Annotated in this window: 47 protein-coding genes, 2 tRNA genes and 5 pseudogenes (1 of these 54 running past the window's edge); 25 read left to right on the top strand and 29 right to left on the bottom strand. The window is 42.7% G+C overall.

Annotated elements, in window-relative coordinates:
- The 13 genes and pseudogenes from A7456_RS04430 to A7456_RS04370 all read right to left on the bottom strand — a co-directional run.
- A protein-coding gene (locus A7456_RS04430) for an ATP-binding protein (protein WP_067007996.1) crosses the window boundary here: on the bottom strand, nt 1-1,275 show its 5' portion. It extends 903 nt beyond the left edge of the window; the window shows 1,275 of its 2,178 coding nt (coding positions 1-1,275); it begins with the start codon at nt 1,273-1,275; the stop codon falls past the left edge of the window.
- 328 nt (nt 1,276-1,603) lie between these two features.
- The gene (locus A7456_RS04425) at nt 1,604-2,743 is read right to left on the bottom strand and encodes a LysM peptidoglycan-binding domain-containing protein (RefSeq protein ID WP_067007994.1); all 1,140 of its coding nucleotides are present in this window, start codon (nt 2,741-2,743) and stop codon (nt 1,604-1,606) included.
- Between the two features lie 85 nt (nt 2,744-2,828).
- Nucleotides 2,829-4,151 (bottom strand): bifunctional tetrahydrofolate synthase/dihydrofolate synthase, encoded by a 1,323-nt coding sequence (folC, locus tag A7456_RS04420; RefSeq protein ID WP_067007986.1) that lies wholly within the window; start codon nt 4,149-4,151, stop codon nt 2,829-2,831.
- A 153-nt stretch (nt 4,152-4,304) separates the two neighbouring features.
- Entirely contained in the window at nt 4,305-5,192 is an 888-nt protein-coding gene (gene accD / locus A7456_RS04415; protein WP_066892817.1) for an acetyl-CoA carboxylase, carboxyltransferase subunit beta, read from the bottom strand.
- Between the two features lie 68 nt (nt 5,193-5,260).
- The gene (gene trpA, locus A7456_RS04410) at nt 5,261-6,091 is read right to left on the bottom strand and encodes a tryptophan synthase subunit alpha (protein WP_067007983.1); all 831 of its coding nucleotides are present in this window, start codon (nt 6,089-6,091) and stop codon (nt 5,261-5,263) included.
- 21 nt (nt 6,092-6,112) lie between these two features.
- Nucleotides 6,113-6,814, bottom strand: coding sequence for a hypothetical protein (locus tag A7456_RS04405; protein ID WP_067007980.1), 702 nt, complete (start codon nt 6,812-6,814; stop codon nt 6,113-6,115).
- 9 nt (nt 6,815-6,823) lie between these two features.
- Nucleotides 6,824-7,324: pseudogene (locus tag A7456_RS04400) on the bottom strand (NADAR family protein); the annotation flags it as partial.
- A gap of 39 nt (nt 7,325-7,363) precedes the next feature.
- On the bottom strand, nt 7,364-7,606 hold the full coding sequence (locus A7456_RS04395) for a hypothetical protein (protein ID WP_067007976.1): 243 nt from the start codon (nt 7,604-7,606) through the stop codon (nt 7,364-7,366).
- Nucleotides 7,607-8,812, bottom strand: a complete 1,206-nt coding sequence (gene trpB / locus A7456_RS04390; RefSeq protein WP_067007974.1) for a tryptophan synthase subunit beta — start codon at nt 8,810-8,812, stop codon at nt 7,607-7,609.
- A 27-nt stretch (nt 8,813-8,839) separates the two neighbouring features.
- On the bottom strand, nt 8,840-9,217 hold the full coding sequence (locus A7456_RS04385) for a type II toxin-antitoxin system VapC family toxin (RefSeq protein WP_197940292.1): 378 nt from the start codon (nt 9,215-9,217) through the stop codon (nt 8,840-8,842).
- Nucleotides 9,218-9,225: 8 nt separating this feature from the next.
- Nucleotides 9,226-9,456, bottom strand: coding sequence for a hypothetical protein (locus A7456_RS04380; RefSeq protein WP_062498278.1), 231 nt, complete (start codon nt 9,454-9,456; stop codon nt 9,226-9,228).
- Between the two features lie 8 nt (nt 9,457-9,464).
- Nucleotides 9,465-10,217 carry an SDR family NAD(P)-dependent oxidoreductase gene (locus A7456_RS04375; protein WP_067007972.1) on the bottom strand — a complete coding sequence of 251 codons (753 nt, stop codon included), beginning with the start codon at nt 10,215-10,217 and terminating at the stop codon, nt 9,465-9,467.
- A 536-nt stretch (nt 10,218-10,753) separates the two neighbouring features.
- Nucleotides 10,754-11,434, bottom strand: coding sequence for a phosphoribosylanthranilate isomerase (locus A7456_RS04370; RefSeq protein ID WP_067008591.1), 681 nt, complete (start codon nt 11,432-11,434; stop codon nt 10,754-10,756).
- 360 nt (nt 11,435-11,794) lie between these two features.
- On the opposite strand from A7456_RS04370, the gene gdhA reads away from it, so the two are divergent.
- The 3 genes from gdhA to A7456_RS04355 all read left to right on the top strand — a co-directional run bounded on the left by gdhA (nt 11,795) and on the right by A7456_RS04355 (nt 15,342).
- Nucleotides 11,795-13,135: an NADP-specific glutamate dehydrogenase gene (gene gdhA, locus A7456_RS04365; protein ID WP_067007969.1), complete on the top strand. Its 1,341-nt coding sequence runs from the start codon at nt 11,795-11,797 to the stop codon at nt 13,133-13,135.
- Between the two features lie 261 nt (nt 13,136-13,396).
- Nucleotides 13,397-14,785, top strand: a complete 1,389-nt coding sequence (locus A7456_RS04360; RefSeq protein WP_067007966.1) for an FAD-binding oxidoreductase — start codon at nt 13,397-13,399, stop codon at nt 14,783-14,785.
- A 59-nt stretch (nt 14,786-14,844) separates the two neighbouring features.
- Nucleotides 14,845-15,342: a protein disulfide oxidoreductase gene (locus A7456_RS04355; protein ID WP_067007963.1), complete on the top strand. Its 498-nt coding sequence runs from the start codon at nt 14,845-14,847 to the stop codon at nt 15,340-15,342.
- Between the two features lie 117 nt (nt 15,343-15,459).
- On the opposite strand, the gene A7456_RS04350 is transcribed toward A7456_RS04355, so the two are convergent.
- Nucleotides 15,460-16,770, bottom strand: coding sequence for a solute carrier family 23 protein (locus A7456_RS04350; protein ID WP_067007946.1), 1,311 nt, complete (start codon nt 16,768-16,770; stop codon nt 15,460-15,462).
- A 223-nt stretch (nt 16,771-16,993) separates the two neighbouring features.
- Entirely contained in the window at nt 16,994-17,581 is a 588-nt protein-coding gene (ruvC, locus tag A7456_RS04345; RefSeq protein ID WP_066884592.1) for a crossover junction endodeoxyribonuclease RuvC, read from the bottom strand.
- 135 nt (nt 17,582-17,716) lie between these two features.
- Between ruvC and A7456_RS04340 the strand changes: the two genes are divergently transcribed.
- The gene (locus A7456_RS04340; RefSeq protein WP_066892797.1) at nt 17,717-18,289 is read left to right on the top strand and encodes an FxsA family protein; all 573 of its coding nucleotides are present in this window, start codon (nt 17,717-17,719) and stop codon (nt 18,287-18,289) included.
- Between the two features lie 56 nt (nt 18,290-18,345).
- Here the strand turns inward: A7456_RS04340 and epmB are convergent, their stop codons facing one another.
- Nucleotides 18,346-19,356 carry an EF-P beta-lysylation protein EpmB gene (gene epmB / locus A7456_RS04335; protein ID WP_067007943.1) on the bottom strand — a complete coding sequence of 337 codons (1,011 nt, stop codon included), beginning with the start codon at nt 19,354-19,356 and terminating at the stop codon, nt 18,346-18,348.
- 96 nt (nt 19,357-19,452) lie between these two features.
- Between epmB and efp the strand changes: the two genes are divergently transcribed.
- Nucleotides 19,453-20,022, top strand: coding sequence for an elongation factor P (gene efp / locus A7456_RS04330; protein WP_066888458.1), 570 nt, complete (start codon nt 19,453-19,455; stop codon nt 20,020-20,022).
- A gap of 147 nt (nt 20,023-20,169) precedes the next feature.
- On the opposite strand, the gene A7456_RS04325 is transcribed toward efp, so the two are convergent.
- The 6 genes and pseudogenes from A7456_RS04325 to A7456_RS04305 all read right to left on the bottom strand — a co-directional run bounded on the left by A7456_RS04325 (nt 20,170) and on the right by A7456_RS04305 (nt 27,482).
- Complete coding sequence (locus A7456_RS04325) at nt 20,170-22,398, bottom strand: TonB-dependent receptor domain-containing protein (protein WP_320158680.1); 2,229 nt, start codon at nt 22,396-22,398, stop codon at nt 20,170-20,172.
- Nucleotides 22,399-22,724: 326 nt separating this feature from the next.
- Nucleotides 22,725-23,900 (bottom strand): dihydroorotase, encoded by a 1,176-nt coding sequence (locus A7456_RS04320; protein ID WP_067008584.1) that lies wholly within the window; start codon nt 23,898-23,900, stop codon nt 22,725-22,727.
- Between the two features lie 48 nt (nt 23,901-23,948).
- Nucleotides 23,949-24,200, bottom strand: a pseudogene (locus A7456_RS12085) (tetratricopeptide repeat protein); the annotation flags it as partial.
- A gap of 15 nt (nt 24,201-24,215) precedes the next feature.
- Nucleotides 24,216-25,070: pseudogene (locus tag A7456_RS04315) on the bottom strand (SEL1-like repeat protein); the annotation flags it as partial.
- A 44-nt stretch (nt 25,071-25,114) separates the two neighbouring features.
- Nucleotides 25,115-26,134 carry an aspartate carbamoyltransferase catalytic subunit gene (locus tag A7456_RS04310; RefSeq protein WP_067007937.1) on the bottom strand — a complete coding sequence of 340 codons (1,020 nt, stop codon included), beginning with the start codon at nt 26,132-26,134 and terminating at the stop codon, nt 25,115-25,117.
- Between the two features lie 286 nt (nt 26,135-26,420).
- The gene (locus tag A7456_RS04305; RefSeq protein WP_067007934.1) at nt 26,421-27,482 is read right to left on the bottom strand and encodes an enoyl-CoA hydratase/isomerase family protein; all 1,062 of its coding nucleotides are present in this window, start codon (nt 27,480-27,482) and stop codon (nt 26,421-26,423) included.
- A gap of 167 nt (nt 27,483-27,649) precedes the next feature.
- Here A7456_RS04305 and yaaA point away from each other — a divergent pair, with 167 nt between their 5' ends.
- From yaaA to A7456_RS04245, 12 genes and pseudogenes are all read left to right on the top strand, one after another.
- Nucleotides 27,650-28,432 carry a peroxide stress protein YaaA gene (gene yaaA / locus A7456_RS04300; RefSeq protein WP_067007931.1) on the top strand — a complete coding sequence of 261 codons (783 nt, stop codon included), beginning with the start codon at nt 27,650-27,652 and terminating at the stop codon, nt 28,430-28,432.
- A 127-nt stretch (nt 28,433-28,559) separates the two neighbouring features.
- Nucleotides 28,560-30,039: pseudogene (locus A7456_RS04295) on the top strand (TolC family protein).
- A gap of 46 nt (nt 30,040-30,085) precedes the next feature.
- The gene (locus A7456_RS04290) at nt 30,086-31,249 is read left to right on the top strand and encodes an HlyD family secretion protein (RefSeq protein ID WP_067007928.1); all 1,164 of its coding nucleotides are present in this window, start codon (nt 30,086-30,088) and stop codon (nt 31,247-31,249) included.
- A 27-nt stretch (nt 31,250-31,276) separates the two neighbouring features.
- Nucleotides 31,277-32,455, top strand: coding sequence for an ABC transporter permease (locus tag A7456_RS04285; protein WP_064604571.1), 1,179 nt, complete (start codon nt 31,277-31,279; stop codon nt 32,453-32,455).
- Entirely contained in the window at nt 32,455-33,597 is a 1,143-nt protein-coding gene (locus A7456_RS04280) for an ABC transporter permease (RefSeq protein ID WP_067007925.1), read from the top strand. The genes A7456_RS04285 and A7456_RS04280 overlap by 1 nt, the downstream gene beginning before the upstream one ends.
- Nucleotides 33,598-33,678: 81 nt before the next feature.
- A complete protein-coding gene (gene recA / locus A7456_RS04275) occupies nt 33,679-34,737 on the top strand; it encodes a recombinase RecA (RefSeq protein WP_066888621.1) in 1,059 nt (352 codons plus the stop codon).
- Between the two features lie 5 nt (nt 34,738-34,742).
- Nucleotides 34,743-35,711, top strand: coding sequence for a regulatory protein RecX (locus tag A7456_RS04270; RefSeq protein ID WP_082995439.1), 969 nt, complete (start codon nt 34,743-34,745; stop codon nt 35,709-35,711).
- A gap of 398 nt (nt 35,712-36,109) precedes the next feature.
- Nucleotides 36,110-37,078 carry an adhesin gene (locus A7456_RS04265; RefSeq protein ID WP_082995438.1) on the top strand — a complete coding sequence of 323 codons (969 nt, stop codon included), beginning with the start codon at nt 36,110-36,112 and terminating at the stop codon, nt 37,076-37,078.
- 11 nt (nt 37,079-37,089) lie between these two features.
- Nucleotides 37,090-38,586, top strand: a complete 1,497-nt coding sequence (locus A7456_RS04260) for a MafB family polymorphic toxin (RefSeq protein ID WP_067007923.1) — start codon at nt 37,090-37,092, stop codon at nt 38,584-38,586.
- Between the two features lie 3 nt (nt 38,587-38,589).
- A complete protein-coding gene (locus tag A7456_RS04255; RefSeq protein WP_066888393.1) occupies nt 38,590-39,123 on the top strand; it encodes an ankyrin repeat domain-containing protein in 534 nt (177 codons plus the stop codon).
- Between the two features lie 174 nt (nt 39,124-39,297).
- On the top strand, nt 39,298-39,597 hold the full coding sequence (locus A7456_RS04250) for a hypothetical protein (protein ID WP_067007920.1): 300 nt from the start codon (nt 39,298-39,300) through the stop codon (nt 39,595-39,597).
- 232 nt (nt 39,598-39,829) lie between these two features.
- Nucleotides 39,830-40,363 carry an ankyrin repeat domain-containing protein gene (locus A7456_RS04245; RefSeq protein WP_067007918.1) on the top strand — a complete coding sequence of 178 codons (534 nt, stop codon included), beginning with the start codon at nt 39,830-39,832 and terminating at the stop codon, nt 40,361-40,363.
- Between the two features lie 218 nt (nt 40,364-40,581).
- Here A7456_RS04245 and A7456_RS12035 read toward each other — a convergent pair.
- The 3 genes and pseudogenes from A7456_RS12035 to A7456_RS11890 form a co-directional block, all read right to left on the bottom strand.
- Nucleotides 40,582-40,827: pseudogene (locus A7456_RS12035) on the bottom strand (RepB family plasmid replication initiator protein); the annotation flags it as partial.
- 103 nt (nt 40,828-40,930) lie between these two features.
- Nucleotides 40,931-42,262 carry a glutamyl-tRNA reductase gene (gene hemA / locus A7456_RS04235; protein WP_067007916.1) on the bottom strand — a complete coding sequence of 444 codons (1,332 nt, stop codon included), beginning with the start codon at nt 42,260-42,262 and terminating at the stop codon, nt 40,931-40,933.
- A 276-nt stretch (nt 42,263-42,538) separates the two neighbouring features.
- Nucleotides 42,539-42,661: a hypothetical protein gene (locus A7456_RS11890; protein WP_265733121.1), complete on the bottom strand. Its 123-nt coding sequence runs from the start codon at nt 42,659-42,661 to the stop codon at nt 42,539-42,541.
- 163 nt (nt 42,662-42,824) lie between these two features.
- Between A7456_RS11890 and A7456_RS04230 the strand changes: the two genes are divergently transcribed.
- From A7456_RS04230 to A7456_RS04195, 8 genes are all read left to right on the top strand, one after another.
- A complete protein-coding gene (locus tag A7456_RS04230; protein ID WP_145916060.1) occupies nt 42,825-44,789 on the top strand; it encodes a tetratricopeptide repeat protein in 1,965 nt (654 codons plus the stop codon).
- A gap of 252 nt (nt 44,790-45,041) precedes the next feature.
- Nucleotides 45,042-45,617 carry a lipoprotein insertase outer membrane protein LolB gene (gene lolB / locus A7456_RS04225; protein WP_067007914.1) on the top strand — a complete coding sequence of 192 codons (576 nt, stop codon included), beginning with the start codon at nt 45,042-45,044 and terminating at the stop codon, nt 45,615-45,617.
- Nucleotides 45,618-45,621: 4 nt separating this feature from the next.
- The gene (ispE, locus tag A7456_RS04220) at nt 45,622-46,491 is read left to right on the top strand and encodes a 4-(cytidine 5'-diphospho)-2-C-methyl-D-erythritol kinase (protein WP_067007912.1); all 870 of its coding nucleotides are present in this window, start codon (nt 45,622-45,624) and stop codon (nt 46,489-46,491) included.
- A gap of 110 nt (nt 46,492-46,601) precedes the next feature.
- Nucleotides 46,602-46,677 (top strand) — tRNA-Gln (locus A7456_RS04215).
- 310 nt (nt 46,678-46,987) lie between these two features.
- Nucleotides 46,988-47,063 (top strand) — tRNA-Gln (locus A7456_RS04210).
- A gap of 180 nt (nt 47,064-47,243) precedes the next feature.
- Nucleotides 47,244-48,191: a ribose-phosphate pyrophosphokinase gene (locus A7456_RS04205; RefSeq protein WP_066888481.1), complete on the top strand. Its 948-nt coding sequence runs from the start codon at nt 47,244-47,246 to the stop codon at nt 48,189-48,191.
- A gap of 237 nt (nt 48,192-48,428) precedes the next feature.
- Nucleotides 48,429-49,436, top strand: a complete 1,008-nt coding sequence (locus A7456_RS04200) for a class 1 fructose-bisphosphatase (RefSeq protein ID WP_067007910.1) — start codon at nt 48,429-48,431, stop codon at nt 49,434-49,436.
- Between the two features lie 140 nt (nt 49,437-49,576).
- Entirely contained in the window at nt 49,577-50,353 is a 777-nt protein-coding gene (locus tag A7456_RS04195; RefSeq protein WP_067007907.1) for a TrmH family RNA methyltransferase, read from the top strand.
- A gap of 133 nt (nt 50,354-50,486) precedes the next feature.
- Here A7456_RS04195 and A7456_RS04190 read toward each other — a convergent pair whose 3' ends face one another.
- The 4 genes from A7456_RS04190 to polA all read right to left on the bottom strand — a co-directional run bounded on the left by A7456_RS04190 (nt 50,487) and on the right by polA (nt 57,394).
- Nucleotides 50,487-51,998, bottom strand: a complete 1,512-nt coding sequence (locus A7456_RS04190; RefSeq protein ID WP_067007904.1) for an anthranilate synthase component I family protein — start codon at nt 51,996-51,998, stop codon at nt 50,487-50,489.
- Nucleotides 51,999-52,150: 152 nt separating this feature from the next.
- Nucleotides 52,151-52,477 (bottom strand): protein tyrosine phosphatase family protein, encoded by a 327-nt coding sequence (locus A7456_RS04185; RefSeq protein WP_066892238.1) that lies wholly within the window; start codon nt 52,475-52,477, stop codon nt 52,151-52,153.
- An 81-nt stretch (nt 52,478-52,558) separates the two neighbouring features.
- The gene (locus tag A7456_RS04180; protein WP_227713284.1) at nt 52,559-54,304 is read right to left on the bottom strand and encodes a SulP family inorganic anion transporter; all 1,746 of its coding nucleotides are present in this window, start codon (nt 54,302-54,304) and stop codon (nt 52,559-52,561) included.
- A 195-nt stretch (nt 54,305-54,499) separates the two neighbouring features.
- The gene (gene polA / locus A7456_RS04175; protein ID WP_067007899.1) at nt 54,500-57,394 is read right to left on the bottom strand and encodes a DNA polymerase I; all 2,895 of its coding nucleotides are present in this window, start codon (nt 57,392-57,394) and stop codon (nt 54,500-54,502) included.
- Between the last annotated feature and the right edge of the window lie 277 nt (nt 57,395-57,671).

Raw genomic sequence — 57,671 nt, 5'->3', positions numbered from 1 at the left:
ATTTTGTAGTTCAAATTGCGAGCTGCCTGGGTTTTTTAGCGTGTTATTCATCTTTTCAATATGCTTGTGCGTATTGTCAATAAACTCACTAATGACCGTAGGATTTACGTTCAAAATGGTGGTCAGCATCTCAATCTGCATGTCATTTTGGGCACGTTCTTGTTCTAGACGTTGTTCCAGACGCACCGCATCAGAGATGTCATTGACGTTCACCAAAATACGGGCAATGTTTTTGCCTTCGTATACCCGAGAGAATTTAAAATCAAGATAGCGATTTTCATTTGTGCCATTTTCACTCTCACGCTGAATCATGACCTTATTCAAAGGGTTCAAGCTATCCACAAGTTTCTCTTTAACACGTGGGTTATATAGCTGGTCAATGAATTTTTGTGTGGTATCAAGGTCTTTATCAGAGATGCGATTGCGAAGAACGGTGGTTAAGTTCTCACCGCCTAAGCGTTTAGTACCGATAATGTCGGTCAGAGCTTTTGAGTGCTGCTGACCGATGTTTAGGTCTCTGTCAAGCAGGAACAGACCTGTGTTTACCGTCTGCATAATCTCTGTGGTCTCTTGACGTGCTGCTTCGGTTTCGGCATCCGATTGACGCAGACGTCTTAATACAATCAGAATAAACACAGCAAAGTACACCAAAATCGCACCCACCCCAATGATCTGAATGATACGAATATTACCAGCTTGGGTCTCAGCAGCACGTGTTACACTAAAAGTTAATTCATGCAAAGCATCATTCATCGCCAAAGATGAGATTTTGGCTTGCTCACCTGCTAAACGCAATGGCGTACTAGAATCTGCGGTGATGTCGCCTGCCACCGCCAAATATGCCTCTACCCTAGGTTTTAGAGCGTTCCACTGTTCACGTGCTATCTCCAAATGAGCGACAGCCTCTGAATCCGTTAGCTTTGGCAATTGGTGAGTTTCACCATGAGAGTCATGATAGATGCCAGCATGCTCAATGGCACTTAGGATTGATTCAATGGATTTTGACGTTTCATCCAGACGAGACAATACCGTTTTCATGTGAGGAGATGTGATGTCCTCGCCATAACTTAACTGCATGTCAAAAATATCTTTAATGAGTGACTGGGTGTCGTTGGCAACCCAGTGTGTGGCATCCGCCAAGGCAGCGTTACGTTCCAGTACGTTTGAGGCATAAAATGTAAACGCAAGCAGAATAAAAATCAATGCCATAAAAAGCGACATCGAGATGATCAGACCCCGATAACGCCCTGTGGCTGGCGTGGTATTTTGAGACATGAATACTCCCAACTAGAAGTGACTGACACTTTTATTACAATTCTAACTGTATTTTGGATATTTTTAGTACACCAAAACATAAAAGCATCTATAAAGTTTGCCCAAGTTTTATCATCACACAAAAACCATCTCATTCACCGCCGAATGACCCCCATCAGCCATGATGATTGGTTACAAGTGTTACGTATTTACTACAAAATTTGGAATAATATCCAACATTATAACACAATTATCATCAAAAAATCGTTAGTTTGCATAAAATTATCATCAAGAATATCAATTAAGCTTAGCAAATTTGCCAACAATTACTTTGTAAGGTACACAAACATCACTGAACACGCTTCACCCATGCACCACTGCCATCCACACGACTGTCATTTTTGATTTTATCACGCAAGGCGGCGGCGGCATCTTGATTTTTTTCTGATCCAACCAACACTCGCACGCCACGACTGGTCTGACTGGTACTGACCGTATAGCCAGCATCTCGGTATTTTTTGGCAAGCTCATCGGCTTTGGTTTGATTATTGGCAAGCGACACTTGCACGCCGTAACGAGCATTACCATTACCATCACCGCCTCTTTGGCGAGCTTCTTTTAGGCGTTTTTCGGCACGCTCAGTGGTGATTTTTTGGGCTTTGCGTTCTTTGGCATCACGTTCTAGACGAGCAACTTGCGTTTTTGATGGAATTTTGATGGTTTTACCGAGTGGCAAAGGGTCATCTCTTCCCATGTTGTTGGCTTGGGCAAGGGCAGAAACAGGCACGCCGTACTGACGAGACAGTTTAATCAAGCCATCACCACGCACCACTTTATGCTGTCCATTGTTGGTTTTTTGTGGGGTTTCATCATAGGCTTTTTTGGCTGGTTCTTTTTTTTGTTTTTCAGTTTTGGTTTTCTCTTCTTGTTGAACTTTTTTTTCTTCTTGTTCTTTTTGGGTTTTTAGCTTATCAGCTTTGGCTTTTTCATCTTTTTTACGCTTTTGTTGTTCTTGTTTGGCTTTTAGCTCTTTTTCTTTGGCAAGTTTTTCTAAGCGTTCTTGTTCTGCTTGTGCCTTGGCAACAGCAATCGCCTCAGGGCGTATCTCTACCGTTAAGGCATCAGCAGGTGTGGCTGTGGCTAGGGCTTTTTGTTCAGCACTTGCCTTGTCAAGAGCCAATTGTTGGGCTTTTTCTTGGGCTTCAATAAGTGCCATGGCTTGTCTTTCTTGGGCAAGCGTGCGAGCTTCACGGACTTGTTGCTTGACACTCAAAAGCTTATCCTCGGTCGCCATATCCACGGTCAAAGGCTCAACGGTGGGGCGAGCTACGCCGTCATCATGGTTGGCTGCCGTATCAATTGTTTGGGGAGCAATCTTGATGGCTTGAACATCTTTGACGGTGTTATTTTGTCCTTGATTGACAGCATATAAAATCACACCGCCCCCCAAAATCAAGCTCAATCCCAATAATAACTGTTTTGAAATCATTGTCTTATCACATCTGTTAGCATTTTTTTATTTTATCATAAAAGCCAATAAAGCCCATGAGATTTATCTTGATTTTACAATTTTCTCATAAAGTGCGTGGATTGTGTGTCAATCCCAATGCCATCATACTCTCAGCTATCGTATGAAATGACCCAAAGCATAAAATCACATCCTCACAATCTGCCTGCATCTCCACGCCCTCTGTCGCTTTGGTAATACTGTCATAGGTGTAGATGGTACTCTTTGGCAGATGCGTGATGATTTTGGTGTATAATTGATTTACCGCCAACGCTCGCACATTATCAATCTTAGCAATGTGCCATGTATTGATGGGCAGATTAAATGTGTTAATCAATGCCAACACATCATCAATGTCTTTATCGGCCAGCATGGAAAAGATAAAATGTAATTTAGCAGTTGGGCAGGTGTCTTTAATGTTTTGCCAAAATGGGACAAATAAGTCCATTAAAAACTGCATGCCATGCGTATTATGCCCCACATCAAAAATCCATTGTTTATTATTTATCATTCTTTTATCAAATCGTCCTGCCAATTTAACATGACTTAATCCATTTTTGATGTCATCCATACTGATATCAAGTTCACTTGCCAATATCGCACTGATGGCATTGACGGCGTTAATAAGGGCAATATTTGGTTTGGGCAAATGCAATGTTACTGCTTCATTGGCATAAGTCCAGTGTGTATTATTATGTAATTGATAAATAAAATCTTTGCCATAATGATAACATTTGGCATTTTTGTCATAAATGGTCTGGGCGACACTCTGTGGCATATCACGTTCGCCATATATCACAGGAATATTATCACGGATAATGCCTGCTTTTTCAGCACCGATTTTTTCTCTATCATCACCCAGCCAATCAATATGGTCAATGCCGATATTGGTTATCACGCCAATATCAGGGTCAATGACATTCACCACATCCAATCGCCCACCCAAACCAATCTCTAACACCCAAACATCGCATTTTAATTCTTTAAAAATCCAAAATGCTGATAAAGTCGTCATTTCAAAAAATGACAAAGAAACCTGACAATCTGTGCGTGCTTTTTCACATTCGCCAAAGGCTTTTATCAACAATTCATCATCAATCTGCACCCCATTCACTTTGATACGTTCATTAAAATTTATCAAATGGGGTGATTGATATAAGGCGGTTTTATAGCCTGCTTGGGTACAAATATCACCAATCAAAGCCGTCGTTGAGCCTTTGCCATTAGTGCCTGCAACCGTGAACACATAAGGACGCTGTGGCAAGTTATCTTTTAAAACACCCAACGCTTGGGCAACAGGTAACACACGGTCAAGCCCCATGTCAATGGCACTTACGTGAATACTGCCCATATAATTGAGCCATTCAGATACGGTTTGGGGGGTGTTCATGGGTGTTTTTATGCTAAAAAATTTGGGGTATTTTGCCTGATTTTTGGGGTTTTTTCAATAAGATTTATTGAATACTCTTAGCTCTCATTCATCTTATTTTTAACATGACCCACTGATAAAATCGGTAAGATTGTTTTAAATAACAACCCAAAATCAGCTCATATTTGGTAATTTCATCATCTTGGTCAGCAGTCTATACACCGTATTCACAAGCTCGTGGCGGTGTACCACCATGTCCACTGTGCCTTTATCCAACAAAAATTCAGCACGCTGAAACGGCTCATCCAAAACCTCACGCACCGTCTGTTCAATCACACGCTTACCTGCAAAACCAATCATCGCACGAGGTTCGGCAATATGCACATCACCCAACATGGCAAGGCTTGCTGTAACCCCACCATAGACAGGATTGGTCAAGACGACAACATAGGGCACGCCCGCCAAACGCAAGCGTTCAATGACCGCAGAGGTGCGAGCCATTTGCATAAGCGACAGCAAGCCCTCTTGCATTCTTGCCCCCCCACTTGCTGCAAAACAGACAAGTGGTTTACGCTCGGCAAGGGCTTTTTCACCTGCCATAACAAATCTATCGCCCACCACCGAACCCATAGAACCGCCCATGAATTTAAAATCAAAAGCACAAGCAATGAGTTCTAAATTTTTAATTTTGCCATTCATGACAATCAAAGCCTCAGACTCGCCTGTGGTTTTTTGGGCTTCACTCATACGCAAAGGATAGGGCTTGGAATCGGTAAAATGCAAAGGGTCGCCTGCTTGGTAATTCTGCCCAATCTCGCCTGTGATGTCATCAAAAAACCACACCAATCGCTTACGTGCTGACATGCTAAGATGATGGTCGCAATCAGGGCAGACGTATTGATTAAAAATCAAACTGGTGTTGGTTGTCAGTGTGTGGCAATTTGGGCATTCAGTGGATGGCTCGGTTTCCACCGCAGACGGCTGAACGACACGGTCTTGCTTAATGGATGGTACAGGGCGATTTAGCCACGTGGTTGGCATGGAGATTTGGGTGTTAGTCATATTTTTGCTACATTCACATTCATATAGTCATAGTTTACAGTTGTTTTAATCATTTGGCAAATCATTTTTTAAAGCTCATCAATAGCTTGGCGTAATTCGTCCATTTTTACCAAAATTTGACGAATGGCAAGCTCCAATTTATCTTTATCATCACCCACATCAGCAAAATGACGCACAAGCTCACTGCCAACAATTACCCCATCTGCACATGTCGCCACTGCTTTGGCACTCTTGCCATCTCGTATGCCAAAACCTACGCACACAGGCAGGTCAGTGTCCGCCTTAATCGCCCTAACCTGCTTGCCCACATCGTCAATATCTGGTGCGTTTGAGCCTGTTACGCCTTTGACTGACACATAATAGATAAATCCTGAACCATGTTCTAGCACCGCTTTTCGGCGTGTCGGCTCGGTGGTCGGAGCCAGCAAAAAGATTTGGTTCATGCCATGCTCGGTTAGAGCTTTGGTAAAATCACCTGTTTCATTATTTACCACTTCATTGGGCGGTAAATCCACCATCAATAGACCATCCACGCCATTGGTTTGGCACAGTTTTAAAAATTCGCCATAGCCGATAATTTCAATGGGATTTAAGTAGCCCATAAGTAGCACAGGCGTTGTGGTGTTGGTTTTACGAAACTGTCCCACCATTTCAATCGCCCCGCGTGTACTCGTACCACCCGCCAATGCTCGCTCGCCAGCTTTGGCAATGGTTTGACCGTCTGCCATGGGGTCAGAAAATGGCAAGCCAACCTCAATCACATCCGCCCCATGAGCGACAAGACGATGCATTAAATCTACCGTAACGCTTGGGGTTGGGTCGCCTGCCATGATGTAGGGGATTAGGGCTTTTTTGTTTTGCTGTTTTAGGGCAGCAAAGGTTTGGGAGATTCGGGTCATTTTATTACTCACTATTTTGGTTTATTGATTAGAATTGATTTTAAAACCTTCTTGTGGAAAGCCTTTATGGTATGTCAAATATATGGGCGGTTTTTGTAAATATGAATGAATGATTAAATTTCCCACTTCATATAAATTGGTTAAGTATTGACCATTGATTACCAATTTTTCATTCAGTATTTTTAAATAAACACTGCGAAACCAACCCATTTTTTTATTGGCGGATTTTAAAGATTTAAATTTTTCTTTGGTATATTGATAATCAATACCTTGCTGACCACGCATTGAATTTGTCGCAACCAAATCAATGTCTTTAAAAAGTATTTCACCTTGATTTTCATTAAAATAAGATAATAATTCAATTCTATCAGAATGAATAATCAAAATATCCTCATAACAATAATCAATTTCTTGTTTATAAAAACGGTTTGGCTCAAAAATGGCATTGGATTTTTCAAGTCGGCTTTTCTCTATAAAAAAGGCTATCATTATGAGAACCAACCATACCAATGATTTCTTAAAATCATAAGAAACAAGGTTTATAAAAAACATGATAGAATATAGCACAATATGAAAACTAAAAATAGAATAACTAAACGCCTTACTTTGCCAAAAATTTAGACGATTTTTTGAACTCAAAACACCAATCGTAATTGGAAAAGACAATTCTGTTTTATTTTCCAATTTTTTAAAATCTTGTAATGATATGGTTTCGTTTTTCATTTTTACCTTTTAAGATAATAATAACTCATCTCTCACTTGCATTAACGCAAATCCCAATAAATTTAAGCCTTGCCAGTTATTGGGATTATGGATTTTATCATCATCTTTTGCCAAACCTACGCCCCAAATTTTATCCACAGGGCTGGCTTCTACCAAGATTCTATCGCCTGTGCCTAATAAATAGGCTTTTAATTCTGGGTACTGACTAAATTTGGCAATATTGCCCTGCACCACAATCTCAAAGCGGTGTTCATTTCAAATTTTTTCATCAAAATTTTTCACTTTTCGCCCCAAATCTTTGGCTTGTTTGGGGTATTTTGAGTGAATAATTTCATTAAAAATTGCCATATCGCCAAATAATTTGGCTTTTTGTGCCATCATATAATGTTCGGTGGTAGGATAAATTATATCGTCCACCACAAAAGGCGAATCATACCATTGACTAAAACAGGCATTGGAGACTTGTCCATTAGATTTGGGCGTATGTCCCCAAAAATATAAAATTTTAAATTAGGGTGAGATTGGTATTTGTTAATCGCCCAATCTAGGTTATAAGTTTGTGTCATTTTCTACTCGCTTAATGATTAATTTTCCATTATCATCAATACTAGATTGCCATTGGATATTTTTAAAAGTTTCCCAATCCATAGTTTCATAAGTTGGACAACTTTTAAAATATTTTTCAAATAATGCTTCTCCAATGGCATCATCAATATTATCATCACTTAGGGGTTTATCAATATAGGGATTTAAAATACCATACAAATCCTCAATGGAATTGATTATTTTCATTCAATCCATCTCAATCCCATCCACACTCATCACCGTATGCAAATCCTTATCGCCACGCCCTGATAAATTAATGATGATGGATTTGTCTTTATCAAGCGTTTTGGCAAGTTTTAGCCCATAGGCGACAGCGTGTGAACTTTCTAGGGCGGGGATGATGCCACAGGTTTTGGTCAAAATACGAAAAGCTTCTAAGGCTTCATCGTCATTGATGACAGGATAATTAACACGTCCTGCATCCTTTAAAAAACCATGCTCAGGCCCAACACCAGGATAATCAAGCCCTGCCGATATGCTGTGCGTATGCAAAATCTGACCATCATCATCCGCCATAAGATAAGTGCGATTGCCGTGCAATACGCCCACACGCCCTGCGTTTAATGGGGCAGAATGCTCGCCTGTGTCTATGCCATGTCCGCCTGCTTCCACGCCATAAATTGCCACATCATCATCATTTAAAAACTCATAAAACAGCCCCATGGCATTTGAGCCACCTCCCACGCAAGCGACCAATGCGTCAGGATTTCTACCCTCTTTTTCAAGGTGTTGCATTTTGGCCTCACGCCCAATAATTGCCTGAAAATCACGCACCAGCACAGGATAAGGGTGTGGGCCTGCCACCGTACCGATGACATAATAGGTATCATCCACGTTCGTTACCCAGTCTCGCATGGCCTCGTTCATCGCATCTTTTAGGGTGCGTGAACCTGATGTTACTGGCACGACTTTTGCCCCCAAAAGTCGCATTCTATACACGTTCATTTTTTGGCGTTCCACATCGTCCGCCCCCATATAGACCACGCATTCCAATCCCAAACGTGCGGCGATGGTTGCCGTTGCCACACCGTGCTGACCTGCACCCGTCTCAGCGATGATACGTTTTTTACCAACCATTTTGGCAAGTAGGGCTTGACCGATGGTGTTATTAACCTTGTGAGCCCCTGTGTGGTTTAGGTCTTCTCGTTTTAGGTAGATTTTGGCACCACCTGTCTCGTCTGTTAAGCGTTTGGCAAAATAAAGCGGTGTGGGGCGACCGACATAATTGACCAAATCATCATGAAATTGGGCCCAAAACTCAGGGTTATTTTTGACGGATAAATAAATGCGTTCTAACTCTTCTAACGCACCCATCAACGTTTCAGACACAAAGCGTCCACCATGAATGCCAAAATGACCTGTGGCGTTGGGGTATTGGGTATAATCTGTCATAAGTTTTTGCCTTTTAAATTAAATTTTTTACCAAATCACATCAATGGGAAATGCGTTTATTTCATCATCACAGCTAATTAAAATCAACTGTTCAATTTGAGTTTGGGCAACCAACATTCTATCAAATGGGTCTGCGTGATTTAATGCGTATTCGCCTGATAATTTGGCGTGTCGCCAATTCACCGATAAAGGTTTAAAATCAGCGTCAATCATTAAAGTTTCAAAATTTTCTAATATTTTTTGAGCTTTGCCTAATTTGCCTTTTCGGTGTTTGGTTGCCATTTCCCAAACACTTGCCGAGCTGACATAAATTTGATTATCATCATTGGTTAAAATATCAATGGCTGTTTTGGATAATTTTTCAGGTTCGGTATAGTACCACAGCAAAATATGGGTATCTAACAAATATCGCTTTACCATTTTTCCAATTCGTCCTTATCCAAAGGCTCATAAAAAGCAGGGTCAGCTTTATAACCAGATAATCTGCCTAATTGTTGTTGGCGTTTGCTCATTTTTGCTGTGGGTTCATTGTTAATTGTTTCGTCCAAAAATACCACCATGACTTGACTGGGTTTGTCAAATGGCGGTAATTCGTTTAATGAAATTTTACCGCCTTGATAAGTGCCACTAATTGTATAATGCATAATTTTTCCTATAAATCTTTAACAACCGTCAATCCTGCAAAAGTTTGGGCGGTTGGCATGACTTCCAAGCGGTTGATATTGATGTGTTTGGGCTGGTTGATGAGCCATAATACCATATTACTGATGTCTTGTGGATGAATAAATGCCACATTTTCATAAACCTTATCCGCTCGCTCATCATCACCATAAAAACGCACGTTACTAAACTCCGTACCACCGCACAGACCCGGCTCTATGTTGGTAACTCGCACTTTTTTGCCAATCAAATCGGCTCGCAAATTTAGACTAAACTGCGTAACAAATGCCTTGCTCGCCCCATAGACATTCGCCCCAAAATACGGATAATTGCCTGCCGTTGATGAAATATTGATGACATAACCGTCATTTTTGGCAACCATAAAAGGTAAAATCTCACGTGTGATATTGACAAGCCCAAGCGTGTTGGTATTTATCATCGCCTGCCAATCATTCATATTTGCTTTATCCGCAGATTCTAAACCCAATGCCAATCCTGCATTATTGATAAGCACGTCAATGCCTGTCAAAATGTCATTAGGCAGTGTTTGTAGTGCTGTCTTTGTGGCAGACATATCACCAATATCAAAGCACAGTGGCATAAAATTATCGCCAAGCTCGTTTTTTAAGTCATCAAGTTTATTTTTACGGCGACCTGTGCCAATGACGGTAAAGCCATTTTTGATACAATCAATGGCAATTTGCCTGCCAAAACCTGATGTTACGCCTGTGATTAAAATGTTCATGATGTTCTCCTAAACAATAAATTTATAAAAACCGCCAAAACGGAGTTTTTAATTTCTCATTGATTATTTTTTACAATTCTCCTTTTAAATAAAGTAGCCAACAATCCAATAGGTAAAAATGCAAAAATAATATATTCAATAATATGGATTTTACACCGATACAAGCACCTATTAGCTCAGAAATAATACCTATGGGCACAATTTTCCGAATAATAGATTTGGCTTGTTTGAATTCTTCTGGTTCAGATTGGTGTGTTGGACTTTTAGAATGGATGTTTTTAGAATGGATATTATGATAATCAAATCCAGATAATGGCGTTATCTATTTTTAGGTCATCTAAGATATAGCCAATATCTCAAAGAGTATGTATTTTTTTCAAACTCTTCATTTTATTTATCATCATAATGATAGAACCGATGATAGAACCGTGCAACAATCTCATTGTTTGTCATTTTAAAACTCCCTATTAAAAATGATGGTTTGGATGGTACATGATTTAAATTTTTGTGTCAAGATGGATGGCATAATATTTTTATTATCTATGAACGTTATTAATATTATTCATAAAAGCCCACATTCTTCGCCCACACTTCACCCCCTTTTCTTTTTCAATCCCCCCACTGACATCAACGCCTTTTATTTTTGCCATAAGCGACTGATTGCTCAAAATATCTCCGACATTATCAGGAGTTAATCCCCCTGCCAAATAAATCGGCAAAGGTGAATGATTGGGGATTTTATTCCAATCAAATAAATGCCCTGTTCCGCCATAAGCACTATCAGAAAAAGTATCCAAAATCACCCCACTTGCCCCCCATGATTTAAATTCATTGATTTGATTTAAGATGCTGGCAGCGGTATCATTATGTTTCACCCGAATGGCTTTTATCCAACGTTTATTTACCGCACTGGCAAGTTTTTGGCATCTGGCAGGTGTTTCGTCGCCATGAAATTGAATGATGTCCAAAGAAACTTGTTTTGTTAGGTTGGTAAGTTCATCTTGCTCCATATTTACCACCAAAGCTACAATCGTGGTAAAGGCTGGCACGATTAGGCTCAACATCTTAGCGGTGTCAACATCCACAAACCTTGGGCTTGGCGGATAAAATACCAGTCCCACAGCATCCACACCAAGAGCGGTGGCAGTATGCAAATCATCTGCACAAGTAAATCCGCAGAACTTGACGGCTAATTGGTTAAAAGATTTTTGGGTCATGTTATCAAGGATTACAAGGATTATTGAGTAGGTGGCATTGTCGCATTTATTGTCGCATTTTAAGGTATCATTAATCGGCAGACATGTCCATATCTTACCAAAAAAATTTGTTATTTTCATAAAAAATATTAAAAATCACGAATGATATCATTGGGTTATTTTTATTTATTAAAAATATTGATAAAATATTAACTTTAAATGATAATTACCCATAAATGCAGGGATAAAATGCCTTGAATTTTTCATGAAATCTGTTATTATTGTTATCACTTATGAGTTAATTATTTTTTTTGATAAAAACTGATAAGTGTCAACCCTTTCATTCCTTTCATTTCATCAGTTTTACCATAGGAGCATGCCATGACCATCAAATCCGCCATTGCCAAAGTTGAGCAAAACTATGCCCATCAGCCAGAATTTATTCAAGCTGTCAAAGAAGTTGCCATGACCATTGAACAGGCCTATGCTGACCATCCTAAATTTGAAGAATACAAAGTATTTGAACGTCTGTGCGAGCCTGACCGCATCATCAGCTTTCGTGTGAACTGGGAAAATGACAAGGGCGAGATTCAGGTGAACCGTGGCTGGCGTGTCCAGTTTAGCAATGCCATTGGCCCATACAAAGGTGGCATCCGCTTTCACCCAACCGTTACCGAGGGCACGCTAAAATTTTTAGGATTTGAACAGATTTTTAAAAATGCCTTAACAGGTCTGCCGATGGGCGGCGCTAAGGGCGGTTCAGATTTTGACCCTAAGGGTAAAAGCGAGGCTGAGATCCGCCGTTTTTGCTATGCTTTTATGCGTGAACTTTACAAAAATATCGGTAAAGACATGGATGTACCAGCAGGCGATATTGGCGTGGGTGGTCGTGAGGTGAATTACATGTTCGCCATGTATAAAAACTTAACTCGCAAATTTGAGGGCGTGCTAACTGGCAAAGGTGTAGGACATGGCGGTTCACTCATTCGCACCGAGGCGACAGGCTACGGTTTGGTGTATTTTCTTGATAACATGCTAAAAGCCAATAACGACAGCCTAGAAGGCAAAACTGTACTCATATCAGGTGCAGGTAATGTAGCTCAATACGCCGCCGAAAAATGCCTACATTTGGGTGCTAAGGTCATCACTTTGTCTGACTCAAAAGGTACGCTTGTGGACAAAGACGGCTTCACGGCAGAAAAAATTGACTGGGTCAAAAACCACAAAGCCAGTGGCAAAGCGTTAGAAGATTATGTTGATGAGTTTGGTGGTCAATGGCTGTCAGAACAGCGTCCTTGGCAGTTTGATGCAGACATTGCCCTACCATGTGCCACTCAAAACGAGGTCAGTGAAGATGATGCAAAAGCTTTGGTTGAACATGGTGTAAAATATGTTGCCGAAGGAGCGAACATGCCACTGACCGCCCTAGCCATTGATGTGGTGCGTGAACATGGCATTGCCTACGCCCCTGGTAAAGCTGCCAATGCTGGCGGGGTTGCGGTATCTGGCTTAGAGATGAGTCAAAACTCGGTGCGTAAATACAAATCTTTTGAGGATTTGGACTTAGAATTACAAAAAATCATGAAAAACATTCATGAAAATGCCAAAACCGCTGGCGAAAAATACGGCACAACCGAAGGTGCTATTGACTATATGACAGGAGCAAATGTAGCAGGATTCATGCAGGTTGCCAATGCTCTTGTGGCGTATGGTTATCTATAATCATATGTTAATCACAGCTTTATCAAGCAGTACCAACAGACGCCCTAAGAATCATCTCGGGGCGTTTTCATCGTTTAAGACCCAAATCATCTTTATCCATCAGTGCCAATAAGGCGTTGCACCGCTGTTTGTAAAAGCCAACACCGATTTGGATGGTTTTATCGCACCGAGAGATTTTAAGGGATGTGTCATAAATTTTACCCCCAATGGGATAAATTTTTGATATGATATGAATTTTTAGCAAAGACAGCAGAGAAATACATGAACTTAACCCAATTTTTAGCTGATTTACAATTTGACCCAAACCAAATCAAAACCGACTCAGACAGCCTGAACAACTGGGGCAAGGACTGGACAAAGCATTTTGCTCCTGCCCCATCTGCCATCATTTTTCCTAAGACCACCGAACAGGTTGCCCACATCGTCCGCCTTGCCAACACCCATAGCATCTGCCTTGTGCCTAGTGGTGGACGTACAGGTTTATCAGCAGGGGCGGTGGCAAGCAATGGTGAAGTGGTGGTAAGTTTTGATAAAATGAATGCCATTGGCACGTTTTATGAAGCTGACCAAATGGTGGAGGTGGAGGCTGGTGTTATTACCAAAGCCTTACAAGAATTTGCCAACGCCAAAAACCTATACTATGCCGTGGACTTTGCCTCATCTGGGTCAAGCCAAATCGGTGGGAATATTAGCACCAATGCAGGTGGCATTAAGGTGATCCGCTATGGCATGACTCGTAACCAAATCCTAGGCTTGACAGTGGTAACGGGCAAGGGCGACATTTTGGAGCTCAATGGCGGTATGCTAAAAAACGCCACAGGCTATGATTTTCGTCATTTGTTCATCGGAGCGGAGGGCACGCTTGGGTTCATCACTAAGGCACTCATCAAACTTGAAAAACAGCCTGTAAACTTGACCGCCATGGTGCTTGGTGTGCCTAATTTTGAATCGGTGGTAACGCTGCTTGACAGATTTGGCAAGGCGTTAAATTTGACCGCTTTTGAATTTTTTGACAGCGTAGCACTTGATAAGGTGCTAAGTGCAGGACATGCCAAAGAACCTTTTGACACCCGCACACCTTTTTATGTTTTGCTAGAATTTGAAGCCGTCTCCGATGATGTGTTAGACACTGCCATGAGCGTGTTTGAGACGTGTTGTGAAGATGGTCTTATTGAAGATGGCGTGATGAGCCAAAGCGTGGGGCAGCTACATGAACTTTGGAAGTTGCGTGAGAGCATCTCTGAGACGATTTCGGTGTTTACCCCTTATAAAAATGATGTATCGGTACTGATTGTGCATTTGGGTGATTTTATTGATGACATTGAACAGATTGTCAAGGACAATTACCCTGATTTTGAGATTTGTTGGTTTGGACATATTGGCGATGGTAATTTACACCTAAATATCCTAAAACCTGATACGCTTAGCAAAGACGACTTTTTTGCCAAATGCCAAATGGTAAATAAATACGTTTTTGATACGGTCAAAAAATACAAAGGCTCAATATCTGCCGAACATGGCGTGGGCATGACTAAAAAGCCATATCTAGACTACACCCGCTCGCCCATTGAGATTGAATACATGAAAGCGGTAAAAGCGGTATTTGACCCCAATGGGATTATGAACCGTGGTAAGGTATTTGATATTTAGAACTTTTTAAATTTAAAAACCTATTTTAGAATCATCAAGATAAGTTTTATTTATAAATTATGAAAAAACTTCGCAAAACCTTATTTTCCGCCTTGACTTACCTTGTGATGTTTATCATCATCTACACGGCGGTCAATCTGTGGCGGTCACCTGTCATGCCAGACGGCCCCAAACTTATCTATCAAAACAGCTCAAAACAAGTGGTGGATGTCGTGGCACAAAGCCATGATGCCCCTGTACTCATCTACTTTTGGGGGTCATGGTGTGGGGTGTGTCGCACAACCGGTCCCAACGTCCAAACCCTGCACGCCAATGGTCATGACGTGCTAAGCGTGGCGGTATCATCAGGTAATGATGATGAACTGCTTGCGTATATGAACAAACATGGCTATGATTTTTATACCCTAAATGACCAACAAGGAGTGATATTTCATGAATGGGGCGGACAAGTAACGCCATCTTTTGTGATACTAGATGATGGTAAAGTTGCCCAAAGTTTTACAGGCATCGCACCGCTTTGGTTGTTAAGATTGCGGATGTGGTGGGCAGGATTATAAGGTGTACTTAGCTTTCTTAGCTTTGATGGCATTTTATAAATCTTGATAAAAAATTGAGGATTTAGCCATTTTCATGGCAAATCCCAAAAACTCACCATTACGCCCCATCCATATTGATTAACTCTGCATGGTGTTGCCTTTGTTCTTGCCTGCCCCAAGCACCCAATTTAGTAGCATTGCCATAAAGGTTGCCGTACCGATACCCCCCAAATCAAATGAGCCAATCACCAAACCAAAATTACCCGTTCCCAAAATCACGCTGACCGCACCCACCATCAGGTTTTTGTTATCGCTAAAATCCACTTTATTATCAATCCAAATCTTTGCCCCTGCAATGGTAATCAAACCAAATACAACAATGGACGCACCTGTCAAAACAGGCGTGGGAATGGTCTGGATTAATGCTCCAAATTTTGGTGACAACCCCAAACAAATGGCAAATACCCCTGCTACCACAAACACGAGCGTAGAGTATACCCGAGTAATCGCCATAACCCCAATGTTTTCGCCATAAGTTGTCATGCCTGTACCGCCCACTCCTGCCGAGAGTGCTGTTGCCACGCCATCGGCGACGAATGCCCTGCCAAGCTCGGGGGTCAAATTCTCGCCTGTCATCGCCCCTACCGCCTTGATGTGCCCCAGATTTTCTGCCACAAGGATAAACGCCACAGGCGCGATGATGAGCATGGCATTCATCTCAAAGATGGGGGCATAAAAATTTGGCACACCAAACCAACTTGCCTGCCCAATCACCCCAAAGTCAATCGGCTTACCAAAACCCATGACATTAGCGATAATGGCATAAATAACATAAGCCAACATCAACCCCAAAAGAAGCAATAAACGTTTGACAAACCCCCTAGCAAAGACCGCAATGCCACTCATACAAAGCACAGTGATAAGCGTCATGGCAAGTTCAAAAGGTTTGCCTGCCACAGATGACACCGTAACAGGGGCAAGGTTTAGCCCGATAATCATAACCACCGCTCCTGTAACCACAGGGGGCATGAGTTTTTCAATCCAGCGTGTCCCTGTTGCCATGACGATAAAACCAATCAAGGCATAAACCACACCGCAAGCGATGATGCCACCTAATGCCACGCCCAAATTAGGGTTTGTTCCACTGCCCGTGGCGTGGGCAGTTGCTGCTGCCACAACCCCAATAAAAGCAAAGGACGAGCCCAGATAGCTTGGCACTCGCCCACCTGTCATGATAAAAAATAAAATGGTACAAATCCCACTCATCATAATGGCAAGATTGGCATCAAAGCCCATTAAAATAGGGGCAAGCACCGTCGCCCCAAACATGGCAAGAACATGCTGAATGCCAAGCATGACGGTCTGAACAGGGGGTAGGTATTCATTTGTTGCAACAGCACTTGTGGAGATGTCGCCTTTGTAGGGGGTAAATTTGGGAAATAATGACATGGCTGACCTTATTGTTTTAAATCATTTTAAATTGTTTTAAATTGTCTTAATTTAAACAACCCCTTTCAATATGACGATTGAAGATGGGGTTTGGATTTTATGAGACGCAACCAGCTAAGAGTAGGTACACTCTATTCATGCAAAAACACGTGTTTTTTTAAAATATTTAACATGTAAATTGCATCATAACAGGCAGTTACGTTTTGGTGTTATCATGATTTTGTTATTTTTTTTGGGTGAGTAAATCCGTCTCAGACAGACGCCATCGTCCCTTTTTTTTGCTTACCGAACGACCTTTTAGAGCAGCATTCCCCAAAAGTTTGTGCATAGAATGACTAGAATGGGCATGACAAATGGCACACGCCAACCCATCGGCTGCATCTGCCTGCGGTACAACATCAAGGGCAAGCAGACGACACACCATGGCCGTTACTTGTTCTTTGTCCGCCGCCCCATAGCCACAGACCGCCTGTTTGATTTGGCGCGCGGTATATTCTGAGACGGTCAAACCCTGTGCACTCAAAGAGGCAATCGCCGCCCCACGAGCCTGCCCAAGCTTTAAAGCACTGTCAGGATTTGTCGCCATAAACACCTGTTCAATGGCGGAATGTATCGGTTCATCGTAATATTTTTGATAATGCTGGACAATCCTTGTGATGCCATCAAAAATCTGACCAATACGCACAGGCATGTCCATACTGTCAGTACGTATTGTTCCTGCATCCATGAATGTCAAGCCATCACCCACTGAACGCACGATGCCGTAACCTGTCATGCGAGAGCCGGGGTCTATGCCAATGATGAGTGTCATATTAATGTGGTTTGCTCAGATAAATGTTAAAAATTGTTACCTTTACCATCAAAAAGTTGGCGTTGGTGTAAATATTTGGTATTATAAACCATTTTTTGCCAAATTTCTAAATTTATGAACTGATAAGGAAAATATATGGGCGTTATTGTAGGCATTGCTTTGGTGTGGTTCATCATTGAGATGTTGATTTGGTATCTGCTGGCTCAGTTTATGAGTGGTTGGCTTGTTTTTTTGTGGTTTGTCGTGGCATTTTTTATCGGTCTGACACTCATCAAAAAAGCCGCCAGTACCCTAAATCCCATGGCCAAGCAGATGAAAAGTGGCGTTATCCCCAACCCTGCCAATCAACCGCCAGAGTCTGCCATCACCAAATCGGTTGCGATGGGCATTGCAGGGATTTTATTTGTTCTGCCGGGCATCTTAACTGACATTGGGGCGTTTTTGCTCTTGTTACCCGCCATTCAAAAAATGCTGACAGCCAAAGCCAAAAACTACGCCATGAACAACCAAGACAAAATGATGGCAATGATGGCAAAACAGATGGGGGGTCAAAATCCCTTTGGTGGCATGGGGGGTGTGAACCCCAATAATCCATTTGGGCAGAAAAACCCCTTTGGTACTGGCGGTTTTGGGGGCAATTATGGCAACTCTGGCACTACCATTGACGGGCAAGCAAAAACGATTAAAAAATCAGCCAATGATGACTAAGCTAAAATCACAAACAATCGCTCAATAACATTGGGCGATTGTTTATTTTTATGATTTTAAGTTGGGGGTCGCTTATAAATATCAATCGGTACTTTATAGGGCTTGCCTGCCATCTCTTGCACCAGTTTCGGCACAAGATAGCCCGATAATTTTTCCAAAAGTTGCCAATAAATCTGTATCGCTCTGTCTATCGGCAAATCAAAATGAGCCGACCCTGCCACTTTATCCAAAACATGCAAATAATACGGCATCACACCAATACCAAATAAAGCATGACTTAATTGGCACAATGTCTCTACATCATCATTGACCCCTTTTAATAATACGCTTTGATTGAGCAGTACCACGCCATGATTTTTTAGAATTTGGCATTTTTGGGCAAGGGCATCGTCTATCTCATTGGGATGATTGATGTGTAGCACCATGATGATGTTTTTTGGGCAGTTTGCCAATATCTCAATCAGCTCATCATCAATACGATTTGGCAATATCGCAGGCATGCGGGTGTGAATGCGAATGGTTTTAATATTATCAATCACTGATAATGCCCCAATCCATTCATTAAAACGACGGTTATTGATGTTCAATGGGTCGCCTCCGCTTAATAGCACTTCATTGATGCGTTTGTCATTGGCGATGTATTGGCAGATTTGGCGAATGTCTTGGCTGTTTGGCAAGTTCGCCCCATAATCAAAATGCTGACGAAAACAATAACGACAATGCACCGCACACGCCCCTGTTACCGTGATTAAGGCACGGCTTTGGTATTTGTGTAATAAGCCCTTCATTGGGTTGTGGGCATTCTCACCAAGTGGGTCAGCGGTATAGCCTGCCACAGGCAGACTCTCGGCAATGTCAGGCAGGATTTGGCGTAATAATGGGTCGTTTGGGTCGCCCTTTTTCATCTTATTGATAAAGGCGTGTGGCACTCTTAGGGGGAATTTATTTGGGGTGTATACCTGCTCTGGCAGGGGCAGCTCTAACAGCTGATAAAGGCTTGCCACGTCGCTTACGGCACCTGACAGCTCTTTTTGCCAATTTGGCTCATTAAAAAAAATGTCGTTCATTTTTGACAAAACTTAGTGATATTGAGTATAATAGTGGGTTAGGTGTGTCATTATAACGCATTTTTATTTTATGTTTTTATTTTTAAGGTAATTTTCATGGCAAGTTTTTCTACCAATGATTTTAAAGCAGGCTTAAAGGTCATGCTAGATGGCAATCCCTGTTCCATCCTAGAAAACGAATACGTCAAACCGGGCAAGGGTCAAGCCTTTAACCGTGTCAAACTTCGCAATCTAAAAACTGGTAAAGTCCTAGAACAAACCTTCAAATCAGGCGACAGCCTAGAAGGGGCGGACGTGGTGGATACTGAGATGGAATATCTGTACAATGACGGTGAGTTTTGGCATTTTATGCACCCTGAAACCTTTGAGCAAATGCAAGCTGACAAAACGGCGATGGGCGATACAGTGCAATGGCTAAAAGAGAACTCAAATGCTCGTTGCACCATCACCTTGTTTAACGGCTCACCGCTGTCGGTTACCCCACCGAACTTTGTGGAACTTGAAATCGTTGAGACTGACCCTGGCGTGCGTGGCGATACGTCAGGCGGCGGCGGCAAACCTGCCAAGTTAGAAACAGGGGCAGTGGTACGTGTACCGCTATTTGTCCAACAAAATGAAGTGGTCAAAGTTGATACTCGCACGGGTGAATATCTGTCTCGTGTGTGATGGTGTGATGAATGCCAAAAAACAGTCCATATATATGGGCTGTTTTTTTGTGCTGATTTAGATATGAAAAAACCCAACCTTCAAGCGTGAAAGTTGGGTGTGGAGAAAAGCACGATATTTTAAAAGTCAGTTGGCTCATCAGCCAAATCAGTAAGTGAAGTTCACGCCAACACGGAAATCACGACCTGCCCCAGGTAGGGTATCTATGGAAGCACGCTGAGTGTGTGGGCGATAGTTTTTATTAAAGACGTTGTTTACCGCAAAGTTCACATTCACCTTATCATTGCCATAAGGCTTCCAGTTGGCATAGATGTCGCTGACATTATAGCCTTTACGGTTAAGAATAGCACCATCTCTTGATTTATCAACTTCACCATTAAGGATAGAGGTCTCTTTGTCTTTTAACCCTTCAACCAACGTGTGTCTCACACCAAGCTCCACGCTTGGATTTGGCAAACGGTAGGCGACATCTGCTGTCCAAGTGCGACCTGTACGCACGGCATATTCAGGGTTGGCTTTAAATTTGACATTGTGCATGGTTGGTTTGCTGTGAGCAACACCAGCACGCGCACGCCACGCCCCATCAGCATAACCTACGCCCAGCTCATAACCGTGGTTGGTCTGATGACCTTGGTTACCAAGATAGGTAATCTGAGCTGTATCATCTTTGGGGTGTTGTACAGCATCAGCAGCAGCTCTGGCATCATTAACACGCTGCCAGAAATAGCTACCAAAGGCGGTATATGGTCCATTATTATAGTTAAAACCAATCTCGGTATTGCGTGCTTTTTCTGCTTTTGCGTTATCAGCAATACTGATCACACCATCACGGAAGCCACGGCTTAGGATGGCATCAGCAAAGCGTGGACTACGAGTAGCATAGATTAGGTTACCGCTGACACTAAGATTAGGATTAACATCATAAATTACCCCAAAGCTTGGGTTGATGTCGGTTTTTCCAACCTTTTTACCGTCCATGGCTTTAAAGTCAAAACGGTCAACACGCACGCCTGTATTGATGGTAAAGTCATTGATTTGGTTAATCGCTTCTAGATAAATGCCAGCATCGGTTTTTTCTTGGTGTTGAAAACCAGGTCTAATACCCCTGGGCGGTACAGCTTCTTGATGGCGATAGTTGATACCATATTTTAATAAAGTATGGTCAACGCCAAATCCTTTTAATAAAAGGTGGTTGAACTCGGTGTCAAAGTTAATATTAGCCCCTTTGGCACTAATATGCATGCTTGATGGGCTATCACCGTTATCATTGATGGTATTAGGTACATCACGAAGAATATAGCTGTTACCTCTATCGCTGGAAGAGTTGCGTCCATGTTCTAACTTATAGACATTGGCAGTAACTTCACTTGCAAAGCCAAGGTTTTTACCTGTCCATTCAAGGTTGGTTAACTTCTGGTAGGTTTCACGCTGAGTTGGGTTGTTCCCAACTAAATTATCCACCAACTTACCATTGGCATCAACCACATTATACTTTTTATTATCTGGTGTTTTACTGCCAAGTTTGTAACCCTTGCCTGCATACTTTTTATCCAACTCTGCCAAAAGCTCTGCTTTGGTACGTTTTTTCTTATTTTTATCTTCTATGTCTATTGTCAAGACACGATTAGCGAAATCAAATTCTTCACGCACACCACGAATGCCTTTATGTGCTTCATTTAGATGGCTGACCACAAATCGATGATCGCCAGCGGTTAGCCCTGCTTTGACAAGGTAACTGGATTTATCCAAGGCACTTCTTGTAACCACGTCATTGCCCAACAGATTGGTGTATCCTTTACCGCCTTTATAATCACCATCATTTACTTGATTATAAGAGACAAGGGCATCTACCTGACCAAATCCTGTCTGTGCTTTACCAAAGGCACTGCCATGATAAGAATGACCTTTGTTGGTTGATAAGCCTGCACCAACTTTAAAGCCATAATCTTTGTCGCTGTTTCTTAAAAGCTCATCAGCATCTAAGGTTTTGGTAACAATCGCACCATTGGTTGCCCCAATGCCTGCACTGGCAAAGCCTGCCCCTTTTTGTACCGAAACGACTTTGACCATCTGGGGGTCTAGCATAAAGCGACCTTGGTGATAGTGTAATTGACCATCTTGATAAGCGTTGTCAATTTTTAGGTCAATGGCATTATGACCCATGCCACGAATGCTGACAAATTGAGAAGTACCATTACCACCACCAAAACCGATGGCAGGTTCATCTTGCAACAGGCTACGCAAATCTGTGGCCGTGCTTTCGTCTTTTTCTCGTAAGGTAACAACATTGGTTTTAATTTTCGCACCTTGGCGGTCAGTGCTAATCACCTCGTGTTCTAGGCGAACCGTCGGCCCCACGTTCGTGGTATTTGCCATGGCAACGGTCGCTGTCATCGTGCCAATGACGGCAAAGGTCAAATGGCGTAGTGCAAAGGTCTTTTGTGTCATAAAATCACCATAAGTATCAAAAAGGAGTGAGACTCACATCGTGCATCAGTGTGTGAGCATCAGCGTTGGTAAGAGACTGGTAATAATATTAACACGATTATTTTAAAAAGTAAATAATATTTCTTATTATTTGTATAATTAATATTATTTAATAACAGGACTTTTTTAAGACATGATGACAAATAGAAAAGCTCGCATCTTGCAAGCCTTATGGATTGATTGGAGAATGCTTGTCTGATGTTGGCATCTTATCATCAACCATTCATACAGTCGTCAAAAAATGTCTGAACAACTTTCCCCATCAACGTCTGCCCCAAAAATGGCGTGTTCTTGCCTGCTGAGAGCATGGTGTCTTTGGTTACCGTCCATGCTTGATTTGGGTCAATGAGTACCGCCCCGCCAATGTGCTCATAATCTGTAATGCCTGCGATTTTGGCAGGATTTAGGCATATTTTTTCTACCAACTGCTCAGTACTTAACACGCCATCTGCCACCAGTTTCACCCCCAATGACACAAAAGTATCAAAGTTACTAATCCCTGCTTGGCATTGGGCAAAGGGAGCTTGTTTGGCACTGCTTGACAGTGGTTCATGATGAGAACAGATGGCGTCAATCGTACCGTCTTGAAGACCCTTGATAAGAGCTTTTTGGTCGGTGTTACTACGCAAAGGGGGCAACACATAAGCATGGGCGTTATAACCCTCAATGTCATCATCGGTCAGGTGCAACTGGTGCATGGCAACATCACAGGTAATGGGCAGACCCTTTTGTTTGGCATGACGGATTAGCTCTACCGAGGTGCGACAAGTGATTTGGCTAAAATGTGCATGAATGCCTGTCTCTTCGGTCATCAAAATTTGCTTGGATAATGCGATGGTCTCAGCCAACCACGGAATGCCTTGCAATCCATGAAAAGAAGCAATGTAGCCATCGTGAGCCACACCCCCTGCCGATAAACTGGGTTCATCAGGGTAGAAGAAGACTTTGATGTCAAAGGTCGCTGCATATTCTAAACAGCGTAACAATACCAAATCACTCTCAAAACCTGCCGCTGTATTGCTCACACCGATAGCACCGCCTTGTTTTAGTCCTGCCAAATTGGCAGGTTGTTTGCCCTCCAAGCCTGCACTCAATGCCCCCAAAACATGCAAGTAAATGCCACCGTCTGTCCATGCTTTTTGTTTGAGACCCTTTAACAAAGAGCCGTTTTCTAGCACAGGGTTGGTATCAGGTGGCATCACCACATGCAAAAAGCCATTTTGGCGTGCCGCTCGCCCCTCGCTTGCCAGTGTGCCGTGCGACTGATGCCCCGGTTCTCGCAATCTGGCACACAGATCAACAAGGGGCGGTAATAGCCATTTGCCATCTGTGCTTATGCCTTTGAGTTGGGCGGTGTCAAATTGCCAGTTGGGGGGAAGTAGGTTTTTCATCGCATTCTCTTGATTTGCTTGATTTGGGATATGGGGCATCATCAGTATCTAATAGCCTTGTTCGTTTAGTATTCGGTAGTGATCACAGCCTGACTGATATCCATTATCACAGGCTTGACCAAAGTAGCGTTTGGCGGTGCTTTTATTTTGGCTCACACCTTGACCATTGTAATACATCGCGCCCAGATTAGATTGAGCCTCTGCAAACCCTTGATGGGCGGCGTTGGTGTACCATTCCACTGCCCTTTGATAATCTTGGCGTACGCCCAGGCCTTTTTCATACATCCACCCCAGATCATTTTGAGCCTGTGCAAACCCTTGATGGGCGGCGTTGGTGTACCATTCCACTGCCCTTTGATAATCTTGGCGCACTCCTTGACCATTGTAATACATCAAGCCCAGATTATATTGGGCTGCTGCATCACCTTGATGGGCAGCTTTGGTGTACCATTCATGTGCCTTTTGATAATCTTGGCGTACGCCTTGACCTTTGTCATACATCACACCCAGATTAGATTGGGCTTTTGCATTGCCTTGACCTGCGGCTTTGGTGTACCATTCAATCGCTTTATGATAATCTTGGCTCACGCCATGGCCATTCTCATATATCCACCCCAGATTATTTTGAGCATCTGCATACCCTTGATTGGCAGCTTTGGTGAACCATTCCACCGCTTTGTGATAATCTTGGCGTTCGCCTTCACCGCTGTAATACATCAGCCCCAGATTATATTGGGCTGCTGCATACCCTTGACCTGCGGCTTTGGTGATCCATTCAATCGCCTTTTGATAATCTTGGCGGACGCCATAACCATTGTCATACATCACGCCCAGATTAAATTGAGCAACTGCATACCCTTGCTGGGCGGCTTTGGTGTACCATTCCACCGCCTTTTGATCATCTTGGTGTACGCCTTTACCGAATTCATACATCACGCCCATATTAAATTGAGCATCTGCATCACCTTGATGGGCAGCTTTGGTGTACCATTCAAATGCTTTGGCATGGTTACCTTGCTCATAATACTCATAAGCCAAATCAACCTGAGCCTCTGTATCACCATTTTGGGCTTGGCGTGTCAAAGTTGCCATATCCGCCGTCGCCATATCCGCCGACACCGATACCGACAACAACACACCCATGGCTAACGCTGTGAATTTTGTTAACATGACTTTATCCTTATAAAAAATAAAATAAAAAATAAAAATCCATCTTAGTTGTAAGCTTTAAAATCACCTGCTTGTCGTTGTCCTGCCATCGCCAATGCCAATACCGCCATACGCACCGCAATGCCGTTATTGACTTGTTTTAAAATCACCGACTGACTGCCGTCTGCCACGCTTGATGCAATCTCCACACCACGGTTCATAGGCCCTGGGTGCATGACCAATGCATTGGGCTTGGCAAGGGCTACACGAGCCTCGGTGATGCCATACATTTTAAAATATTCAGAAGTTGATGGCAAAAGTGGTGAGCCGATGCGTTCATTTTGGATACGCAGACCGATGATGACATCAGCATCCGCCACGCCTTTATCAATGTCATCAAATACTAAGACGCCATAGCGTTCTATGCCTTTTGGTAACAAAGTCTTGGGGGCGATGACACGAATATCACGCACCCCCAAAGTCGTCAAAGCCGAAATGTCCGAACGAGCCACACGGCTGTGCTTGATGTCGCCAACAATCGCCACAGAAAGTTCATCAAAGGGCTTATCTGCTTCACGGTAAATGGTGAGCATGTCAAGCATCGCTTGCGTGGGGTGGGCGTGCCAGCCGTCGCCTGCGTTGATGATGGCAACATTGGGCGTAACCTCGGTCGCCATATAATGGGCCGCCCCACTGGCAGAATGACGCACCACAAACATATCAGCACTCATCGCCTCCAAATTCCAAAGGGTATCACGCAAAGTCTCGCCTTTGTTGGTGCTTGAACGGGCGATGTCAAGGTTTAGCACATTAGCACCCAACCGTTTTTGGGCAGCCTCAAAGGTGGTGCGTGTGCGTGTGGAATTTTCAAAAAACAAATTCATCACCGTCTTGCCTGACAGCTCATCGGTGTTAATGAGCCTGCCATCTTCATCAAAATAGCCCATCGCCTTATCAATGATACTTTCAAGCTGGCTTTTATTTAACCCCTCCACACCGATAAAATGGCGGATGCCAGTATCATCATTGGGGATAAGCTGTGGACGGACAAGGGTTTGATTTAGGCGGGCGGTGGTGGCGGTCATAGGTTTTCCTTGGGTGCATGCTTGTGATGCGTGCTTATGCCGTGGCAAAATAAAAACAAATTAAGACATTTTAACAAATTTTGGTAGATTTGGAAATGGTTCTTGATGATATTTGGCGAACAATCAAGCAAAAATATGCAAAACACACAGATGAGATGTTGGTTTGGTTGATTTATTTTGTCGTTTAAATTTATTTTGTCGTTTAATCAATTCATATCCAAAAAACAAAACCAAAACCAACGTCATTGGTGCATGACATTAGAACAGCTTTTATTGCCTAAATTGATTAGCCAAAAAACTCATCAATATATCCCACAGGCATATCGGCAAGCGTATGTCGCCATTTGGGGCTTTTGTCTTTATCAATAAGTAATGCCCGCACCCCTTCTTGAAAATCGCCGTGATTGACACAATGTGTCGCCACGACCGTTTCCAAATCAAATATTTGTTTTAAAGAAAAATCTTTTTTGGTTGTTTTTAAATCATGATAGATTTTAAAGGTAATCGCTTTTGTGGTATCTGAACCATGTCTATAAATGTCTATGGCGGATTTGATAAAGTCATTATCGCCATCATAAGCCATTAGGGCTTTATCAATATCCATCAAATCACCTACATTCATCAGATGATTAATCTCATCAAATGCCTTTGACAATTCACTCTCACCCAATATGGATGTATCATGAGAGTCATTTAAACAGGCGGATAATAAATGGTGGTTGCTTCTATCATCTTTAAAGTCAATTTGGCAAATAAGACCGATGAGCTCATCAAATCTGTCATGACCGATGGCAAAGTCTGCCAAACCAAATGCCCAAGCATCCGCCCCTGTAAATCTTGCCCCTGTCAGTGCCAAAAATAGCCCAATCTTGCCCAGCAGATGATTTAAAAAGTAGGACGCCCCAGCATCAGCAAACAACCCAATAGAGACCTCAGGCATTGCCATGCGTGTGGTGGGCGTAACAACTTTATGACTTGATGCCATAAAAAGCCCCATACCACCCCCCATGACAATCCCATGCCCCCATACCATGATGGGCTTAGGATAGGTGTGCATGGCATGCATGAGTCCATATTCGTGCGTAAAAAAGTCGTGAGCAGTTGTCTTGTTCGTCTTGCCATAGAGTGCCTTGATGTCACCACCTGCACACAATCCTTTATCGCCTGCACCATGTAGCACTACAACCGCCACACTGTCATCGTTCATCCATGTATCTAGGTACGTGCGTATGGTTTTGACCATGCCTAGGTCTTGGGCATTTAGGGCTTTGGGGTTGTTTAGTGTGATGATACCAATACGCCTAGCATTGGTGGTTGGGGCTAGGCGTGTCAAAATCGTGTCAGTCATGATAAATTCCTTTTAGTGTGATTAAGATAGACAATTAAGGGTTTTTAAAGTGATTGATTTTAATATAACAAATTTGAACCATCAAATCAATATTTTAAATTGAAAAATCATTTGAGTTATATTATAATATTTTTACTAACCATTCACTTAGATATTTATAAAGCATCATGTATTGTTTAATATCCCCTGCCAAAAAACTGGATGAAAAAACCGCCATTCCCTTTAATGTAGATAACCATTTAAGCGAACCTGTACTTATCAATCACGTTATAGAATTAATGAAAACCCTAAAAAATAAAGACGTGATAGACCTACAAGAACTCATGGGTGTATCTGCAAAAATCGCTGAATTAAATGTCGTGCGTAACCAAAACTGGACTTATCCTTTTGATGACAATAAAAAGCCTGCCATTTATCTGTTTGATGGCGATGCTTATACAGGGCTTGATGCTTATTCATTAAATACCGACGAGATTTTATATCTAAATCAACATTTGGGGATTTTATCAGGGTTATATGGCATTTTAAAGCCATTGGATAATATGCTACCTTATCGCCTAGAAATGGGCGTGAAATTAAAAACAGCCCATGCCGATGATTTATACAGCTATTGGGGTGATGAGATTACCGATGTGATAAATGATAATATCGAAAATAGCGGTTCTGATGTGCTGATAAATCTTGCATCGGGTGAATATTTTAAAGCAGTCAATACCTCAAAAATCAAGGCGGATATTATCACACCTAAATTCTTAGACCAAAAAAACGGACAGTATAAAATTATAAGTTTCTACGCCAAAAAAGCTCGTGGCATGATGATGAATTTTTGTGCAAAAAATCGCATTACAGACCCCAATGACTTAAAATACTTTGATATGGACGGTTATTATTTTGATGAAAAAGCCAGTGGTCATGATGAATGGATATTTAAAAGAGATGAGCAGATTTAGGCGTTATTTACCCACCAATTTACCCGCCATCCATTACTTAAATATATCCCACTCATCAATCAACATAAAGCATAACTAACAACAAAAATCAACTTAAAATAAATACCTGATGGTTATTAAATGATGGATTTTTGGTATTGCCAATTACAATCAGCCTTGTTATGATAGGATTTTAAAGTTTTGTTTATTTTTCAACCATGAAAATGCCCTATTTTTTGCTTTTGGGATTATTGTTAGTACAGCAGGCCGATGCTGATTATAGCTTGCTTGATGCCCAAAAACAGCTCATGAGCAGCAGCCCTGCCATCCAAGCAAGTCATGCCTTGTATCAAGCTGATGTCTTACAAGCAGAATCGTTACAAAAATTACACTATCCTAGGATATCGCTCAATGCACACGCCTTTGCACTACAACAAAACAGCAGTATACCCCTAGATAATATCAAAGAGCAGACCGCCCAGCACATTAACACCCATTTTGACCATCGCTTTGGCAATGCACCCGATGGTCTGTTAGATGCTTTGCATGACAGCACCCAAACCGCCCTTGACCGCCTGCCTGACCATCAAGATGTCAAGCTACGCCATGATGGCATTACCCCAAACATTACCGCCACGATGCCCATCTATACAGGTGGCCTAATCAGCAGCAGCAAAAATATCGCCAATCTACAAGCACAGCGTGGTAAATTTGGATTACAAGAACGCATCTCTTTGGCAAAACTTAATTTAATTCGCCATTATTTTAATGTGCAATTACAAAAGCAGCTGACCGACACACAACAAAACACGCTTAGTGCCATGCAGCTACATGTAGATAATGCTTATAAATTAGAACAGCAAGGTTTTATCAGTCGTGGACAGCGTATGCAATTTGAAGTGGCACGCAATCAGGTACAAAGACTGTATCAAAGCACCCAAAATCAGCACCAAAACAGCATTTATGAGCTTGCCGTTTTGCTTGGTTTGCCCCACATTGAACCGCTAAGCACACCGCTGTTTATCAACACCCAGCATCGCCCCAATTGGCAAGCATTACTCAAAGACTCCCAAAATACGCCATTAAATCAAAAGCTAAAAACCGACATTTTGCTTGCCGATGAAAATATCGCCCTAAGACAATCCACCAAAAAACCAAAAATTGCCGCTGTGGCTCGTTATACCTTAGATGATAAGCCTGATTGGTTTGCAGGTGTGGCGGTTCAGTATAACCTATTCTTGGGCATTGACCGTGATAAGCAGATTGAGGCAGCACACCTACAAAAACAAGCAGCCAAATTAGGTCATGAACAAGTCAATGAGCACATCACAACCACCATGCACACCGCTTATGGCGAGATGGTGCTGGCACAAAAAACCCACGCCCTACTACAACAAAATCATCAAGCCGCCAAAGAAAATTTGCGTATCCAGACGCTGTCTTTTCAAGAAGGGTTCGGAACAGTATCAGGCGTGGTTGATGCCCAAAGTGCTTTATCACAGATTGACAGCGAAACCGCTCTAAATGCGTATCGCTACCTTTTGGCATTGGCGACGCTCTTGCATCACACAGGGACAATTGATGACTTTGATGATTATTTGTCTTTGGATGATGCTCATAAATTGTGATTGATAACGCTCATACTTAACCCCAACCATTTGACAGCCCAAAACCATGACTGATAAGACCGACGATGTTAAGCCAGATACCGATGGCAACCATTCAAAAAAACAAAAACCCCACACACAAGCCAAATCAAAGCCCAGACCTTTGGCGTTATTCTTATTATTGGCACTCATTGGCAGTGTGCTTTTGGTGATTATTTTTGGTTTGATACAAAGCTATGGCACACCGCAAAACTTGCCAACAGCTAACGCCATTGGTAGCACAAATGAGCCGCCAAAGGGGGTGATTGCTCATGTCAGACAAAAGATTACCAGGCCTGCCACATTTAGCATTCAAGGGCGTGTGGAGGGTGAAACGGTGAACATCAGCACCAAACTGCCCAGTCGTGTTGCTGCCATTTATGTCAAAGAGGGTCAAGCTGTCAGGGCAGGTGAGCCTTTGGTTCAGCTTATCAGTCCTGAAATTGACGCCAAAAAACAGCAAGCCGCTGCCATGTTACAATCAGCCCTTGCCTTTCAGTCATCCACAGACCGTGGCACAAGACAAGAAAATGTAGACACCCTGTACGCCAATTGGCAAAGTGCCAAAGCTCAGGCAACGCTGGCAGAGGAGAGCTATCGCCGTGGTGAGTATTTGTATCAAGAAGGTGTCATATCCCGCCAACGCCGTGATGAGATGAGGGCAGCGAAGCAGTCTTCTGCTCAAATTGCCCAAGCAGCACAGCAGCAGTATCTAAAAGCCGAGCGTGGTCGCACTGATGAATTAAAATCATCCGCCGACGCCCAAGTCCAAATCGCTCGTGCGGCGGTTGCCGAAGCCGATGCCCTAGATGCCGAAACCATGCTCTATGCCCCCATTGATGGCACGGTCTCAAAAATCTACATCCAAAGCAGTGAACTGGTCATGCCAGCGGTGCCTGTGATGAGCCTGCTTGACAACCACCCTACCATTACCATAAGCGTCCAAGAAAATCAATACAGTCATGTCCATGCCCTGCCCAAGCTAACTGGTTTCATCCCTGCACTGAACAAAACCGCCGATTTTAAAATCGTGCATACCGATGATGAGGGAGAGTTTGCCACCATCAAAAATACCAGACAGACAGGCGGTTATGACATTCATAGCTTTAAAACCAAACTTGAACCCATCACCCCCATTGAAGGGTTAAAAGTGGGCATGAGTGTGATATTTGATATCACTGTTTTGCCCTAAATTTTCATCCAAATAAGCCTGATATCCATGATTGTTCGCTTTATTCGTGCTTTTTGCCAAGCATTTTTGCGTGAGCTTAACCGCTTATCATGTAACCGATTTGATTTGGCGATGGTCATGATAGCACCGCTTGTCATCATTGTCTTATTTGGAGCCATGTTTTATCATGGTAAAGCACATCATCTGCCTGTGGCTTTGGTTGATGAGGATAACAGTGAATTAAGCCATTTGATTTATCAGCACATTCATCATAATGAAACCGTTGAAGCCGTCCTAATTTTAGATGATATACAAGATGCTCATCATGCCATCAATCGTTTGGATGTTGGTGGCTACATACACATTCCCAAGGATGCCCAAAATCGTTTGGTGCGTGGTGAAAACACAGGCATTCACATTGCCTACAATCAATCATTTTTTAGCATTGGCAGTGCCATCTCATCTGCCCTATCTAAAAGCACCAAAGGCGGTATTGCCAAATTTATACAAACCAAGCATTTAACTGGTGTCTTACCCCATTTGTCTGGCAACATGCCTCATGTCAAAATATCGGTGCTGTTTAACCCCAATTTAAGCTATGAATTCTTTTTAGAGCCGTTTTTGGTCGCTGCGGTGTTGCATTTATTACTGTGCTGTTTGGTTGCCCACGCCATTGGACAAGAATTTCATGAACACAGCGTATATGAATGGTTATATCATTCACCTTTTGGGGCGTTGTTTGGTAAAATAAGCGTGTATGTGCTGATAATCAGCCTTTGGCATGGGCTATGGCAGGCGTGGCTTATTGGGGTGCGTGGCTGGTTTGTGGCAGGGTCGTTATTTGTACTGATTATCGGTCAACTGTTGTTTTATCTTGCTTATGCCTTATTTGGGGCGATGGTGGTGCTTAAAACTCAAAACATCAATAAAAGCTATGGCATTTTGGCGGTCTATGGCGGTTCATCGATGAGTTTTGCAGGGGTTACTCTACCACTAAATAACGCCTCAGGCTTTACCCAATTTTGGTCGCAGATTATCCCCTTTACCCCCTTTGCCCGTCTACAAGTTGAACAGTGGGTGATTGGCAGTCCATTTATCATCACCCTAGCACACCTTAACTCTTTGCTGATATTTGTGCTAATTTTTGCCATCGGTAGCCTATTACTGCTTAGACGCATCAAAAAGACCTTAATAGCCATGCCAAATACACCCAAGGATGACAGTTGATGAGACGATTTATCAAACAATATCTGACCATCTGGCTGGATATCATCAAAGACAGGTCTATTTTTTTGACCATGGTGCTGTCGGTGGTGTTTTATGGTTTTTTTTATCCATTTGCCTATCAAGCCCAGCGTCCTGCCGATTTGCCCATTGTCATTGTTGATGAAGAGCAAAGCCCGCTCACCCAAGCCATCATCCACACCACAAGCCATACGCCCAACATACATGTTTTGGCGGTTGTGAGTGATTTTAGGCAAGCTCAAATGCTGGTACAATCAGCAAAGGCAGATGGGATTTTATTGCTGCCTGACAATCTTAGCCAAAGCATTCATCATGGTCAAACAGGCGGGGTTGGGCTGTATCTGAGCTCGGCGTATTTTTTGCGTACACAAAATATCGGTGCAGGTCTGGTATCATCATTACAAGCAACCATCATCCAAGAGTTAGGACAAGTCACCCAAACTAGACATAAGCCCATGCCAGAGCTTATCCATCAATCAGCATTATTTAACCCTTTATCAGGATATGGCAGCTATATTTTTCCTGCTGTTGCTCCCATCATCGTCTACCAAACCATCGTGCTAGGTCTTGCCATGCTTGTGGCAGGTTATCGTCAAAGGTTATGGCGTGCCAGTGCTTGTGATTTTTTGGCAATTTATGCGGTGGCACTGACCATTGGCTGTTTGTCGTGTTTTTATTTATTTGGTTTTGTATTTTGGTGGCATGATTATCCTAGGGGTGGTAACTTTTGGGGGATGATGCTCGGTGTCCCCATCTTTGTCAGCTGTGCCATTGGGGTGGCTTTATTAATCGCATCATGGGTAGCTGATGGTGCTAAGGTGGGTGTGTTGCTCATTTTTAGCTCTGTGCCATTATTTATGCTAACAGGGCTTGCTTATCCACTGATGGCAATGCCCAAATTTTTACAACCATTAGCCAATGCCCTGCCAACCACACAAGGCGTACAAATGTTCGTTCAGCTCAATCAGATGGGCGTACCCATTCAAGATGTTTGGCAAAAGATGGCATATTTGGCAAGTGTGGCGGTGCTTTGTTTGGGGGTGGCGTTTTGGCGGTTGCAGTATACTGCTAATGGTGTGGGTAAAGTGCAAAAATTACCGCCATTTTTTTCAAAAAAGTGCTAAAATAGGCACAATCCATCATGTTAATTTTATACAAAAAAGGTAATTCTCATGGCAAAAGCACCCAAAGAAAAAGACGATAATATTGAAGGTAATAAAGAAAAAGCATTACAAATGGCTTTGGCTCAGATTGAAAAGGCGTTTGGTAAAAACACCATCATGAATTTGGGTGATGAGTCTGTTAAGGCAGATGTAGAGACCATCTCCACAGGCTCGCTTGGGCTTGATATTGCTCTAGGGATTGGCGGTCTGCCAAAGGGGCGTATTGTTGAGATTTTTGGCCCTGAAAGCTCGGGCAAAACCACGCTGACCTTACAGACCATTGCCGAATGCCAAAAACAAGGCGGAAAATGTGCATTTATTGATGCAGAACATGCCCTAGACCCCATTTATGCCAAAAAACTGGGCGTGAATCTAAGTGAACTTATGGTGTCTCAGCCTGACAATGGTGAACAAGCCCTTGAAATCGTGGACATGCTTGTACGCTCTGGGGCGGTGGATTTGATTGTTGTGGACTCAGTTGCCGCCTTAACCCCAAAAGCTGAGATTGAAGGTGAGATGGGTGACAGCCACATGGGTCTACAAGCACGCCTCATGAGTCAAGCCTTACGTAAAATCACCGGTAACGCCAAACGCTCTAACTGCATGGTGATTTTTATCAACCAAATCCGCATGAAAATTGGGGTTATGTTCGGCTCTCCTGAAACCACAACAGGTGGTAACGCATTGAAGTTTTATGCGTCTGTACGCTTAGACATTCGCCGTATCGGCTCGGTCAAGGACAAAGATGAGGTCATCGGTTCTGAAACTCGTGTTAAAGTCATCAAAAACAAAATGGCACCCCCATTTCGCCAAACCGAATTTGACATCATGTATGGCGAGGGCATTAACCGCTTGGGTGAAATTGTGGACATTGGGGCAAGCCTTGATATCATAGGCAAATCAGGAGCGTGGTACAGCTATGAAGGCTCAAAAATCGGTCAAGGTAAAGCCAATGCTTGTCAATTTTTGGCACAAAACACAACCATCGCCCAAGAGGTTGAAGCCAAAATCCGTGAACTCAAACTTGCCAATGTCGTACCAACTGCCCTAGGCGATGATGCTGGTGACGTACCTGAATATGTAGAAGGCATGGATGACTGATTTTTATGGTCAAACCCATAAAAATACAAACCTTAGATGACATCTTAGCAGACATGGGACAACCTGTGTCTGCTAAAACTTTTAATAAAAAGAATGATAACAGTGATAATACGGATAATCAAAATCCTAAAAAAGCCGATAAAACGGACGATAAAAACAGCAACAAACAATCCGATGATAATTTTTTATCTGACAAACCAAAAAATTTAACCAACACCGCCAAACACCCTTTTAAAAAATCTAAAAAAATAGTTAAAAACACCCAAAATTCCAACTCCCAAACCGATACGCCAACACCCACACGCAAACGCAAATCCCAAACAAGCGACAACAAACCGTCTGCGGTAGATTTATTATTAAAAGACGATGGCCAAACGGTGCTTGATGATAATTCTTTAAAATTATTAAGCCAAGTGGAGATTGAAAAATTACACATTCCTGATAGAGAAACTCGCTATTTGCGTTGGCTTGCTTTTTATTATTTATCCAAAAAAGAGCTATCCCGCCATGAGCTAAAAACCAAACTCATCGCCAAAGACTGCGACCCACAGGCGGTAGATGAACTGCTTGATGAGTTTGCCCAAAAGGGGTATCAATCAGACACACGCTTTGCCACCATGCTTGTGCGTGAAACGGTACGTAAAGGGCGTGGTGTGCGGTATCTGACGGACAGCCTAAAAAAAGCAGGGCTTGACGTCAAAGATTTTGGTGGTATGGACGAACTGATTGCCATGAGTGATGTGGACAGCGTGGCAGATGGTACGATTTTGGACGATGATAACAAGGGTGATGACAGGGACGATGAGATAAACTGGTTAAAACTTGCCGTAGAAGCTCGCTGTAAAAAATATGGCAATACCATCCCCAAAGACCCAAAAGAAAAAGCCCGTCAACTAAGATTTTTACAGTATCGAGGCTTTGATGCGGATATTTGTTTTGATGCGTTAAAGATGGATTTGGGTGATTTTGAGTAAAATACTCACGAGCTTTTAAAACCGCAAGCAGTATCAAACGTTGCTCCACTTCGCTAAGGCGGTGGCTTGCTTCAATCAACGCATTATCTTTAACGACTAAATTTCATCTTTAACAACCAAATTTCCCATGATAACACACCTAAAATTATTTATAGATATTTTAAAAAATATCTATAAATAGTCAAATATTTTTTTATCAATTTTTGGTGCATAAACGCCTACTTATCTTCTCTACAACCTTTTATTTTCAATGCTTTCAGCGTGCTAAAAAACTTTAAAAACTTTAAAAAACAAAAAAACGCTCCACTTCGTTTCGCTTTTTTCTGGTCTTATTTTTATCGCTTAATCATGGTTTTTGTGGTATAATCGTTTACTCATTTTGTTTTAGATGAATAACAATGAAAAACGCACTCTTAGCTACTTTGCTGTTTGTTGGTACAGTTGGATTAACTGCTTGTGGAACTTTGACTGGAATTCCCAGCCATGGCGGTGGCAAGCGTTTTGCCGTAGAGCAAGAACTGGTTGCTGCTTCTGCTCGTGCTGCAGCTAAAGAAATGAATTTATCTGCATTACAAGGTCGCAAGGTCGCTTTGTATATTTCTACAATGGGCGATCAAGGCTCTGGCAACATATCAGGAGGTAGGTATTCCATTGATGCTTTGATTCGTGGAGAGTACTTAAACACGCCAAGTAGTATTACAGATTATAGCTACCCTAGTTACACAACCACTGCCAACACAAACGCAGGTACAATCAATAGCACCACCATATCACAATCTATTTTAAATGCCCCAAGTCAGTCTATAAATCACACCAAGGGAGAAAATGGACAAGGTCGCATTGGTGTTGCAACACAAGGACTTGGTGATTATCGTAATGAAACCTTGATAAGCAATCCAAGAGATGTATCGTTTTTACAAAATCTTATTCAAACTTTGTTCTTTTTACGTGGCATAGAAGTTGTTTCTCCTGAATATGCTGATACGGACGTATTTATTACGGTTGATGTATTTGGCACCATCAGAAGCCGTACCGAGCTTCACATTCACAACAAAGAAACCCTACAAGCAATTACTAAGTTGGAATACTTTGCCGTAGATAGAAGCAATGGCAATATTCTTATTAAGCCTACCACCAGCAGCTTTGAAACCCAATACCAAGAGCAATATGCTTTGTGGATGGGTCCTTACAAAAAGAACAAAACCTTACAAAGAAGTGATGGTTTAATGGTGGATTTTTCCGACATTATGCCCTATAAGTCAGCCCAAACCACAGGCAAGCCAAGTTTTACGCCACAACAAAGTAATGAAGCTACCATCCCAAGCCATGATATTTTGCGTCAAAGCACACAAAACCAAACGCAATAAAGGGAAATTAAATGCACCATCAATTACTTAGATTTGTTTTAGGTGCACTGTTTGCCTTGGTTGCTCTGCTATCTGCACCAGGCATTCATGCTAACAGCCTTGTTAATGACCCCTTCATCCAGCAGCAAATCAATAAACGCAGTTTTGAGCCAGGTGGTGCAAATCATCTGTTTGGTTCTCGTGGAGCTGTGGCTGACCGCAAAGGTGATATTCACATTATTCCAACCGCTAGCATTCAAGCAGGTGGGGTAAATATTGACCAAGCGGTTATCGCAGGGTACTATCAGTACAATGTCAAATTTGGCGGTCATGAGCATGATGAACATTCGCCATTTGCCAACAGTAATTCACAAGATAAAACAAATCAGCAGGCTGTTACAGGGATAGATTTTACTAGCCTGTCTTTAAAGTGGACAGGCACAGAAGTACACCCTGCTGACGCTTATGATGGCGAGCAGGGCAGTGGCTATCCCGCCCCCACAGGGGCAAGAGATGAGTACAGCTATGTGGTTAGTGGTCATGCGATTGGGGCCAGAATTAATCTTGATGACAACCGCAGTACCCAAGACCGCTTAAAAGACCGTAAAAATGCGTGGAATGATGCTCAAAATACGATAACCAACGCCTTTGAACTGGGCTTGACTCACAACCCTAATTTAAACAAAGCTGGCAACGCCACCGAATCGCTGTCGGCACTTGCAATGGGGATTGGAGCCACAACAGGCATTCCTTTTGAATGGCTAGGAGCATCAGATGCCGCAGATGGCATTGCCCTTGCAAAAGACCTTGTCACCTTAGAAGCCATCAGAGCCTTACCACACAATCAAAAATTGCAGGTTGTTCATGGCATAAAAGCCGTTCAGGGCATTCAAAATCAATATGGTCAATGGCGTGCCGCCAATCCAAATGCTGCGGCAGCGGTTAGTGCTGTAGCGGATGTTGCAGGAGCGTCATTCAAAAAAGGTAGTAACTCACAATCAATCGCTGGCGACCGAATAACAGGTCCCCGTGGTGGCAGTGCGACTGATACAGGACACGTTAATACTGACGGTCAGACGATTTATCAAAGAGATAGTGGCAGTCATTACAGTGTAAATCCAAAGACGGGCAGGCAACAGTGGGAGCGTTCGCCCCATTCGTCTGATGGCAAAAGAAGACCAGGCGATGAATATCGAACCCCATCCTTGCGTAAAGGCACAAAAGATGATATTATGGCTAATTATCAAAAAGCATCGAATGGGTACTATAAAAATATTAAAACAGAAGAAATCATTAAAGGTCCAGTAGATATTGGTCATAATTATGGTTGGGAAAATAGACGTTTAAAAAGAGCTGCCAGCGAACTTGGCATGACTCAAAAAGAACTCAATGACTACGTCAATTCAAAACCTGAAAATTTTAGACTTGAAAACAGGTCTCAAAATCGCAGTCATGCCGATGAAAAGCCAGGTAATAATGAGATTGAAGACATTAAACAAGATATGCAAAAATTTCTTAAAGGTGATTAAGCTATGATAGATAAAACTGATATTGGCATTGAAATTATAAATGCTCTTTACGATGGAGATTTGGATAGGGTTGATGAAATAATTTCTGGCGGTATCCGAAGTTTAGATGAAATTACACCAAAAGAAAATTGGAGTTGGCTACATAAAGCTCTGCTAGGTTTTGGTCATACTAAGATGCCATCAAAGAGTGTTAAATATCTGATAGATAAAAATATAGCAATTAACGCCCAAGATGTCTATGGCATGACCCCACTACATTATGCCATGCGTGCAAGTAACGCTGACGCTGCGATTGTTTTATTAGAAGCGGGTGCTGACCCTAATATCCCCAATAGAGACGGTTTACGCCCGTTATCCATGGTTGGATACACCAAAGAGCGATTAGATGTATTGGAATTGATGTTACAAAAAGGCGGTAATGTGCATCACATCATGGGTGATGGAACAGGCAGAACCATTCTTGAAAGCAGAGAACCTGATGAATCTAGCCCACAATGGAAAATTGACATTTATGAGATGATGAAAAGATACGCATAGACAATCAAAAAATTGTATTTTCCGCCATTGAAAAAATAACCTTGGGTAGGTAATGAAATTTCATTATCCACTTTTGTATCAAACATCTTTTCTAAAAGCAAAAAGCAGAGAAGAAATTCGTCAATTCTTGACTGAATATAGAGAGATTAAAAAAATATATTTTCAGAAAACACCATGGATTTTTCATGGGGTGATGGTGTGGGTATTTTTTATTACCCTAATAATCAAGTAAAAGAAATTGAAATTTACTCGCCAAATTCAGCTTTTTATATGCAAGGTGTTGATATTTTTTCTGTTAACTTGGAAAAATTGAAAGATATTTTACATGGCATCAACAAAAAATACAAAATTGATGATGATGGTTTATGTATTGATGATGGTGTGCTAATTTTTTATATGCCTGACTGCCCTAAAAGTGGTGATTTATCAAATATTGAAAGCGTTTTAATTAGAGAACATTGTAACAGTACTTGATGGTAAGCAAACATGTGCTTATAAACTCGCAAACCCTTGCTGCATAAGGCTTACAGCGTGCCTAAAAATCTTTAAAAATATATTAAAAATATAAAAAACACCAAAACCGAAAAAATCACTCTCCAAAGCCCTTACCCTTGTCTTGGCTCCATTTGTCTTTGCCAAAGAATGTAATAATGAGATTGAAGACATTAAACAAGATATGCAAAAATTTCTTAAAGGTGATTAAGCTATGATAGATAAAACTGATATTGGCATTGAAATTATAAATGCTCTTTACGATGGAGATTTGGATAGGGTTGATGAAATAATTTCTGGCGGTATCCGAAGTTTAGATGAAATTACACCAAAAGAAAATTGGAGTTGGCTACATAGAGCTCTGCTAGGTTTTGGTCATACTAAGATGCCATCAAAGAGTGTTAAATATCTGATAGATAAAAATATAGCAATTAACGCCCAAGATGTCTATGGCATGACCCCGCTACATCATGCCATGCGTGCAAGAAATGCTGACGCTGCGATTGTTTTATTGGAGGCGGGTGCTAACCCTAATATCCCCAATAGAGACGGTTTACGCCCGTTATCCATGGTTGGATACACCAAAGAGCGATTAGATGTATTGGAATTGATGTTACAAAAAGGCGGTAATGTGCATCACATCATGGGTGATGGAACAGGCAAAACCATTCTTGAAAGCAAAGAACCTGATGAATCTAGCCCGCAATGGAAAATTGACATTTATGAGATGATGAAAAGATACGCATAGACAATCAAAAAATTGTATTTTCCGCCATTGAAAAAAATAACCTTGGGCAGGTAAGGCTAAGATTTGTTTCATTGCAAAATCAAGAACACGTCTTTTAAAATCTTTAATTTCTTTGTATTCAGTAGGAGCAACCCAAAGCGAAAACGCAACTCATCAAGGGAAATATCTAGCCAACCTTTACCACTCTTTTTATCCAAATTCTGCATAAAAAATTCATATAACCGCATGGCATATTGGCTAGACAGTTGGGCGACTTGCTCAATCTCGTAGGTGGTAAAGCGTTTTTCAAGCTCTACAAGCATAGGTACGGTATCATCGGCAAACTTAAATAAAACCGTTGCCCCATCGTCTATGTAGTCTACCGCTTGCACAAAACGGCGATAAGCAACCTGCTTTTTGCCATGCTTATTAATAAATTTGTATCCCCATTCAGCACGGAATAAATCCACAACTGCTTTTTTTAAAACTCTATAAGCGACTTAGCGAGTTATCCCAAAAGTTTGCATGTAGTCATCAGCATGAATAATCAACTGTTTGCCTTGCAACTGCTCCACACTACCGCAATACTCAGACCTGCCCATCACGATAATCCATCAGAGCTGTCGCCACCATCTCTAAAAGCTGTGAATCTTGGTGTGTGGCAACCGTACGAATAAGGCGTGATGGCGAATGGGTAAGCGTGTTGGTCAAACGATGGGCAAATTCATCCAGCACCACTGTCATGTCATCACCTTGTGCCAAACGGTGTTTGGCATGTGATAACAGTCGCCTCTTGTGATTGTCTGCCATCATGCGATAATCAGCGATATAACGCTTGGCAGACAACAACTGCATTTGGCTCTCAATGCTTAGGGTCAGCTGACTGACCATAAGTTCTGCTTCTACCGCCGCTTGTTTTCTCTCTTGTAGATTACCTGCGATGACGTGCTGTAAATCATCCACTGAATACAGATAAACATCATCAAATCCGCCCACCATAGGGTCAATGTCTCGTGGCACTGCCAAATCCACCAGTAGCAAAGGACGATGACGACGCACTTTTTGGGCATGTCTAACCATATGGGCATCAATGAGCGTATCCATGCTTCCACTACAACTGCTCACCACATCGGCATGACCTAGCACGGTCTCCAAACTGTCTAAGCCCACACACCTAACATGCACCATACGCCCTGCATTGTCCGCCATTTGCACCAATTCATCTTTTAGCAGTTCGGCACGCTTTGGGCTACGATTGGCGATGATGATATTTTTCATGCCAAGATTTGCCACGTTATGAGCGACAAGGCGATTCATCTCGCCTGCTGCTACCATAAGTAGCGTGGCATCCTCTGGCTTATCAAATATCTGCGTAACCAACTTAGCAGCAGCAAAACCCAACGTTACCGCCTGCTGTCCAACTTTGCTATCACGGCGAACACTGCGTGCCGATGCAAAAATCTGCTGGGTTAGCCAATGAAAATCACTGCCCATTCCATTGACCGCCTGCGACTGTGAGACTGCTTTTCTGATTTGCCCTAAAATCTGTGGCTCTCCCAGTATCATTGAATCAAGTCCAGATGCCACTCTAAGCCAGTGGTTCAAAGCACGATTGTTCTCATAAATGTACAAAAAAGGCAACATGTCATCTAATGCCACGCCTTTGAACTTAGCAAACCATGACCGCACAAGCCTTGCCTGCACACTCACATCATCATCATGGGTCGCTTGCCATTCATCATCAAATCCCACATAAATCTCACTGCGATTGCAAGTAGAGACGATGACCACGCCCAAAACCGATTCGTCAAGATGACAAATGTCCGTGATTGCTTGCGTCAAATCCGAGCCGAACGACAACCGCTCTCGCAAGGCAACAGGGGCGGTTTTGTGATTAACTCCGATGACGGCTAATTTCATGGCAGGCTAAGTATGCTAACTATTTGGTGGACAAAATTGGTGGATAAAACAAATCAGACAAATGATAAAACGGATTATTATAACACCATTTGCCAAAAACACGCAAAAAATGGAGCTATTTATAAAACTTTTCAATAAAAACACCATTTGAGCAAAAGCAATCTCAAATCAATCACCTCATACATGTAAAATCAGACATGTAAAGATAAGCACACCCTGATAGACAATCAATAAAAATGGTGATACAATACAAAAAAAAACGGTCATCATTTTTTATCATTTTTTATCTCTTTGGTCTTGAAAAAAATTCTTCCCATCCCCATCAATAACCATCATAACTTTTTCCTCAACCCACTGCCCCTCCTTCAGTGGGTCTTTTTTTGCCCCAATTTTACCCAAATTTTTACCCAAAATGGCTATATACGCTTTATACAATTTTCATAAGCATGCCCATGTTGATATTTTTGGTAATTTTACATTAAATTTTTTTAAAACATTGCAACTGTTTGGCGTTTTATCTTATAATAATACTCTTTATCCATCAATTTTTACCATGAGTGCAATGCCAAATATTGGGCAGTCTTATCAAAGCACCAAACCCACTAATAAAAAACGCCTCATCCTAGTGCTGTGCGTATTGGTATTTTTGCACCTTAGCGAACAAACCACGCCCAAAGCACAGGCAGGGGTTTTTGATTCATTGTTAAAAATCTTACTGCCATTTTATGATAATGACCGCAAGGCTTTGAGTGATGACCGTCAAGACGAAGAACCAGCAATCCCAGCAATCCCAGATGAATCGGATCAATTTAACACACCTGATGAAATGGGTAAATTTACAAATGTTGATACCGATGACAATCCACTCAACGCCAAAACATCAAACATGGCTGATATCATCTTTGATGATGCCCTAAATGCCCATGACAGTACGCCCGTGCTTGGTTATCCTGACTTATACGCTCTGCTGTCGGCTGAATTTGGTGTGGATAGGGGGCAGATTGATAAGTCTTTGACCATCTACAAAACAGAGAGCTTTGCCATCCATGCCACTGCCGTCTTTGAGCGTGCGTTGGCGTTGTCCATTGAGTACGAAACCCCCAAACAATCGCTTGCCTTTGCTCGGGCGTGGCAACGACAAAACCCTGAACACATCCCTGCATGGTTCTATGTCGCCCATCTTGCCCTAAAAGCAGGCGACTACCATGAAGCAAACACCATGTTGGCGATGATTTTGGACTATGATGAAAAGGCGGATTTGACGGGGATTTTGACAGGGATTTTTCCACAAAACCCCGATGAACAAAGACAGCTTTTTACCGCCCTGCAAACCATGGAAGATGACAATCCATCGCTGTCGGTACTAAGGGCAGGTCTGCTACTACGCCTAAAAGACTATACTCCTGCCTTGGTTCACGTCAATAAAGCTCTAAAAGATGAACCTGACAATCTTGCTTTTATCACCCTAAAAATAGACATTTTAAAAGAAAGCGGTCAAGAATCCGCCATGTGGGCATTTATCCGCCAAAAAGTTAAGCAATTACCCACCATCAAAGAACTGCATTTATATGAGATTCGTCATGAGATAGACATGGGTCAGCTTGGACAAGCGTGGGATTTATTGCAAGTGGCAAACCGCCAAACCAAAGACCCTGATGTCGCCCTACTGACTACCTTGGTTGGTCTGGACATTGGCAAATACGAGAACGCTCGCACAATTTTGACCTCTTTGCTTGACATTCCCGCTTTTAATAGCCGTGCCAATTACTACCTTGCCATCAGTTATGAACGTTCAGACAATCTTAGCCTTGCCAAAGAACATTATGAAAAAGTCAAAGACCATGAACATGTGTTAGATGCTCGCACCAAAGTGGTCGGCTATTATCTTGCCAAAGATGATGTGGATAAAGCGATTGCCACTTTGGTGCGTCTGCGTGATGATTTTGAGATTTATGCCATTGACAGCTATTTGCTCCATGCTGAGATTTTATTGCGTCAAGGCAAAAAGGTTCAAGCTCAAAATCTACTCACCGCCGCCAATCGTGAATATCCTGATGATGACCGCCTGCTCTTCGCCAGTTTTCAGCTTTTAGAAAATGAAATCAGCGATGACGACAAACGCTTCGCCATTGACAAACTCTTAGAGCTTGACCGCATGAACCCTGCATATCGCTTGGCTGACATCAAACTTCGCCTAAGCCAAAACCCAAATGACCTCTTAGCACTTGATGAAGCATTGGATATTACCCAAATCAAATCAGATGACCCCAATTATGACCCACAGTTACAGCTTGAAGCACTTATTGTACTTGGCAATCACGCTCTATCACAGGGCAATTATCAGACGGTGCTAGACTATTTGGAAGTGCCTTATGAAGTCGCCCCCAATCTAAATGCAGGCATTACCCTGCTGCGTGCCTATCAAGGGCTTGGTGAATCTGACAAGGTCAATCACCTGCTCGCTGACCTACAAAACCGATTTGCCTTTGGACAAAATCGCACAGGGCAGGAGATGCAGGAGTATTAGAGTTTGGGAAATGATTTTTGAGATTGTTAATTGATTTGTAAGGGCAACTTGCAATTTGCTCCATGTAAAATTAATTTTTGGACAAATAATTCACCCCACACATCCAAATTTTAATATGTATTTTTATTTGGCAATGTCTTATTTAAATTAACTTTTAAACAACTGTTAAACAACTTTAAAAAATCTTTTTAACCATCATTCTTCATTAATTCCTTACTCATCATTATTTACCATTTAATCATCAGGACACCCATGAAATTTACCCGCCCCCTTATTCTTGCCCTAGTCGCCACAGGCTCGCTTACCGCTTGCCAAACCCTACCCAAGACCGCCCCTGTCATCAACGAGCAGACTTATGATGATGTCCTACGCTTTGCCATCACCGGTAAAATCGGCATCACCACAAACACCGCCAACGGCAAACAGGCAGGCAGTGCTTTTTATAACTGGGGACAAGAAGATGAACGCTTTGCCATTGACCTAACAGGGGCGTTTGGCATGGGGGCGACCCAAATCCGCTATGACGGACAGCAAGCCACACTCACCAACGACAAAGGCGAGATACAGGCAGACAGCCCCGAAGCACTGCTCCAAAAAGCCACAGGCTGGCACGCCCCCATCAGTCATCTGCCCCACTGGATTGTCGGCAAAACCGCCCAAGGCGACACCGACAGTCAGCAGGACGAACAAGGCAGACTCACCCAAAGCACCAATGATGACTGGACAGCCAGTTTTGAATACCCCAAAAACAGCCCACGCCCCAGCCGTCTTGTCATTCATCACACTGATGGACACCATGTGGTGATGACCATCGTTTATCCCAATTGATATCATGAATCAGCTTACTTTATTCTCACCTGCCAAACTCAACTTGTTCTTACACATTACTGGCAGAGCGGACAACGGTTATCATCATTTGCAAAGCGTCTTTACCGCCATTGATTTTGGCGATACGCTCTCTTTTCGCACGTCCACAAGTCAAAAACTTGTTAACTTGATAGGAGCAGATAATCTCACCGATGACATCAATGACAACCTTATCGTTAAGGCAGTACAAGCCCTAGCCAAACGTTATCCTGCCTATACATCATCCGTCCAAATTATCCTAGAAAAGCACATACCCACAGGGGCAGGACTTGGCGGTGGTTCGTCCAATTGTGCCACAACACTCATCGCCATCAATGAACTGTGGGGACTGCGACTGTGTACCGATGAACTCATGAGCATTGGGGCAAGTCTTGGAGCTGATGTGCCGTTTTTTATTTTTGCTTATTTTTACAAATCCTCCGCCATCGCCACAGGTATTGGTGAGATACTGACCGCCATTGACCTGCCTGACTGCGGTTATTTGGTGCTACTGCCCGATGAACACATCAGCACCGCCACATTATTTAACTGCGATGAACTCAGACAAGATCATCCTGTGTATGACCATCATACCCTATTAGGTGCTAACTTTTTTGGTGAAAATGCCTTATTTGGCAATGTCTTCACCCCACTGGTACTGGCACGCTCTGCCAAAGTTGCCCATGCCTTTGGTTATCTGAGCGACCTAGAACATCAGTTTGGCACCAAAGCACGCATGAGTGGCACAGGCTCAGCGGTGTTTTTGCCCATTCCTTATGAACTCAATGACACCGCCATCAACCACTTGATAGATAACGCCCCCTGTCCTGCGTTATTTGTTCGAGGATTGTATTAAAAATGGTAATTTTAAATTTATAATTTTCAAACACTTAGCAATTTATTTTAAAATTTTAAAAATTATCCCTTGCATAAATTTAATTTTTCAGTATAATTATCTTCCTATGTAGGGGCGTCGCCAAGTTGGTAAGGCATCAGGTTTTGATCCTGACATCCGTTGGTTCGAGTCCAGCCGCCTCTGCCATTTTCTTCTAGAAAGAAAGCAAAAGGTGAAAAAGCCAGTTTTTTAACTGGCTTTTTTGCATTTATTGTTCATGTTATTCACACATTGGCATTTTGCGTTTTAGCAGTTTTGAGTCCTTGCAATAAAATGGTATAAAATAAGCCTGCTAACCCCACTGTCCCAACCATAGGATTTTTTCATGTCATATAATGCTAATTTTAAATTGATAATTTTAAATTGATAATTTTCAAACACTTAGCAATTTATTTTAAAATTTTAAAAATTATCCCTTGCATAAATTTAATTTTTCAGTATAATCATCTTCCTATGTAGGGGCGTCGCCAAGTTGGTAAGGCATCAGGTTTTGATCCTGACATCCGTTGGTTCGAGTCCAGCCGCCTCTGCCATTTCCTTTTGGAAAAAATAGAGTGAAAAAGCCAGTTTTTTAACTGGCTTTTTTGCATTTATTGTTCATGTTATTCACACATTGGCATTTTGCGTTTTAGCAGTTTTGAGTCTTTGCAATGATGACAAAAAATGGTAAAATAAGCCTGCTAACCCCACTGTCCCAACCATAGGATTTTTTCATGTCATATATGGCCGTCTTTTCAGGAAGTGCCAATCCTGAACTTGCCCAAACTGTCGCCAACCATCTTCATATTCCCCTAAGTAAGTCTGACATTACCCGTTTTTCTGATGGCGAAATTGCCGTTGAGATTAAAGAGAACGTGCGTGGCAAAGATGTTTTTATCCTACAACCAACCTGTGCTCCAACCAATGACCATCTGATGGAGGTGGTGCTACTGGCGGATGCACTGCGTCGTTCTAGTGCAGGACGCATCACAGCCGTGATTCCTTATTTTGGCTATGCTCGCCAAGACCGTCGCCCTCGTTCGGCGCGTGTACCCATCTCGGCGCGTGTGGTGGCAGACATTTTATCTATTGCAGGCATTGACCGTGTGATGGTGGTAGATTTGCACGCTGACCAAATTCAAGGTTTCTTTGATGTGCCTGTGGATAACCTATACGCCACACCTGTGTTGCTTAGTGACCTAAAACAAAAAAATTACGAAAACATCATGGTCGTCTCTCCTGATGTCGGTGGTGTGGTGCGAGCCAGAGCCGTCGCCAAATCACTGGGTGATGCTGACCTTGCCATCATAGACAAACGCCGTGCCAAAGCCAACGAATCGGAGGTCATGCACATTATCGGCGATGTTTTGGGGCGTGATTGTATCATCGTTGATGACATTGTGGACACCGCAGGCACGCTGTGTAAAGCCGCTCAGGCTCTAAAAGACAAAGGTGCAAAACGTGTGGTCGGCTACATCACACACCCTGTACTCTCAGGCAAGGCTTTGGACAACATCACAAACTCCGCCTTAGACGAGATTGTCGTTACTGACACCATTCCTTTGACCGACAAGGCCAAGGCCTGCTCAAAGATACGTCAGGTAACCATCGCCTCGATGATTGCTGAGAGTTTACGTCGCATCAATAACGAAGAGTCCATCAGTGCGATGTTTGATTATTAATATGTATTATTGATACATCGGCATGGGCAGGCTTGATGGATTTACTCGTCAAGTTCGCCCTTTTGTCATCTGCTATCAATGTATCATTTTACTCGTCTAAGTCATATTAGGGCATGCCTACCTTATAATAATACAATATAGTACAATTTATATACACAAATTTTTAGAATAAAATATCTCTGATATCTTGTCTGTTTCATGACAAAATAAGAGCATTTATGACTTTAAGGATTTATCATGGTCGCACAAACCACGCTCACCCAATACCTAAAAAATCATACCACACCAGAGCTTGCCAGTACCATAACAACGCTTGCCACTGCCAGCGTGGCAATTAGCCAACTTCTAAACAAAGGAGCATTGGCAGGCATTCATGGAGAGGCGGGCAATCAAAACGTACAAGGTGAAGCCCAAAAAAAGCTGGACGTCATTTCTAACGACTTATTACTAAACGCTCTCACTCACAACCCTAACTGTGCAGGGGTTGCCAGTGAAGAGTTAGATGAGATAAACCCTGCCAATGACAATGGCACACTACTGGTTGCCTTTGACCCACTTGATGGCTCATCAAATATTGACATTAACATGACGGTAGGGACGATTTTTTCTATTTTGCCTTATCACAATCAGGGACAAAAAGCAACCGAAGCCGATTTTTTACAAAAAGGAGCAAACCAAATTGGGGCAGGTTACTTTATCTATGGCACATCCACGATGCTGACAGTTACCTTTGGTGCAGGTGTTGCCATGTTTAGCTTTGACCCAATCAGTCAAACTTATATCCTTATCAATGATGACGTGCGTATCAGTAGCGATACCGCCGAATACGCCATCAACGCATCCAACCGCCGTTATTGGTTACCGCCCATGCAACAGTACATTGAAGAACTTGTACAAGGCGATACAGGTGTGCGAGCCAAAGATTACAACACTCGCTGGGTGGCGGCGATGATTGCAGACGTACACCGTATTTTGATGCGTGGAGGGATATTTATGTATCCTTTTGACACCAAAATCACAGGCAAGGCAGGCAAACTTCGCCTAATGTACGAAGCCAATCCCATGAGTTTTGTCATTGAACAAGCAGGTGGTGCAAGCACGGATGGTGTAGAGCGTATTTTGGATATAACTCCCACACACATTCATCAGCGTATCCCTGTGGTATTGGGAGCAAAAAATGAAGTGGCGTACGTCAAGGATTTGCATAAAACAGCAGGAATTTTGGCAAATGGGGATAGGGCATGATGCAAAAGTTCTCTTTTTGATATCACTCCCAAGAAATACCGACAAAGCCAATCATTCCAATAATTCTGTGAAGTTTATTGAATTTATGCTAGGGCTTGTTCAAAAAACTTTGCAAGAATACATCAGCAATTGACATTTTTATGAACCTAATTACCTCAAAAGACAATCCCATCATCAAACACGCCCATGCCCTACTCACCCATCACCGTACTCGCAAAAAAAGCAGGCAGACAGTCATCGAGGGTGTGCATTTATTGGATGCGTTGTTAAAGCAGGGCTTTACTCCTCACAAGGTCATTTTATCAGAATTTGCCTTTACAAATGATGAAGTCGCTCCACTGCTGGCAAATGTCGCCAAAAAAGACATTGTTATTATCACCAACACACTTTATAAAAACATTCGTACATTGGGCGATGGTGTGGACATCATGGCAATCATTGACACACCCATACTCACACTCAATCACGTGGTTGGGGATTGCTTAATTTTGGATGGTTTGCAAGATGCTGGCAACATTGGCACGCTCTTGCGTACCGCATCAGCGGTCGGCATCACAACCATCATCACCACACCCACCACCGCTCATCTGTGGTCACCCAAATGCTTACGAGCGAGCATGGGAGCAAATTTTGCCTTGTCCATCCATGAACATATTGCCAGCGATGAGATTTTGGCAAAAGTGAAAACACCGCTCTATGCCACAAGCTCACACACCGATAAATTCATTTATCATCATGATTTGACCCATCCGATTGCGTGGGTACTAGGACATGAAGGGCAAGGTGTATCTGATGGCTTATTAAAAAATGCCACCCCCATCGCCCTGCCCCAACCAAATGGACAAGAAAGCCTAAATGTTGGCGTAGCAGGAAGCGTATGTTTTTATGAAATGCTAAGGCAGAGAAGTTTTGGATGACGCTACTGGCAGATAAGTCAATCTGTCATTAATGATGTCCGCTGTTTTGTCAGACAAAAAAATCATCACAAAGAACACCCAGTCAAACACATTGCTTGGCTTGTATTTGGCTTAATCTACAAATCCGCCAAAGTTATGATGACACCAAAAGTCCCTCGCACGCCATCTCTACCGCTTTAACAATGGCAAGTGCCTTTTTATTGGTTTCATCCCACTCTGCCACAGCATCAGAATCTGCCACCACACCTGCTCCTGCTTGGATATGAACCCGTCCATCTTTTAGCACAGCAGTACGAATGGCAATGGCGGTATCCATATTACCCATCCAACCAAGATAACCCACTGCCCCACCAAATACACTACGGCGAACAGGCTCTATCTCATCGATGATTTGCATGGCTCGGATTTTAGGAGCTCCTGACAGCGTACCGGCAGGAAATGTTGCACAAAATACATCTAAGGCGTCCTTGTCAGCTGCCACCGTCCCCTCTACGTTACTGGCGATGTGCATAACCTGTGAATAACGCTCAACAAACATTTTATTCGTTACTTTGACTGTGCCAATGTTGCACACCTTGCCAATATCGTTACGCCCCAAATCAATCAGCATAAGGTGTTCGGCGATTTCTTTTTGGTCTAAGAGCAGTTCAGCTTCTAGTGCTAAATCCTCCTCTCTATCCACGCCACGACGGCGAGTGCCTGCCAATGGTCGTACGGTAACTTTACGTTCATCACCCACCATCTCAATACGAGATAAAATCTCAGGCGATGCCCCCACGATATGAAATGGCTCATCATCTATCAACTCACCTTGGATGAGAAACAAATAAGGGGAGGGGTTAAGATAACGCAATGCCCGATACACCGCCAGAGGGTCGCCACTGTATTCACCTGACAGACGTTGGGCAGGGACAACTTGCATGACATCGCCTGCCTTGATATATTCTTTAATATAATTTACGTCCATACAGAACTTGTTTTGTCCTGTTTGTGAGATAAAATGCGGTAGAGGCTGTTTTTTGATGGTCAAATCAGGCTTGTGGGCAAGCAGACTTTCAATGACATCAAGTTGTTTTACCGCCTTTTTATAGCCATCTTTGGCATGCACATCGGCATAAACAATGATAGACAGCGTATGTTCTAAGTTGTCAAACACCACCACAGACGATGACAAGGTCAGCCACATATCAGGCAATTCAAGCGGATTTGGTGCGTTTGACACGCCCACAGATGGCTCAATCACTCGTATCATGTCATAGCCAAAATAGCCCACCAGCCCGCCACTAAACGCAGGTAAATTTGGCATGACATCTTGGCTTGGGGTTTTGTAGTCTGCCATAAAGGTACGGATAAACTCAAATGGGTCGGTATCGTGTGTGCTTATCTCATCCTTGCTTGTGTCCTTTAACACCACTTTACCATCATGATAGGTAATGATAATCTTTGAACCCAGTCCAATCATGGAATATCTCGCCCAACGTTCACCTCCTACAACCGATTCAAATAAATAGGCAGACGCAAAAAATTTTCGTAAATTGGCAAATACTGACACGGGCGTGGCATCGTCCATGAGACGTTTTTTGATGAGAGGAATGTGCGTGTAGCCTTGTTCGGCAAGCGTACAAAATTCAGATAAGGATAACATAAAAAGCCCCAAAAATCGTTTGGATTATTATAACCTAAAAAATTATTATAAACTAAAAAACCACACGACAAAAGACAATTAAAATCATCCAAATTCACCCATCACCCTACTTAGCACTAAGCCTTGGTACAAAATTCATTTAACAGCCATCATCAAATCAAACCACTCACCACCGCTGACTGATATAAACGTTTGGCACGACTGCCTGTCCCACAAAAAATCATGACAGGTTGGGGCAAATCAGACAACAAACGGGCAAACGCTTCAACCGTCTCCAAATGCAAACTGTCGCCATTGATGGGCAGATGACGATAAGACAGCCCCACCTGCTCGGCATGCCAACACAGCTCAGAAGTCTTAGGCTGCCCTGATGATTCATCATCAAAACGTAGGTTGATTAAACTCTTAAAACCCAAATCAAACAAGGCTTGGCACTGGCAAGGATGAATTTGTTTATACAGTGTAATATTTGCATGCATGCAACTCTCCGATGGCATTTTAATGACATGGGTTATCTTACCCAAAAACACATGAGCATTCAACACAAGTTTGGCATAAGCTTATGACAAAATTTTAGTATTTTGAGAATTTAAGGTTTTTACCGCCATGGCCGTGCTTAAAAACACCTGACCACTTAGCCCTTTGATGATGGGGGTGTTAATCAGGGCGTCCATAACAGGCCCTTTGATTTCAGCAAAATGTAGGTATTTATCATCCATGATAAGTGTGCGATTAAAATCGGCAAGCATTTCTTGGGCGGACAAATCCATGTGATTGACCGCTGTCATAATGATGACGATGTGGCGAGCGGTAGGATACTTACAACAAATGTCATCCAAGGCGGCACGAACGCTGGCGACATTGCCAAAATACAGGCTCTCATCAATGCGAATGAGTATGATATTTTCAAAAGTTTGTGCCTGATGGCGACAAATGTTACGAAAATGTTCACTGTCTGCTATCTGCCCCACAACCGCCACATGTGCACGGTGCGAGCGATAAATAATCAGAGCAAAACTGACCAAAAGCCCTGTAATAAGTCCAACATTTAACCCAAAGCCCACACATGCCACAAAGGTCATGGCAAGGGTTAGGGCTTCATTTTTGTCTTGGGTATAGGCAATCTTAAAACTTGTTACATCGATCATGGCAATGGCGGAGGTGATGATGATGGCAGAGAGTATTGCGTAGGGTAGCCCCGTGATGAATTGCCCCAAAAATAACGCAATAATCAGCACGCCTATGGCACAGACCATGGATGATAGGGGTGTGTTCGCTCCGAGTGCAACATTTAAACTGGTGCGAGAGATGCCGCCTGAGACAGCAAATCCACCAAAAAATGAACTTGCGATATTGGCAAGCCCCAACCCTTTTAGTTCATGGTTGGGAGTAAATGACTCTTGGCGGATGCGTGCTAAATTACCTGCCACACTGGCACTGGATATAAAGGCAATGAGTGCAATAAGTAAGGCTGATGGCAATAATGTGATGATGATGTCCAAATTTACCACAGGCAAGGCAGGCAAAGGTAGGTGTGTAGGTAAAGAGATGAGTGTGGCAATACCCAAATTGGCAAAACCATAATGGCGAGCGATGATGATACTTAGAGCAACGAGTATCACAATAAAAAAACGAGTGATGTGAGCATGAGAGGACTTAGGCAGCAGGCGATACAGCACGCCGTGCATGAGCGTGGGGCGATAGCGATTTATAAGTAGCAGTCCCAATGCCCCCAGCCCCAATACAGCAGTTGGCAGATGAAATAATCGCCCCTGCCCTACCATCTTAGTCATCATCTCTATCAATCCACTACCTGATAATGGCATGCCAATTAAGTGCTTTAACTGCCCCAAAATAATCAGCACAGATGCCCCACTAATAAAGCCACTGGTTACGCCACGGCTAACAAACTGCATGATCCAGCCCAAACGTATCACATGGGCGAGCATGAGTAGCACACCAACCATCAAAGCGAGCGTTATCGCCATTTGCTGATATTGCAAACTGCCCAACGCATAAGATGACAATGCCCCTGCTGTCATGATGGCGGTAATGGCAACAGGGCCTACGGCATTGACCGAGCTTGACCCCACATAGGCATATACCAGTGTTGGCACAATGGCACTATATAGACCCATGACAGGGGGCAGCCCTGCCAACAAGGCATAGCCCAAACTTTGGGGGATGACAAGTACCGCCATCATCAGCCCCGTACCAAGCTCAGGCAAGATACGCTTTGGCTCTGCCAACAATGGAACTAACCATGTGGGCATGAGAGTGATGGAGAGTCGCTTCATGAATGCCATATTTTATTTTCCATATTTGTATTTGATTGATGGTTTATTTGGTTTTATCAATCAAACAGACGTGTATTTGTGAGTATTTATGGGTATTTGGTGATTGTTGCGTCCAATTAGACCTGCCCTACCATCAGATTTGACATACACAAAATGGCAGACCCGTACGCCCAAACAAATCCAATCACACCCAACTTTAATGACTTAATGAGCCTCCTCCCAATTGTTACCCACACCCACCTCCACAACAAGCGGTACAGTAAACGCCACATCCCAACCTAACTCTTTGGCGGTATCGGTCAGCACGTTTTGCATGGCAGTTTTGATAATCTCACCCATCTCATCTGCCTTATCACTGTCCACTTCAAACACCAATTCATCATGCACTTGGAGCAAAAGTTTGGCATGGTCTTTGGGCAGGATTTTATCCACGGCTATCATGGCAAGTTTGATGATTTCGGCGGCAGAGCCTTGTAAGGGTGCGTTAATACTTGCCCGCTCTGCCCCCTGCCTTATCATGGCATTTGATGAGTTAATATTAGGAGCGTAGAGTTTTCGTCCCAAAATGGTGGTAACATAACCTGTTGATTTGGCGTAACTTTTGGTATTTTCCATGTAGTCATGTATGGCAGGATAACGGGCAAAATACCGCTTGATATAGTCCTTTGCCACGCCATTTTCTACGCCAAGCTGTTTGGCAAGCCCAAACACGCCCATACCGTATAACAGCCCAAAATTCACCGCCTTTGCCGAACGTCGCTCATTTGGCGTAACCTCTGCTAAGTCTTTTGCCATGATTTCACTGGCGGTGGCGGTATGGATGTCTAGGTTATTTTTAAAGGCATCAATCAAACGCTCATCGCCACTAAAATGAGCCATAAGCCGTAGCTCAATCTGAGAGTAGTCCGCCGCCAAAATCACCCGCCCCTTAGGTGCAACAAAGGCCTCACGAATGAGTCGCCCTGTATCGGTGCGAATGGGAATGTTTTGTAAATTGGGGTCGCTTGACGACAATCGTCCTGTACTTGTCAAGGCTTGATGGTAACTGGTATGTACTCGCCCTTGTTTGTCAGCGACTTTGGCAAGGGTGTCTGTATAGGTGCTTTTGAGTTTAGATAGGCTTCGATATTCTAGCATCACATCCACAAGGGGATGGTCAATTTTGGCAAGCACCGCCTCGGATGTGGAATATTGTCCTGTTTTGGTTTTTTTACCACCCATAATCCCCAGTTTATCAAATAAAATCTCGCCAAGCTGTTTGGGGCTTGCCACGTTAAAGCTCTCGCCCGCCAATACAAACGCCTTTTGTTCTAACTGGCTGATTTGATTGTCAAAAGCAAGCGATAATTTACCCAAAAATTCGGTCTTTATCAAAATGCCGTCATGCTCCATTTGGGCTAAGATTTGAGCGGTAGGGATTTCTAATTTGTGCAAAAGGCTATTGGTATTGGTATCTTTTTGTAAATACTCGTCAAACACACTAAACAAGCGATACGTAATGTCCGCATCTTCACACGCATAATCGCTTGCCTTATCCATGTCCACTTTATCAAAGCTAAGCTGTTTTACTCCTTTACCTGCCACGTCTTCAAAGGTGGTGGTATTTACGCCCAAATAGTGTCGTGCCAAATCGTCCATGTTATGCCGTGTCGCTACGCCGTTTATGACATAACTGGCTAACATGGTATCCATATGCCAATTATTTAGCTCAATGCCATACTTTTTAAAAATATGGCTGTCGTATTTAATGTGCTGTCCGATTTTGCCGATATTGGGGTTTTGTAAAATGGGTTTTAACTCATTTAAAACAAAGTCCCTATCTAATTGATTATCAAGCAAAATATCAAAATCGCCTGTATGCCCCACAGGGATATAATAGCCTTCATAATTGGTTGTAGCGATAGATACCCCAACCAACTCTGCTTTTTGCCAATCAATGCTGGTCGTCTCAGTATCAATGGCAAAATAAGGCACACTCTTTAATTTATCAATAAACTTATGAAATTCATCAAGGCTATTTATGGTTTTATAAGTACCTTGTTTAATGGGTAAGGGTTTAACAGATAATTCATCGCTGTTATCAGCCAAATTATCATCAAAAGGATTGTTTAATTCATTATCGGCATTGTCATTATTAAATAAATCATCAGTAACAGGCAAATCCGCCATTTTTAATAATGCCAACTGTTCTGCCATTTCTTTTTTAAATTCTAATGTCTTAAATAACTCATATAACGCTTTGGCACGTTTTATTTGTGTCTCTTTGTCATTGTCTAATCTTAATTCGTCAAATGAAATGGGTAATTGTAAATCGGTAACAATCGTGGCAAGGGTACGATTTAGGGGAATTTCATCTTGATGTTCAGCAATTTTTTGTCCAACCATGCCTTTGATGTTTGACAAATTTGCCAAAATGCCCTCAATGTTGCCATACTCACCAAGGAGTTTGCTTGCTGTCTTTGCACCCACTTTGGGAATGCCTGCAATGCCATCTGATGAATCGCCCATGAGCGTGAGATAATCGGCAATTTGGGTGTTGTGTACGCCAAATTTGTCAAAGACGCCTGCCACGTCTGTGATTTTATCTTTAAAGCTGTCTTCTAAAATCACACAGTCATTGACAAGCTGTGCCATGTCTTTATCGCCTGTGGAGATGACAACAGGGTAGCCCTGCATACAGGCGTTACGAGCAAGCGTGCCGATGATGTCGTCCGCTTCAAAACCGTCAATTTTAATAAGAGCAATGCCCAACTTTTCAATCAACTCATGAATGTAGGGAATTTGTACTTGTAAATCATCGTCCATCGGCGGACGGTGGGCCTTATAAGCGTCCGATAATTCGTGGCGAAAAGTTGGGGCTTTTGTGTCAAAGGCGACCGCCATGTGGGTGGGGTTGTACTTTTTTATGAGTTTACCCAAAGCATTTAGCACCCCACGAATGGCATTGGTAGGCAAACCATCTTGATTGGACAAAGGGGGCAAGCCATGAAAACAGCGAAATAAGTAATATGAACCATCCACCAAAATCACAGGAGGACGATTTTTGTCAATGCCAGATGTATCAAATTTGGCAAGGTTGGGAATGCTGGTGTAGGTCATGGTATGTTTTAGTAAGAATTTAAGATGACGCCAAAATGGCTAAACTAGGAGTAATCTGCCCACAAGATATCTTAATATCATCTGATATCACAGAATTTGGCGATGATTTATTTGTATTCGGTACACTCTACCTCTTCATCCACACAAAACATTTCATGGTGTTTGGCTCGGCATTGTTTAAGCACGTCCAAATGAGCCCTGCCACGACTGGCATTTTCAGAGCGATAGGTGTTGGTAAAGGCTTTGACCTTGCAAACGTGACGTACTCCCCTCCCTA

It is taken from the genome of Moraxella nonliquefaciens (assembly GCF_001679005.1).
Classification (GTDB): Bacteria; Pseudomonadota; Gammaproteobacteria; order Pseudomonadales; family Moraxellaceae; genus Moraxella; species Moraxella nonliquefaciens.
The sequence above is the reverse complement of the archived record's forward strand: the minus strand, read 5'-3'. Positions and strand labels throughout refer to the sequence as shown.

Bases quoted from the DNA above. Each gene is read 5' to 3' on its own strand.
- ruvC (WP_066884592.1), bottom strand. From the start codon at position 17,581: ATGACACTCATCATTGGCATAGACCCCGGCTCTCGCATGACAGGTTAC.
- A7456_RS04395 (WP_067007976.1), bottom strand. From the start codon at position 7,606: ATGAAAATAATCAATTCCATTGAGGATTTGTATGGTATTTTAAATCCC.
- A7456_RS04185 (WP_066892238.1), bottom strand. From the start codon at position 52,477: ATGCATGCAAATATTACACTGTATAAACAAATTCATCCTTGCCAGTGC.
- A7456_RS04245 (WP_067007918.1), top strand. From the start codon at position 39,830: ATGATAGATAAAACTGATATTGGCATTGAAATTATAAATGCTCTTTAC.
- A7456_RS04195 (WP_067007907.1), top strand. From the start codon at position 49,577: ATGAACCTAATTACCTCAAAAGACAATCCCATCATCAAACACGCCCAT.
- A7456_RS04355 (WP_067007963.1), top strand. From the start codon at position 14,845: ATGAAAAAACTTCGCAAAACCTTATTTTCCGCCTTGACTTACCTTGTG.
- A7456_RS04265 (WP_082995438.1), top strand. From the start codon at position 36,110: ATGAAAAACGCACTCTTAGCTACTTTGCTGTTTGTTGGTACAGTTGGA.
- A7456_RS04375 (WP_067007972.1), bottom strand. From the start codon at position 10,217: ATGAACATTTTAATCACAGGCGTAACATCAGGTTTTGGCAGGCAAATT.
- epmB (WP_067007943.1), bottom strand. From the start codon at position 19,356: ATGAACGACATTTTTTTTAATGAGCCAAATTGGCAAAAAGAGCTGTCA.
- A7456_RS04255 (WP_066888393.1), top strand. From the start codon at position 38,590: ATGATAGATAAAACTGATATTGGCATTGAAATTATAAATGCTCTTTAC.
- hemA (WP_067007916.1), bottom strand. From the start codon at position 42,262: ATGAAATTAGCCGTCATCGGAGTTAATCACAAAACCGCCCCTGTTGCC.
- A7456_RS04405 (WP_067007980.1), bottom strand. From the start codon at position 6,814: ATGAAAAACGAAACCATATCATTACAAGATTTTAAAAAATTGGAAAAT.
- accD (WP_066892817.1), bottom strand. From the start codon at position 5,192: ATGACTAACACCCAAATCTCCATGCCAACCACGTGGCTAAATCGCCCT.
- A7456_RS04270 (WP_082995439.1), top strand. From the start codon at position 34,743: ATGGTCAAACCCATAAAAATACAAACCTTAGATGACATCTTAGCAGAC.
- A7456_RS04305 (WP_067007934.1), bottom strand. From the start codon at position 27,482: ATGACTGACACGATTTTGACACGCCTAGCCCCAACCACCAATGCTAGG.
- A7456_RS04205 (WP_066888481.1), top strand. From the start codon at position 47,244: ATGTCATATATGGCCGTCTTTTCAGGAAGTGCCAATCCTGAACTTGCC.
- A7456_RS04360 (WP_067007966.1), top strand. From the start codon at position 13,397: ATGAACTTAACCCAATTTTTAGCTGATTTACAATTTGACCCAAACCAA.
- A7456_RS04425 (WP_067007994.1), bottom strand. From the start codon at position 2,743: ATGATTTCAAAACAGTTATTATTGGGATTGAGCTTGATTTTGGGGGGC.
- A7456_RS04250 (WP_067007920.1), top strand. From the start codon at position 39,298: ATGGATTTTTCATGGGGTGATGGTGTGGGTATTTTTTATTACCCTAAT.
- A7456_RS04180 (WP_227713284.1), bottom strand. From the start codon at position 54,304: ATGGCATTCATGAAGCGACTCTCCATCACTCTCATGCCCACATGGTTA.
- A7456_RS04340 (WP_066892797.1), top strand. From the start codon at position 17,717: ATGGGCGTTATTGTAGGCATTGCTTTGGTGTGGTTCATCATTGAGATG.
- A7456_RS04325 (WP_320158680.1), bottom strand. From the start codon at position 22,398: ATGGCAAATACCACGAACGTGGGGCCGACGGTTCGCCTAGAACACGAG.
- A7456_RS04285 (WP_064604571.1), top strand. From the start codon at position 31,277: ATGATTGTTCGCTTTATTCGTGCTTTTTGCCAAGCATTTTTGCGTGAG.
- polA (WP_067007899.1), bottom strand. From the start codon at position 57,394: ATGACCTACACCAGCATTCCCAACCTTGCCAAATTTGATACATCTGGC.
- A7456_RS04370 (WP_067008591.1), bottom strand. From the start codon at position 11,434: ATGACCCAAAAATCTTTTAACCAATTAGCCGTCAAGTTCTGCGGATTT.
- A7456_RS04230 (WP_145916060.1), top strand. From the start codon at position 42,825: ATGCCAAATATTGGGCAGTCTTATCAAAGCACCAAACCCACTAATAAA.
- A7456_RS04260 (WP_067007923.1), top strand. From the start codon at position 37,090: ATGCACCATCAATTACTTAGATTTGTTTTAGGTGCACTGTTTGCCTTG.
- A7456_RS04350 (WP_067007946.1), bottom strand. From the start codon at position 16,770: ATGTCATTATTTCCCAAATTTACCCCCTACAAAGGCGACATCTCCACA.
- yaaA (WP_067007931.1), top strand. From the start codon at position 27,650: ATGTATTGTTTAATATCCCCTGCCAAAAAACTGGATGAAAAAACCGCC.
- A7456_RS04280 (WP_067007925.1), top strand. From the start codon at position 32,455: ATGAGACGATTTATCAAACAATATCTGACCATCTGGCTGGATATCATC.
- A7456_RS04310 (WP_067007937.1), bottom strand. From the start codon at position 26,134: ATGACCGCCACCACCGCCCGCCTAAATCAAACCCTTGTCCGTCCACAG.
- ispE (WP_067007912.1), top strand. From the start codon at position 45,622: ATGAATCAGCTTACTTTATTCTCACCTGCCAAACTCAACTTGTTCTTA.
- trpB (WP_067007974.1), bottom strand. From the start codon at position 8,812: ATGACAGATTATACCCAATACCCCAACGCCACAGGTCATTTTGGCATT.
- gdhA (WP_067007969.1), top strand. From the start codon at position 11,795: ATGACCATCAAATCCGCCATTGCCAAAGTTGAGCAAAACTATGCCCAT.
- lolB (WP_067007914.1), top strand. From the start codon at position 45,042: ATGAAATTTACCCGCCCCCTTATTCTTGCCCTAGTCGCCACAGGCTCG.
- A7456_RS04290 (WP_067007928.1), top strand. From the start codon at position 30,086: ATGACTGATAAGACCGACGATGTTAAGCCAGATACCGATGGCAACCAT.
- trpA (WP_067007983.1), bottom strand. From the start codon at position 6,091: ATGACCCGAATCTCCCAAACCTTTGCTGCCCTAAAACAGCAAAACAAA.
- efp (WP_066888458.1), top strand. From the start codon at position 19,453: ATGGCAAGTTTTTCTACCAATGATTTTAAAGCAGGCTTAAAGGTCATG.
- A7456_RS04190 (WP_067007904.1), bottom strand. From the start codon at position 51,998: ATGTTATCCTTATCTGAATTTTGTACGCTTGCCGAACAAGGCTACACG.
- A7456_RS04200 (WP_067007910.1), top strand. From the start codon at position 48,429: ATGGTCGCACAAACCACGCTCACCCAATACCTAAAAAATCATACCACA.
- A7456_RS04320 (WP_067008584.1), bottom strand. From the start codon at position 23,900: ATGAAAAACCTACTTCCCCCCAACTGGCAATTTGACACCGCCCAACTC.
- folC (WP_067007986.1), bottom strand. From the start codon at position 4,151: ATGAACACCCCCCAAACCGTATCTGAATGGCTCAATTATATGGGCAGT.
- A7456_RS04380 (WP_062498278.1), bottom strand. From the start codon at position 9,456: ATGCATTATACAATTAGTGGCACTTATCAAGGCGGTAAAATTTCATTA.